The organism is Micromonospora sp. DT81.3 (assembly GCF_049847225.1).
Taxonomy (GTDB): Bacteria; Actinomycetota; Actinomycetes; order Actinomycetales; family Microbacteriaceae; genus Microbacterium.
Genome location: NZ_JBNCNY010000015.1, coordinates 1 through 54,951 on the forward strand (window position 1 = coordinate 1; position 54,951 = coordinate 54,951).

Genomic DNA, 54,951 nt, shown 5'->3' on the forward strand with positions numbered 1-54,951 from the left:
CGGCGGGCACCGCCCGTCACATGCGGGGCGGGGCGGTGCCGTTCTCAATCGCCTCGAGCGCCGCCTGAGCGATCTCGTACGCCCGGTCGAGCGTCATCCCGCCTACCGGCTGGATTCGCTTGCCGGTGTAGCGGTGATCGCGCTCCTTCTGCTCTTTGGCGATCGCACGGATGGTCGCCCGGCTCTTGGTGGTGATCGCCCGATATTCGGCGGGCGTGATCGGGTCGATGGGTGCGCCCAACCATTCGCGGCGCCAGACGACCAGGGCGGCCCTGATGCGCGGCGCGCTCATCTTCTCGCGCCAAGACTGTCGGCCCGCTTCTTCGTTGGCGTAGAGGTTCTGCCCGTCGACGCGAGCATAGAACCGACGCGCGGCGCGCTCGTTCGCCTGTACTCGGCTCGGGCGGCGCTGGGCTTGGATGCGCGACGCGGGGAGCATCGCGCGTGAGGCGTCGTCAAGGAGAGGTGACGCCGTGGCGCGTGCGAATGACGCCCGCCGGCTCTCCTGCGACTTGATCCGTCGCACGACTAGGAGCGCATTGTACTTGTATGCGGTCGCCTCTCGCGTCGCCTCGAGGAGTTCGGGGGAGTAGCGCTCGTTCTTGAGGGCGTTGATTTCCGTCCTGGTGCGTCGCCGCCTGAAAAACTCGGTGGCCTGTTGGTCGGCTGTGGTGCTGTTCATTGGTTCTCCCTCTCCGTTTTCTTGCCGTGAAGGCACGTAGTGCCTGTCAGGGAGAGCCGGGTGGAGTGCAAGAGGACCGTGGAATACCGGACCGAGCGCAGCGAGGGAGGATATGCCGCGAAAGCCTCTTGTGCGGAGGCCGGCCGACCGGAGACTGCCTCAGGCTTCACGGCAAGAAAGCGCCGCAGGCGCGGCTACCGTCGGCCGCTTGGCGGCCGTCCGCTACCACCGGCGGGTGGGCGGCTCGTCACCCGCCTGGGGGGCGCAGGGCGGGTCTTCTCCGTTTGGCCACGAATCTCCGCTTGGATTCCGGCTCTGACTACGGAGCTTTTGGGGCACCTACCATGGGTTACCCGCCCACATGCGGTAGCGTGCTCGAACCTGTTGAAAGGGCGGTTCGCCGAGCTGAATGAGAGCTGTGAATGGTTACGCCGTCTAAAGGGCTCACCGGGATGTCTTGCCCGCGGTGCGGCAAGAAGACCAGGATCACCCGCTCCTCAGAGCCGACACTGGGTACCTTCGAGAGGGAGCGCAAGTGCCCCGATGGACATACGTTTAGGACCTTCGAGGAGGTGCGGACCGCGACGCTAAAGGAGGTGGGTGTACGCGCAGGAGGCGATGGCGCAGCACTACCGACGGTTCACCCTCTCAGCCCCGCCCGACTGCAGGAGGAACTAGCGCGGGCGGCGTTCTTCAGTGGCGTCGGCGACCAGTTGGAGATCCGAGAGATCACGACGGAGGCTGTCGCTCGAATCCTGAGGGGCGAAGGGATACGTCTGCAGATAGCGGACCGCGAGGAAATCCTAGCGGTGCGTCGTAGTTTGAGGCAGGTTCATCCGAGTGTGCGCTTCACTGTGCGAGACACCGACATCATCGATCTGATCGACTCGGTGATGGAGGACCACGAGAGACTTCGTATGCCTCGAGTGCTATATGCGCTTGTCTTCGCCGGGCGAAACGACCGCGAAGGTCGCAAGGGCTGGGATCGCGCGGAGCAATTTCTTGTCTGGCTCCATAAGTCTTTTCAGACCCTTGACCAGGACATCCCGTTACGGGTCGCTACGCCGCGCGCACTATTCTGGCGGATCGGCACCATCGCACCCGACTCATACCCCTCACGCGTCATCAAGCGCCGATTCTCCTCCAAACGGGGGCCTGCTCCCAGCCGCAATGACAGTCGGATCGCTGACTTCAACTTTCCTCAGTATGAGCGATCGGTACAAAGGTTCCTCTTCGCTCGGCAGGACGCAGCCCGCAAGGCAGAGGGCGTCATCGACTTCGTGCTTACGTCGCTTGCCGGGCAAGACGTGGTTACTACTTCACAACTTGCCTTTGGCACCCTTGCGGCGCTCCGGCGAGTCGATGAGATTGCCTATCTTCGAGCGGCGTCCACAACAAAACGATTCCTCGATGTCTCGTCTGTGCGGGACGAAGCCGTTGGCCTCCTTAGGCACCCTTCCCCACGCCTGGAATTTCGCACGAAGGAGGAATGGCAGGCTGGGGCCGCCTCCGCCGGAAACGATCGGAAGGGCGCGAGGGCGTCAACACCCGTCATGTCGTATCTGCGGTTGTGAGTCATGCCGCCTTGGTTGATCAAGCATCGAAAGTTACTTTCCGATAACGTTTCTTATGTCAGTCTGAGGGCGTCGAGTCCTTCCTCTCACACCCCCGTGACCACCCGGATCATACCCCCGGGCTAGCCAGGCTCGGGCGTGGGATGAGTGGGCGACGGTGGCCGTTGCCGAGACTGCCGGCCACCTCCTCCCATAGCGCCCTGCGCTCCGGATCCCGCCGCTTGCCCCGCACTGCTCCGAAAACCCGCATGCCTTGAGATCCATGCTGGAGGCCTCTCAGGCTTCGCTTCGTCGCCTTGTCGGCCCCGGTTTGGGAATACCCCCAGGGGGTATTTGATTGAAGTATGTGCCCGCCCCGCTTCTGCCGCGGCAGCGGGCATGTCCCTGCTGGTTCCGGGCGGCAGCGCGCCGCGCGAAGAAGGAATACCCCATGACCTCGACGAAGACTCCGCCCCGCGGAGGGCTCATATCCTTGCTCGTGATCGCGACGGCGCAGCTGATGCTTGTGCTCGACGACTCGATCGTGAACATCGCTCTGCCGAGCATTCAGCAGGAACTTGACGTCGCGCCGGTGCACCTGCCCTGGGTGGTCAACGGCTACATCCTCGCGTTCGGCGCCCTCCTGCTCCTGGGCGGCCGGATCGGCGACCTGTGGGGCCGGAAGCGAACGCTTCAAGTCGGCATCGCGGTATTCGTCGTGGCCTCGCTCGTGGGCGGGTTCGGCATCAGCAGCGAGATGCTGATCACGGCCCGTGCCGTGCAGGGCATCGGTGCCGCGATGGCGGCTCCCAATGCTCTGGCGCTGATCGCGACGACGTTCTCCGAGCGGTCGATGCGCGACAAGGCGCTGTCGCTGTACGGCGCGATGTCCGGCCTCGGCATCGTGGTCGGCCTCCTGCTCGGCGGCGTGCTCACCGACCTGCTCGGCTGGCGCTGGGTCTTCTTCATCAACGTGCCGATCGGCCTTCTCGTACTCTGGGGCAGCCGCACGCTCGTCACCTCCGAGCGACACACCGGACGACTGGGCATGATCGGCGCTGCTCTGGGCACGGCGGGCATGGTCTCGCTCGTCTACGCGATCACTCGGTTCGGCGAGAACGGCTTCGCCGACCCAATCGCCCACGCGCTCATCGGGGCAGCAGCCGTGCTTCTGGTCGCCTTCGTCCTCACGCAGCGCTCCAGCCGCAGCCCGCTGGTGCCGCTGGAGCTGTTCACTGACCGCAGGCGGGCGGGCGCATATCTGACCATGCTCGGACTTGCCATCGGCCCCATGGGCACGTTCTACGTGATCACCCTCTACCTCCAGGACGTTCGTGGGTTCGGCCCGCTCATCACCGGCCTGTCCTGGCTGCCCTTCGCCGTCGGCATCGTTCTGGGCGCCGGCATCGCGCCGAAGGTGCTGCTTAGGATCGCGCCACGCTGGGTCACCGCGCTCGGCGCGCTCCTCAGCGCCGGCGGGGCACTGTGGTTCTCCTTCATCGACACGCAGAGTGACTACTGGCTGCACCTCGCTCCGGCGATGCTGATCGTGGCGCTCGGCTTCGCGCTTGGCGTCATCGCACTCACAAAGGCGGCCGTCTACAGCGTGGACGCCGACAAGGCGGGCATCGCATCGGCGCTACTCAACTCCGCCCAGCAGATCGGCGTCGCCCTCGGCCTCGCCGTACTCGCGGGCGTCGCTGCCACCGTCACCGCCGGCGCCGCGAGCACCGGGCAGCAGGCCCTCGTGGACGGCTACAGCACCGCGCTGCTCGTCGGCGCGGGTGTCCTGCTCGCCGCGGCGGTGCTTGCGGTTCTGACGCTGAGCAGCAAGGTGAGCGACCAAGCGCGCTCGGACGAGCCCGCAACGGAGAGTGCTCACAGGCCGCGCGTCCCCGTCAGGGCGTCGCGCGACGCGTAGCGATCCTGGCGGTGAAGTGATGCGGCTCAACCGACTTGTCGTCGACGACCGTGCGCGGTCAGACCCTTGGGCTTGTAGACCGATAGAACGATAACGATGACTAGAGCCACCGCGGCCGCACTGGCTTGTACAACGAATTGCTCTCGGACGCCCTCCAGGCGCGACAGGGCGCGTTCGTCTCGCGAGGCGAGGCCCGCGGCGGCGGTGATGGGCTGCATATGCAGCACGAGGAGCGCCATGGCGGCCACGGTGATCGCCGTCTTGGCGATGACCCAGTAGTGACGCCACAGCCCCCACGGGGTCAGCAGGCCCTGTAGCAGTCCGGTGAAGGTGGCTGCTGCGGCGAGGGGGACGATGACGTACCACCCGACCCACGCCAGCGCGACGATTGCCGCGCGGATGGTGAAAGCATCACTGGAGCTCAGTCCTATGATCGCGACCGCGAGGAATGCGAGGACCGCACCGAACCACCCCACTGAGGAGGTGACGTGCGAGGTCAGCAGGACCTTGCGCCAGGACGATGCCAGGATCACAAGCCGTGGCCGCCCATGCCGCCGCCGGCTAAGTGCACGATCAGGACAGCCACAACCACGGCGCCGGCGAGAACGACCGCCCAGTACACCCATTTGGGTCGTTTGTGCTTCGTTGGCTCGGGTTCCACGTCGCCTCCTGTTCAACCCAGACGCTAACACTTTTCGATACAGTGTGTCCGCGGTGGTAGACGGCTTGTAGATTGGGGTCGTGCCGAGGATATGGGATGCCACCGTCAGCGGACACCGCGACGCGGTCCGAAACGCCATCCTGGACGGAACCGCGAAGGAGATCCACCGAGTCGGTGTGGCGTCGCTGAGCATGTCCGATGTAGCGCAAGCCGCTGGAATCAGCCGCGCCACCCTTTACAAGTACTTCCCTGACCTGGACGCCGTGCTCGAGGCCTGGCACCACCGCATGGTGCATTCGCATCTCGCGGCTCTGGAAACGGTGTCTCGTGAGCACGACGATGCTGCCGAGCGTCTCCACGCCGTGCTACGCGAGTACGCCATTCTTCGAGCGAACCGGCCCGACGGGCAGATCGCGATCAGCTTGCACGACGCCCCGCACATGGGGGGCGCGTCGGTGGAGCTCCGCGCCGTGTTCACCTCAGTTCTTAACGACGCCGCCGACGCGGGCGGCGTGACGAGGCAGATACCCATCGCGGAGGCCGCCATCTATTGCGAATATGCGCTCTCGGCGGCTGTGGAACTCCCTTCGCGAGACGCCATTGATCGACTGGTCGAACTCGTCATTGCGTCCCTGGCTCCTCCTGGCTCTGCGCCATCCGAACCGAAGCGGTAGTAGAGAACGCCTTGCCCTTCGTGCGACGTGTGTAGCGCGCGTCCCTGCCGTTGCTCCGCCGCACGGCGTTGACGCGCGCCGTCTCTATCCCGTCCAGCGTCCTCATCATGCTCATTTGCCCCCAGCGTTTGCCTTTTCGCTCCAGCTGGACGCAGCCCGTGTCGGCCGGCGCGGTCGAGATCGGCGTCGACTGGATCGCGTTCTCATCCGTTTCCTGGGTGGTGGGCATGAAGAACCGGCCCGATTCCTCCGGGTGCGAAACAGACGGTACATTCAGGTCAGAGATGCGCGCTGCTTGTTCTTGGGGAAGAAGGACCGGTCGGCGCTCTCCATCTGGGGGTGGGCGGCCGTAGCCTGGGGACCTTCTGGGGCGAGAGCGACGACAATCGACTCTCCCAAAGGAATTCCCAAAGTGGCACTAATCGCCGAAGCGCCGCCCTACATCACCTGGCGGGTCAGCCCGATCGTTGCCGTCATGCGGCGGACGAGTCCCACCCAAGCCGTCGCGGCTGCTGCCGGCGTTCTCGTTGCGGGGATCCTAGTGTCCATCGTCACGACTCCCGATCCGCACTGGTGGCAGCTGCACTTCAGCAGGCTCGGCACCTTCCGTAGCTTCTCTGGTTACTCCTTCAACGCCACGATCGTCGCGGCCAGCGTGATGCTCGTGCTGTTCGCGGTGCGTCTTCGCATCGAGATGCGGCGTCACGCCGGCACCAGTGTGCTGACCAGCCGGCGCGCCGCCCATGTCGTGCCCGCCCTGGTGGCGCTGATCGGATTGCACCTGTCACTGGTCGGTTTCGCGCCCCTCAATGTGAATCTTTTTATCCATGAGCGCGGCTCGAGCGGTGCAGTCCTGTCCTTCGCATCCCTGCTCGCGTCCAGCCGGTGGATGCTGCGCGGCATGCACCGGCTGGTTACTCTCGCCACGCGTGGTGTCGGCGTCGCGCTGGTGTTCTGGGGGGTCTTCTTCGGCGTCGGCGTCATCAATCTGGCGGCGTTCGAATTCATCGTCTTCAGCCTGATGTTCGCGTGGCTGGTCGTCGTGACCCGCCAGCTAGGTGTGACCTCCGAGGAGAGAAGTCGGTCCGCTAAATCGACGGCGGACGATGAGGCGCCGTGTCCCACCGTGATCGGTCCGAGATCGACCGATGCGCATGTCGTGTGTCCTGCATTGACGCTAGGGCTGGAGGCCCGGCATTCTCGGCTTCACTCGCCGTGGCGGCCGGCTGCCCTTCCTGATCGCCGACGGCGCGCCTACCAGCACGCCGCCGCCGCGCGGCCTCCGCGAGAAGTCAGTGTTCACGAGCGCCACAAGGGTCGCCACGGTCGGCCGGATCAGTCCGTGGATCACCACGGTCGCGAGCGACTAGGACATAAGCCGCGGTGCTCGGTGGAGCTGATCGCACGCGCGTGAACGCAAGGATCCACAGCAGCACCGCCAACCGGAGCCTCAAGCGACAATGGTGGGGACGGGTCCCAATTTCCTCTGCCGGAATGGCTTCCTGACCGACGGCGGAAAGTTCATGCCGCCCAACGCCTTCTTGCCCAGTAGCCGCAGACGAGCGCGGCCAGGAACGTCACGAAGAGGCCGCCGATGACCAACGCGAAATCTGATCGCAGTAGCACGTTGACGGTGAGGAAGATGCTGAACGTGCAGAGGCCGGCAACGAACAACAGTCGCTCAGCCCACAGCTCGCCTCGGCGGTAGCCGTATGCTCCCAGCCCGGTGATCATCAACCCCAGCCCGATCCCGAACGCTCCCCACGATCGGAACACCATCCCGATCCAAGAAAAAAGTTCCGGGTCAAGAACTTCCAATTGCTCCGGCGTCAAGCCGGTGTAACGCTGATCTTCCGGCAAGAGCACAACGCCTGGGCGAAGTAGCGCGAATGCGAGTCCCATCCCGATGGTCAGCATTCCGATGACCACGATTGGAATCCACGCGAGCTTCGGTGTCTCTCGTCCGACTCGCGCCGCCTGGTCTCCGCTCGATCGCCTCTTCTTCATCGGCGCGGCCACGGTTCGATCCTGTCCCGAGACTAGGCCGGTTCGTGCTTACGTGCTCGAGCACTCGACCACGACGCAGCCGACGGCCCGGCAAGCCCTGGGCGAGCCTCGGCGAAGTGCGCGCTGACGTCGTGGACGACCTGTCGGACGCACCAGTTCGCGTAGAAACGTCCGAACAGGCGTCCGAGCCAGCGATTCTTCGCCGGCAGGTCGTAGTCGAGCATCACTCGCATCGAGGTGGCCTCTCCGTGAGGCTCAAGCTCGACGGCCATTGCGTATGGACCAATGACGATGAGCTTTGGCGTGCCCTGAGTAGCCCACTGTTTCGCCAGCGGGGGTTCGCGCAAGGTGATGGCCTGATCCAAACCCACCGGGATCCCGATAACACGACCGGTCATCCGAATATGGGACCCGACGGCGTGCCCGCCCAACTCATCGACCTGGGTGGTCATCGTGCTTCCCGCCATCATCCATGTCCGCCGACTCATGTGAGTGCTGATCTGCATCGGATCGTCGACCACCGCGAATACGGTTTCGAGCGAGCCAGCAATTCTCACTGTGTCCTCGGCGTGCCGTTCGTACGTCTTCATTCCAGACATCTCTGCCTCCCGGGAGAAGTCTTCTCCGCGGCCTGTCAGTGGAACAGAGCCTTAGGTCCTGCCGGGTCGGTGGTGTCCCCCTGGGCCGAATCCTCCTATCACTGTTGGGCGAGGGCTCCGGGATGCTCGAGCCGGGCACGGCCGAGCGTTGCACGCTGCTCGAGTGCAGGGGCGCACTGCTCACGTCCCGGATCGACGACAAGCGTCTGCCGCGACGTCGCTGGCAGCCGCGAGGAAAACAACGAGCCGTCGTTGGGCGTGGTAGCTCCGGCAGCGCGTTAAGCCGCCTGTGCAGGAAACAAGCGCACCCGTACCCTAGGGGGGTATAGTATGTAGCTATGAACGGTTACACAGGCCATAAGGACGACCTGCTGAAGCGGCTCGGCCGCGCGGAGGGTCAGGTGCGCGGCATCGCGCGAATGGTCGAGAACGACCAGTACTGCATCGACATCCTCACGCAGGTCTCCGCGGCGACGAAGGCTCTAGAGTCGGTGGCGCTGTCGCTGCTTGCCGATCACCTGAGCCATTGCGTCGCTGAGGCCACCGCCGAGGGCGGCACTGTGGCCGCCGAGAAGATCCTCGAAGCGAACCAGGCGATCGCCCGCCTGGTCCGCTCCTGACAACTACGTCACTCACCGAAAGGACATCCTCATGACCATCAATGAGCGCACCGACCTAGGCCTCACCGATTCCGCCGCAGGTTGCAGCTGCTGCACCACTACCGCCGCTAAGACCCCTGAAACGGTCGCTTCGTCCGTGTCCGAGGACGTTCTCGTGGACGGGATGACCTGCTCGCACTGTGTGATGAGCGTCACCGAGGAGATCGCAGCCATCGACGGGGTCGAGAACGTTTCGGTCGACCTGAACGCGGGTGGCACATCACGGGTCACGATCCACAGTGCCGCGCCGATCGATGCCGCGCGGGTGCGCGCCGCAGTGGAGGAGGCGGGGTACGCCCTCGCCGGCAGCAACGCATGAGCACGGTCGATGTGGAGCTCGAGATCTCCGGGATGACCTGCGCGTCCTGCGCGACCAGGATCGAACGCAAGCTGAACAAGCTCCCCGGGGTCGAAGCGACCGTCAACTACGCGACCGAGAAGGCGCGTGTCCGGGCGGACGGCGTCGACGCTGCGGAGCTGATCGCGGCGGTCGAGTCCGCCGGGTACTCCGCCGTGCTCCCCGCACCGATCGTTGACGAGCCCACATCCACCGAAACACCCGCCGTCGACGGGGAGCTCCTGGCGCTCCGGCGGCGACTGCTGATCAGCACAGCCCTGGCGGTTCCGGTCGCGCTGATGTCGATGATCCCGCTGCTGCAGTTCACGTACTGGCAGTGGTTGGCATTGACGCTGACCGCCCCGGTGGCGGTGTGGGGCGCGTGGCCGTTCCACCGTGCCGCGTTCGTGAACGCCCGCCACGGTGCCGCCACCATGGACACGCTGATCAGCGTCGGAGTGATCGCCGCGTTCGGGTGGTCGCTGTATGCGCTGTTCTTCGGAATGGCGGGGATACCGGGCATGCACATGACCTTCACGCTGTTCGGCAGCCCAGAAGCCGGGACCGGGGAGATCTACCTCGAAGTCGCCGCCTTAGTGACGGTGTTCATCCTCGCCGGCCGGTACGCGGAAGTCCGTGCGAAGAAGTCCTCGACCGAAGCACTCCGCGCACTCCTGCATCTCGGTGCGAAAGACGCCACCCGCCTGGTCGGCGGGGTGGAGCAGCTGGTCCCGGTCGCGCAGCTCGCTGTCGGCGACCAGGTAGTGGTACGCCCCGGCGAGAAGGTTCCTTCTGACGGGCTGGTCGTGGACGGTGCGTCCGCTATCGACGCGAGCATGCTCACCGGCGAATCGGTCCCCGTCGAGGTCACCACCGGCTCCCAGGTGGTGGGCGCGACCGTGAATGTCGGCGGGCGGCTGATCGTGGAGATCACCCGGGTCGGTGCCGACACCGAGCTCGCTCGGATGCAGCGGCTGATGGATGACGCCCAGACCGGCAAGGCCAAGGTGCAGAGGCTTGCCGACCGGGTATCCGGGGTGTTCGTTCCGATCGTCATCGTCCTGGCGATCGTCGCCTTCGTCGGGTGGCTGCTCGTCGGCGGGTCCGTCGAGGTGGCGTTCACCGCGGCGGTGGCGACACTGATCATCGCCTGCCCGTGCGCCCTGGGCTTGGCGACACCGACCGCGTTGCTGGTCGGCACCGGCCGGGGGTCGCAGCTGGGGATTCTGATCCGCGGACCGCAGGTGCTGGAGCAGACCCGCCAGGTCGACACCATCGTGCTCGACAAGACGGGCACCATCACCTACGGGGCGATGACGGTCACCACCGTCTCCCCCGCACCAGGCGTCACCGCCGAGGATTTGCTGCGCACCGCCGCTGCGGCCGAGTGGGGATCCGAACACCCTGTCGCACGAGCCATCGTGACCGCCGCCGCCGGCACCCCACCGCAGGCAGAAGCATTCGCCTCTCACGCCGGGTTCGGTGTGCAGGCCATCGTCGACGGGTCCCTCGTCGTGGCCGGACGCCCACTTTGGGTCGAAGACCAGTGGAGTGTGCACCCGCCGATCACCCATCGCAGCGAAACCGACACTCTCCAAGCGGCCGGCGCGACAGTAGTCGCGGTCGCCCGCGACGGTAAGTTCCTCGGCACCATCGCCGTGTCGGACACGATGAAGCCGACCAGCGCCGAAGCGATCGCACGGTTCCGCGCCCTCGGGCTTCGACCGGTGCTACTCACCGGCGACAACGCGGGCGCCGCGCAGCACATCGCCGACCTCGTCGGCATCGAAGAGGTCCGCGCCGGGGTCACCCCGGCCGGGAAGCTCGATGCGATCCGTCAGTTGCAAGCCGCCGGTCGGGTGGTGGCGATGGTCGGTGACGGTGTCAACGACGCCGCTGCCCTCGCCGCTGCGGACCTCGGGATAGCGATGGGTGGGGGCACCGACGCGGCGATCGCCGCGAGCGACGTCACGATCGCCTCAGGCGACCTTCTCATCGTCGCCGACGCGATCAGGCTCTCCCGCCGTACCCTCGGCACTATCAAGGGCAACCTGTTCTGGGCATTCGCGTACAACATCGCCGCTATCCCGCTCGCGATGCTCGGACTGCTCAACCCGCTCGTCGCCGCTGCAGCGATGGCCCTCTCATCCGTGTTCGTGGTCACCAACAGCCTCCGCCTGCGCAGCTTCCGCCCCAACCCGGCAACCACCATCGCCGCCCCGGCACCCGCTCCCAGAACACCGCAACCAGCCTGACAACGCTTGACCCGCTCGCCCGGGCCGCCACGCAGCAAGATTCCGATGCCGTCCTGCCGATAACGGGGCGCCTAACCTGGAGGAGGAGGTGACATGTCGATGATCGCTCTGGCACAGCGTCTGCGCCCCGGCCCGCGCAGGCTCGGCCACTCGCTGCTGCTGCTCATCGCCGTCACCGCCACGATCATCATCGGGCTGCTCGCGATGCACTCCCTGAACAGTCACACCGCCTCCCCTGCGCCCGGGAACGGTGCTGTCGTGGCGGTGCACGACCTGGCCCCTCACGACCACGGCACGGCGCAGCCGGCTAACGACGTTCACTGCGCAGACTGCGGCGGTCACGCCGGCATGTTGGCGATGGCCTGCGTCCTCGTGCTTCTGGCGGTCTCGCTGCTGCTCCTGCTGCCGCGACTGGGTCTCCCTTGGGGTGCAGCGCTGCGCGCCGGCCCTATCGCGACGGTCCGGGCCGCTCTCCCCTCTAGACCACCGTCTCTTCTCGTTCTCTGCGTCAGTCGTACCTGATGAGGGCTGCGCCGACCCCCGCGGGTTGGCACAGCACTCCTGCGCGCACGGTCACTATGACCCCGCGCACCACAACCGACTGAGGAGAACACCCATGAAGAACCGTGCCGCGGCAACCGCCGCGATCACCCTGACCGCCCTGCTCGCCCTCGCCGGATGCGCCAGCACCCCCACCAGTGGCGGGATGGACAACAACATGCCCGGAATGGGCTCATCCGCTTCCGCATCACCATCGGCTGCCGAAGCGAGCGACGCCGACATGCAGTTCACGATGATGATGATCCCGCACCACGAACAAGCCGTCGAGATGGCCGACATGGTCCTCGCCAAGGACGACATCGATGAGCGTGTCATCGCCCTCGCCGAGCAGATCAAAGCCGCCCAAGGCCCCGAGATTGAGCTGATGCAGTCCTGGCTCGATGACTGGGGCACCGGGATGGGCGAGATGGACGGCATGGACCACGGGGGGATGATGTCCGACACCGACATGCAAGCCCTGGAAGACGCCACCGGCGTCGAGGCATCCCGCCTGTTCCTCGAGCAGATGATGATGCACCACGAGGGCGCGATCGAGATGGCGCAGGACGAAGTCGATAACGGGCAAAACCCCGAGGTGATCACCCTCGCGGAGAACATCATCGCTTCACAGACCACCGAGATTGCCACCATGGAGGAAATTCTCGCGACTCTCTGACAGGCAGGGGCTGGCCGCATCAGCCGGCCGGCCCCGCCCGGAGCCCGCCACTATGAACGCTCACACCCGCAGCGTCGCCGCCGCCACTCTCGCCGCGACACTCCCGCTCGCCGCCACCGCATGCACCGCTGCCGCTGACAGCGAGTCCCCCGCACCGCTCATCTCTCATGTCCACGATGTCGTATTCGACCCGGGTGGCGCCCTGCTGGTCGGCGCGCACACCGGCGCGTACCGGGTGGACCTCACGACGGGTGAGGTGTCCTTGGTCGGTGAAATCCCGTTCGACGCGATGGGGCTCACCGTCCAGGCGGACACGATTCTCGCGTCTGGCCACCCCGGCCCGGACAGCGGGGACACCTTCGCAGCACCGAACGTGGGCCTGGTTCGATACACGGACGCGGGCTGGGAAGAGGTCTCGCTGGCAGGGGTCACCGACTTCCATATGCTTGCGACCACGCCCGCCGCACCCGAGTTGGTCCTGGGTCTCCCGTCGGACCGGGCCTTCCTGGCGGCGAGTACCGATGCGGGCGAGACCTGGGTTGACGCTGCCCCGTTGATCGCCCGAGACATCAGCATCGACACGATCGAGCCTGACATCGTCACCGCCACCACACCGGATGGTCTGATGGTCAGCCGCGACGCGGGCACCACCTTCTCGCCCCTCGCGAATGCGCCGGGCCTGGTCGTCATCGCCGCCGACCCCGCGCTCGAGGAGGGCATTATCGGGGTTGATGCGAGTGGCACGATTTGGACCGGGACCACAAAGCCCAGCGCAGTATGGCGGACCGCCGGCCACGCCACCGGATTAGCGTCCGCGATCGCGGCCAACCCGGAGGGAACTGTCGCGATCGTCGACGAGGGCGGGGTCCGCGTCACGAATGACGCCGGCGCGACCTGGCAGGTCGTCATCCGAACGGAGCCCTAAATCATGCCCTCATTCGAGCGACCCCTAGGCAGAAGGAGAACAGCCATGAACGATACGCGCACTGTCGTCCTGGAGGTCGAGGGTGTCTCCTGGGCGTCCTCGAAGTCCATCGTCGAATCGACCCTCCTCCGACAGCCCGGAGTCACCCACGTCGAAGCCAACCCGGTCTCGCAAACCGCGAACGTCTCATACGATCCCCGCCTGACCTCACAAACGCAGCTGCGGCAGTGGATCATCGAGTGCGGCTACCACTGCGCCGGCCAGTCCGTCCCCGACCACATCTGCGATCCCGCGCACGACCCCGACGAAGCACTCCACGGCAAGCACCACGATGTACCCGAGCCCCAGGCGGAGGCGGCAACGGACGGGAACCGGCTTTCACCTCCGTCGATGCACGAGCATCACGGTCACGGCTCCCACACAGATCAGTGGGCTCCGGTCCGCGCCGTCAGTGCGGCGGAGCCATCCCGCCCTGCGGATCACTCCGCTCACGGGGACCATGGAACTGTTGATCGCACGAGCCAGGACGCGATGGGGCATGGCGGCAGCCACGCTGGCATGTCGATGGCGTCGATGATCCGCGACATGCGGAACAGGTTCATCGTCGCTGCGGTGCTATCGGTGCCGATCATCCTGTGGTCACCGATCGGCCGCGAGGTGCTCGGCTTCACCGTTCCGGCACCGTTCGGACTCCGGGATGACTGGTTCTCGCTGATCCTCTCCCTGCCGGTGATCTTCTACTCCGCCTGGATCTTCTTCGACGGCGCATGGCGCGCCCTACGGGCTAGGACGCTGGACATGATGGTGCTGGTCGCCGTCGGCGTCGGTACCGGCTGGTTGTACAGCGTCGTGGTCACCCTCACCGGCGGCGGTGAGGTGTTCTACGAGGCCGCCACGGTGCTTGCCAGCTTCGTGTTGCTCGGGCATTGGGTGGAGATGCGCGCCCGCGGCGGTGCGAACGATGCGATCCGCACCCTGCTGGAACTCGCCCCGCCGCGAGCGGTCGTGCTCCGAGATGGGGTGGAGGTCGAGGTGCCCACCTCCGAGGTCGTCCCCGGGGACCTGATGCTGGTCCGCCCCGGCGCGAAGATCCCCACCGACGGGACCGTGGAGGAGGGCGCCTCGGAGATCGATGAGTCGATGGTCACCGGCGAGAGCCTCCCGGTCGTCAAGAACCCGGGATCCCAGGCGATCGGCGCCACCGTGAACACCATCGGGACCCTCCGGGTGCGCGCAACCAAGGTCGGCGCCGACACCGCTCTCGCTCAGATCGTCGCGCTCGTCCAGGAAGCGCAGAACTCCAAAGCTCCGGGGCAGCGTCTCGCCGACCGCGCTGCGTTCTGGCTGGTGCTGGTCGCCCTGATCGGCGGAACGGTCACCTTCCTCGTCTGGTGGCTGCTCGGCGCCTCGGTGCCCACCGCGATCCTGTTCGCCATCACCGTGGTGGTGATCACCTGCCCTGACGCGTTGGGTCTGGCCACACCGACCGCGATCATGGTCGGCACCGGCCTGGGCGCCAAACGCGGTGTGCTGTTCAAGAGCGCCGGCGCACTCGAGTCCGCCGCGCACATCGATACCGTCGTGCTGGACAAGACCGGCACCCTGACCAAGGGTGAACCGGAAGTGACCGACTACCTGCCCATCGGTATGGACGATATCGAACTGCTCTCACTCATCGCCGCCGCCGAGCGGGAGTCCGAGCACCCCCTCGCCAGGGCCGTCGTCGCCTACGCGGACGCCCGCAACACCCCGCGGCGCACCGCGACCTCGTTCCGCAACGTCACCGGCCTCGGCGCGGTCGCGACCGTCGACGGCCGCCGCGTCGTGATGGGGAACGCCCGGCTGATGGCCGAAGAGGGAATCGACATCAGCTCCATCGCGGCGGCGCAGAACGACCTGGCTGCCACCGGCCGCACGGCGATCGCTTTCGCTGTCGACGGCGAGGCAGCCGGGGTGATCGCTCTAGCGGACGCGCCACGAGAAACAGCGGCCGCCTCGATCGCAGCACTGCACGAGTCCGGCATCGAGGTCGTGATGCTCACCGGCGACAACGAACCCACCGCCAAACGGATCGCCTCACTGCTGGGCATTGACACGGTGATCGCCGAAGTCCTCCCGGAGGACAAGTCGGCCAAGATCGCCGAACTGCAACGCTCAGGTAAGAAGGTCGCCATGGTCGGCGACGGCGTTAACGACGCCCCCGCCCTGGCACAGGCCGACCTCGGCATCGCGATCGGTGCCGGCACGGATGTCGCGATCGAAACCGCCGACGTGGTGCTGATGCGCTCCGACCCGCTCGATGTCGCGGTCGCGCTGCGGATCGGCAAAGGTACCGTCCGCAAGATGCGGCAGAATCTGGGATGGGCCATCGGCTACAACGCCGTCGCGCTTCCCATCGCCGCCGGTGTGTTCTACCCGTCGCTGGGCATCATGCTCACCCCCGAGATCGCCGCCATCACCATGTCCGGCTCCAGCGTCATCGTCGCCGTCAACGCCCTCCTGCTGAAGCGACTCCGCCTACCCGCCCCAGCCACACCCGCAGCGACCACCCGTCCCTCGCCGACTCCCGTGCCCAGCGGCGGCCCGATCGTGACGCCCACCCCGTAGCACGCCAGCCGGTGACCATTCCGGCCGCGGCCTCGAGCGTCAACCCGGCGGTCGAGATCGAAACCCCCGTAAGAACACGAGGCGAAGGCCCATGTCAGACCAAGCCGAGAACCCTACCGGTAGCGTGGCACTTGTCACCGACCCGGTCTGCGGCATGCAGATCGATCCGGAGACGGCCGTCACCACCCGCGAGCACGACGGAGCGACGTTCTACTTCTGCTCGCAGGGGTGTGCCGCCGCGTTCGACGCGGATCCCCACCACGGCCACCCGCACCCGGCAACTGAAGACTTCGAGGTTCACACCAACGGGGCGGGGTCGACCCGTGAGCGTGGCTGAAAGTTATCGCCGGCTGACCTCGACTCCCGTCCGCGTTCCGCCGCAGACGCGCTGGCTCGCAGACGCGGAAGCCCTTGCCTGGGCAGATATGCGCTTGCGAGCGCCCCACTGCCCGCGACCCGCATCCCACTCCAGGGTGTTGTCCGTAGACGCTCAAGGACAGCGGACCCCTGCGCGAGTCGGGAGCCCGATGAAGGATGATGACAGCGTGAACATCGAGGTCCTCCATATCGACGACTGCCTAAGCTGGGTCGAGGCTGGCAACCGCCTCCGCGAGGCGCTGGACACGGCCGGGTTTGAGGGCACGGAGATCGTTTACCGAGTCCTTCGGACCGCCGAGGATTCCGCGCGCGTCGAGTTTGCCGGGTCACCCACGATCCTTCTCGACGGCCAGGATCTCTTTCCCGGCGCCGAGCAAACGTCGGACTTGGCGTGCCGGGTCTATCCGACCCCGGTCGGGCTTGCGGGGACGCCCACGACGAAACAGCTCATCGATGCGCTGGCCTCCCGTGGAAGGTGAGGCGGCCGTCGAGTGCGGGCAGGTGGACGATCAGTTCGCAGTCACTCCCCCGGGCCAACGAGCACGGGACTTCGCCCGCGCCGGTCGCTGAGCCGGTACCCCACCCCGCAGATAGACTGCCGTCTATGAATCGGGTGGATGTTCGTCATCTGACCGCGTTGGGGGATCCCACCCGGGCGCGAATCCTGCGCCTGATTCGTGAGTCCGAGGACGGGCGTGCGCTCGTCGGCCGACTCGCTGACGCAACCGGACTACGCCAGCCCACGGTCAGCCATCACATGAAGGCACTGCACGAGGATGGCGTGGTCGTGCGCGAGCGGGATGGCCGCCGTGTCTGGTACACGATCGCGGCCGATCACGCCGATCGCGTCGATGCGTTGCTGGGCGATGCTCCTCGCTCCGCCCCGGACCCGGATCTGGATCGGATCGCCGACGACCTCTCCGTTCGCTTCCGGGGAGTGTTCAGCCGGGAGACCGTACACGCGAACGTCGTGGAGAGCTACGAATTGCTCGCTCGTGACCAGCAGGCCCCGATGCTGGGCAGCCGGACGGCGACGTTCGCCGCGGCCCGGCTCACCGCACTGAGCCGCGCCGACTCCGCCCTATCCGGCATTCCCACCGTCCTGTTCGTGTGCGTGCAGAACGCCGGGCGATCGCAACTTGCGGCCGGGATTCTCCGCCAGCTCGCCGGCGACAAGGTCGCCGTCTCCACGGCCGGCTCCGCCCCCGCCGGCGACGTCCGGCACACCGTCATCGCCGCGCTCGACGAGATCGGGGTACCCCTCGGCGGGGAGTTCCCCAAGCCGCTCACCGACGAAGCGGTCCGCGCCGCCGATGTCGTGGTCACCATGGGATGCGGCGACGCCTGCCCGATCTACCCCGGGCGCCGCTACCTGGACTGGGACATCGAGGATCCCGTCGGCAAGCCGATCGAGCGTGTGCGGGAAATCAGAGACGACATCGAATCACGGGTGCGCGAGCTGCTGCGCGAACTCCTCCCTTAACGTTCAGACGCCGTTTTCCCTGGTTACATAGATGCTGGTCTATGCTTTCTGTGACTAGAAAGCGAGATCGTCATGACCGATGAGCCCACCGTCCTGTTCGTATGCGTCCACAACGCCGGACGCTCCCAGATGGCCGCGGGATATCTCCGCGCGCTCGGCGGCGACCGCGTCGAAGTGCTTTCCGCCGGCTCCGCACCCAAGGGCTCCATCAACCCGGTTGCCGTCGAGGCGATGGCCGAAGAGGGCATCGACATCAGCGCGAACACCCCCAAGATCCTCACCGTCGACGCCGTCCGCGAATCCGACGTAGTCATCACGATGGGCTGCGGCGACGCCTGCCCGATCTTCCCCGGTAAGCGCTACGAGGACTGGGAGCTGGATGACCCGGCCGGACAAGGCATCGACGCCGTCCGACCCATCCGAGACGACATCCGCACCCGGATCGAAGCACTGATCGCCGATCTGCTTCCCGAGCGAGGCGCGGCGTGAGCGGCGTCAAAGGGCAGGACGCACTCCTCTCCCCCGACTCCGTCCTGCAGCGCGCGGCCGAGCGGTTGGCTCACCAGTTCACCGGCATGGTGAACGAGGAAACCGTCGAGCGCGTCGTCTTCGAGTCCTACACCGCGCTGGGCCGCACCGCAGCCGTGCAGACCCACCTGCCGAGCCTCACGGAGAAGTTCGCCCGGGACCGCCTCACCGCCCTGGCCCAGTCCAAGGGCCTCATCATCAAGCACGTACCCGAGATCCTCTACGTATGTGTGCAGAACTCGGGTCGATCTCACATGGCCGCGGCACTCACCCGACAGATCGCTGGCGACAGGGTGCACGTTCGATCTGCGGGATCTCAACCGGGCGAACGCATCCTTCCCGAAGTGGCTTTCGTCCTCAGCGAGATCGGGCTAGATGTCTCGGAGGAATTCCCGAAGCCACTCACCGACGACGTCGTGCGGGCCGCCGACGCAGTCGTCACAATGGGCTGCGGCGACGCCTGCCCGCTCTACCCCGGCAAGCGCTACCTTGATTGGCAGCTCGAAGATCCGTCGGACCTCGACCTCGACGAAGTTCGACGAGTACGCGATGACATCCGCGACCGCGTCCAGATCCTGCTCGCTGAACTGCTTCCCAGCTGACTCGTCCGTCAGCTGCAAGAGCGCGCACGGGCACCGCAAGCGGCGACAAGGTGACAGGCGCGGTCGCCGAGAAGGGTCCCCGGCGCGGTGAGGCAGATCGAGCGCTTTCCCCACCCCCCAGGTTGGAGGACCATACAGGTATGAGCACGAATCAGGCCGACGCCCGGGACGACGAGGTTAGAGACGACAGCACTGCAACAGCGGCTGTCGCCGGGGCTCTCAACTGTTCCTGCTGCGGCCGTGCCTATCCACGGCACAAACTTCACGCGTTAAGCGGTGCTGGGGCGTTCGTATGCCGTCGTTGCGGTCTGTGGATAGCACTTCGGCCCCGCAACGACACCGGCGCGTGATTGCCGCCCGAAACGGGATGTCTCCTGGGCCTAGCGAGGGGTGGTCGCTGACCTTTCTCGGGAGTAGTGTGCGCGCTAGCAGACCGCGCGGGACTCGCGCATGAAGGAGGATCCTGATGCCGCGTATCGAACGACTCCAACCGGAGTCTGAGGACAGCGAGTACTCGTTGCCGCCCACCTTCCACCTGAAGTTCAGCCAGGAAGAGTTCCCGGCGTTCCTGGCCCAACCCACGGTCGTCATGAAGGGCCTTGGGCATGAAGTCGCCAATCTCACAGTCTCTGTGAAGGACCATGTTTGGGATTCCCGTAAGCGGGAATGGCTAACGGCTGACACGGACCAGCTTTTCGCGGCCGATGACGGTGGGGTCAGCCTGCCGACGGCTTCACACTGGGAATGGTGGTGCTACTACTCTGACGAGATGTGCGTGTGCGACAGGGTGATCGTCCTGTAACGATCTCGAACCGCGCGGGGACGCATTCCCGGACCCAACGCCGGTGAACGAATCCGACTCCGCTGCTCACGGCATGCAGATTGCGTCGCGGCGAGAATCCGCAACAGCGGGAGCAGCGGACAGCTGGCGGCACCGCACGTCGAGGACACGAGGCGATGAGCGGCGCCGTGGTGCGCATCCCCGCAGACCCGACCGTGGTCGCATAGGTTCTGCACGGAGAACGCGACGTGCGTCGACGCGCGAAGGACATCATCCTCCCGCAGCGTTCGCAGTGACCTGAGGGCGGGGTCGACGTGGGTGCCGGATACACTGTGTAGCGATGCCTCGTGTAGCAGATCTCTCGTTTCAGAGGCGGAGTTCACACGTTCTGCTGACAATGAAAATCATTACCACCGTCCTGTTGCTCCTGACGCTCGGCGTCGGAGCGCTGAGCGCTCACCGGGATGTTGACGTGGTGGTCGCCCCGGCCGGTACGTCTGTGGTCGGCGAAGTTACTGTGGACGCTGTCTTTGCTGGCGTGTCGACGTCGGATGCATCGGCGCTGGCGACGGTGTGCGTCTTCATCATCGTGTGTTGTGTGTTGCTTGTTGTCGCGCGCTTTATCTGGCGGCGGGGCAGCTCGGGCGCGGTGTTGAGGATCGCACCGCGTGGCTCTCCGCCACAGGCGATGCCGGTGCTTCTGCTCCTGTTGTCACCTTCTCTGTCTCAGTTGTCGATCAGCCGCACCTGATTGGCGGGCCCCTCGGGGGTTTCCGTGACGCCCCTCCGCGGGGCGTGTCAGCGTGTGTTTGCTTGTCGTTATCTGAGGAGTGTTGTGAAGACGTATTTGAAGCCGTTGCTGTGGTCAGCGGCCGTTGTCCTGTTGCTTATTGTGATTGCCGCGGTGATGGTGTTCATCAATCGCCCCGCTCCTGCGGACGAGTCGGCGGGGCCGGCGCAGACAGTGCGACCGGATTCGCAAGTTCTGGATGACGGGGGTGAGGGTGCGGTGACGGTGGTGGAGTTCCTCGATTTTGAGTGCGAGGCGTGCGGCGCCGCGTATCCGTACGTGGAGGAGCTGCGTGAGCAGTACGCCGGGGAGATCACGTACGTGGTCCGGTACTTCCCGTTGCCCGGTCATTTCAACTCCACGAACGCCGCGGTTGCCGCGGAAGCGGCGGCCCGGCAGGGGAAGTTCGAGGAGATGTATCACGCCCTGTTCCAGTCCCAGTCCGAGTGGGGTGAAGCGGGTGAGTCCCGCGCAGAGCTGTTCCGCTCCTTCGCGGAGGAGATCGGGTTGGACATGACCACGTTCGACCGTGACGTCGCCGACCCGGAGACGACCGCTCGGGTCCAAGCCGACTTCGCGGAGGGACAGGCGCTCGGGGTGTCCAGCACGCCCACCTTCTTCGTCAACGATGAACAGCTCGTGGACCTCCAGAGCTGGGCAGATGTGACGGGCGCCATCGATGCGGAGCTGGCGCAGTGACGATGTTTCTCGGGAGGATATCGCGTCAGCGGCCGATCATCATGCGAGCCGGCCTGTCAGGGACCTCCCCTGCTGTGAACACCGCGTCGCATCATCGGAAGGACATCTGTCATGGGTGAAGGACACAGCCACGCCGGGGCGAAGACGCCACGCTCGCGGTTGCTGATCGCGTTCTGCATCACCCTGTCCGTCTTCGTCATAGAGGTCATCGGGGCGATCATCACCGGCAGCCTGGCGCTGCTGGTGGATGCGGTGCACATGCTCACAGATGTGATCGGGCTTGCCTTCGCGTTGACAGCCGCACATCTGATGGATCGCCCCCCTTCTGACCGGCACACCTGGGGGCTCCGCCGCGCGGAAGTGCTGGGCGCGCTGGCGCAGGCGACGCTGCTGCTGGCCGTGGGGATCTTCGCCCTCGTAGAGGGCGTCCGCCGACTGTTCGAGCCACCCGAGATCTCCTCCGGCAGCCTGCTGCTCTTCGGCATCATCGGTCTGGTCGCGAACATCATCTCGCTGATCGTGCTGAGCAGCGGGCGGTCCGAGAACCTGAACATGCGCGCCGCTTTCCTCGAAGTGCTCAACGACGCGCTCGGCTCGATCGCGGTGATCATCAGCGCCATCCTAATCGCGACGCTCGGCTGGTACCGCGCGGACGCCGTGGCCGGCATCCTGATCGCGCTGCTGATCATCCCCCGCACCCTCATCCTGCTTCGCGCGAGCGGAAGTGTGCTGCTGGAGACCACGCCGAAGGGCCTGGACCTCGCCGACGTACGCCGGCACATTCTCGAACTCCCCCACGTAGTGGCGGTGCACGATCTGCATGCCTCACACATCTCCACCGACCTGCCGGTCCTCACCGCGCATGTCGTGGCCGAGGACGCATGGCTCGCGGCCGGCAACGGCGGCGACCTGCTCCGCCAACTGCAGGGATGCGTCGCTGAGCACTTCCCGATCAGTGTCGAGCACTCCACCTTCCAGATCGAACCCGCAAGCTACCAAGAGGAGCACCTTCCACATGGCTAGCCCCATCCGCGGCCCACTCCGCAGCGCTCTCGCGGTTGGCTTCGCGGTCGCCCTGATCACCGCCGTCGCATCCCCGGCAGCCGCGCACGACGACCTAGTGTCCTCCACCCCCACGGGCGGCGCGACGGTCACCGAACCGCCGAAGTCCGTGTCACTCACGTTCAGCGGCGACATCCTGGACGGCGCGGGCGGCGTCGTGATCGAGGTCACCGACGCTGCCGGCGCTGTCATCAGCGAGGGAGACGCCGAGATCGACGGTGTCACCGTCACCCAGGCGGTCGCGCCCGGGCTGCCCGCCGGGGACTACACCGTCACCTGGCGGGTGGTATCCAGCGACGGGCACCCGATCTCGTCCGACCTCCACTTCTCCGTAACAGAGGCTGCTGCCGGCTCCGCGCCCGGACCGACGCCCTCTGCCACGGCGACGACCACCCCGACCAGTACGCCGTCGCCGTCGAGCACGGGCGACACTGCCGGCGGATACGGCGGCGAAGCCACCGGCGGCGGCGCAATGCTCCCGGTGGCGTTGCTCACCGGCATCGTGATCGTTCTCGCGGTAGCCGTCGTGGCCGTCCTGGGGCTGCGCCAGAAGCGGCTCGCGCAAGACGCCCGCGACGCGGCGCGTGCTGAGCCGGACGGTGACGATGTCTAGGCCCGCGATCGGGCTGACCCTCGTCGTCGCCGGCGTCGGGCTCATCCTGGACCAGGCGACCAAGGCGATCGCACGGGGCTCGCTGCAGCCTGGCGATCAGTTCCCAGTTTTCGGCGACCTGCTCAGCCTGACCCTAATCTACAACCCGGGAGCAGCGTTCTCCCTCGCCTCGGGCAGCACCTGGATCCTGACCGTGCTCGCCGTCCTCGCCACCGGCGCGACGATCTGGTTCGCCACGCGCCTCCGGGGCGTGTGGTGGGCCATCGCTCTGGGGTTGATCCTCGGCGGCACCGTCGGCAACCTGATCGACCGGCTCACCAACCCGCCGTCCTTCGGCCAGGGGTACGTGACCGATTTCATCGCCTATGGCGATCTGTTCGTCGGGAACGTCGCCGACATCCTCCTGGTCGCCGGTTTCGCGATGACGGGACTGATCATCCTCAGAACCTCCCGGCACCCCGTGTCGGACACGGCAGGAGAGGATCTCAACAACCTCGCGGACGCTGACCGCTCCCGGGAGGTCCCCCAATGACCAGCACCACCTCCTGGTCCCGAGGCGGCACCAGGTTCCGCCGCGCCATTGCCCTGTTCACGGTCGCGTTGCTGCTTCTCGCGGCGACCGGGTGCTCCGCGAGGGACAGCCTCGCGGAGCAGTATCGAGACGGCACGAACAAGGGCTACATCTCCGGGGATGGCCGGATCGTGGAGATCGCCGCCGAAGAACGCGGCGATCCCGTGGAGTTCGAGGGCGTCACCGAGAACGGCGACACCGTCACCAGTGACCAGTACCGCGACCAGGTTCTGGTGGTGAACTTCTGGTACGCCGCCTGCGGTCCCTGCCGCATCGAAGCACCGCACCTGCAGGCCGTCTACGAACAGTTTCAGGGCGCCGGCGCCGACTTCCTGGGGATCAACACGTACGACCAGCCCGCGACCGCGCTGTCGTTTGCCGAGACCTACGGGATCACCTACCCCAGCGTCATCGACGTCGAAAGCGGTGCCGCGAAACTCGCCTTCGCCCAGGTCGCCCCCGTGCAGGCCACACCCACCACCCTCGTGCTCGACCACCAGGGCCGCGTCGCCGCCCGCATCTCCGGCCCGATCGATTCCCCGTCCACGCTGCGGACCATCGTCAAGGACCTGATCGAGGAGGGCCGCTAGATGGAGCCCGGCGCGATCGTCTACGACGGAGCCCTGCTCGCGGCGATCCCAATCGCCCTGCTCGCGGGTCTCCTGTCGTTCCTGTCCCCGTGCGTGCTCCCCCTCGTCCCGGGATACCTCGGCTTCGTCTCCGGCATGGCCACCACCAGCACGGCCCCCGGCGGCTCGCAGCAGCACACCGGAACCATGGTGGCCACGCGCTCACGGCTGATCACCGGGGTGCTGCTGTTCATCGGCGGGTTCACTGTCGTGTTCCTGGTCGCGTTCGTCATCACCGGCGCGGCAGGCATCTACCTGATGCAATACCGCGACATCCTCATCCGGATCTCCGGGGTTTTCGTGATCGTGATGGGCCTGGTCTTCATCGGCGTGTTCGGACGCTTGCAGCGCACCCTCCGCCCCACCATCCGCAACAACATGGGCCTGGCCGGTGCCCCGCTGCTCGGCGCAGCGATGGGCATCGGGTGGGCGCCCTGCATCGGGCCCACCCTCGCCACGATCCTCGTCATCGCCGCGAACACCGGAGACATCCCCCGCGCGGCGACCCTGGGACTGGCGTACTCCCTCGGACTTGGCATCCCGTTCCTGCTGATCGCACTCGGCCTCGGTTGGGCCAGCAACACGATGGGATTCCTGCGCCGACACATCCGCGTCATCAACCTGATCGGCGGAACCCTGCTGATCCTCCTCGGGGTGCTGATGATCACCGGAGTGTGGACCGCCGTGATGTCCTTCCTCGGTTCCCTGGCTGGAAGCATCCAGCTCCCGCTCTGAAAAGCACCCCAGCCCGTTCCCCCAGCGAGTCCCAAGACCACGACACCTGCAACGACAGCAACCCGAGGAGACGCACGTGCCCACAGCGCCGACACGTCCACGACCCCCGTACCAACGGAACGCGTTCGCCCCGGGCATCATCGCCGCGACCGCCTCCCTGGTCGGCATCTCCCTCATCGGACATGAGTACTACCTCGCGGTCCGATTCGTAATCGCCATCCTGGCGCTCATCATCGGATGGTTCGCGGTGCAAGCCCGGCACTGGTGGTGGGTGCCGGTCATGCTCGCCATCGCGGTCGTGTGGAACCCGCTCTACCCCTTCCTGTTCGCAGGGCCGTACTGGGAGGGTGCACACATCGTCGCTGCGGCAGCGTTCCTCACCGCTGGCGCCACCATCAAGACACTGCGAGAGCCCGTAGCGAAGCAATGACCACGAAGGAAGAGCTCGACGAGCGGTACGGGCGCGGGCCGCGGCGTGGCCGGCGCCGCGCGTTCTGGATCACTGTCGCCGTCCTCGCCGCAGCATCCGTCGGCACCCTCTCCTGGGTGACCGTCTCGAACACGCTCAACGAGGTCGGGTTCGATGGCACGGGCCACGAGATCGTCGATGACCGCACCGTGACCGTGTCGTTCCAGGTCACTCCCCCGGCCGGCGCCGCATTCGCCTGCGCCCTGCAAGCCCTCGACGAGGACTTCGGCATCGTCGGGTGGCGGGTCATCGAATATCCGCCGCTCGAGCAGAACGCGCGGGCCTTCGTGGAGACGATTCCGACGGTCGCTCGGGCGACGACCGGCATCGTGGACTCGTGCTGGGTTACATAGTGGAACGCAGGGTAATCCGTCGACATCGGTGGTCCCGGGGTGCCCGTACAATCACCCACATGGCGGAGCTCGACCCTAAGACGGAGCTGCTTCGCACCGCATTCGCCACCGAACAGGCGGTGTATGGCGTCATCCTCGTCTCAGGAATGATCGTCGTGTCCGGAACCGCCGACTCGACGTCGTGGACAGTCTTCTGGACGGTCCTGGTCACCGTGGTGGTGTTCTGGCTCGCCCATGTGTACGCGGGAACCGTCGCCCACCACGGACTCGATCACGGTCGCGTTCTCGGCATCCGGGAGTCGTTCCGTCAAGCCCTCGCCCATTCCTGGGGCCTGCTCGCCTCCGCCCTGATCCCCTCCGCGATCCTCCTCCTCGGCGCGACCAAGGCAGTGCCCGACCCGGTGGCGATATGGGCGGCGCTGTGGACCGGGGTGCTGGTGCTCGGCGTCCTCGGCTACATCGCATTTCTCCGACGCGGCGCAGCCTGGCCGATCCGCGTCATCGGTGCCGTCAGCACGGCCGCTTTCGGGATGGCGATGATTGCGCTCAAGAGCGTCATCCACTGATCCGCCATCCGTATGGTTCTAACCCATGCTCCATACAGTAAAGACTGTATAGTCAGTGGGTGCTGACTATAACGACTCGTCTTGACGTGATGAACCGTCTCGGCCGGGCGATGGCCGACCCGACTCGGTCGCGCATCCTGATGATGCTGCTCGACGGCCCTTCTTACCCGGCGGTGCTGGCTCGGGACCTCGAATTGACTCGCTCGAATGTCTCGAATCACCTCACCTGCTTGCGCGACTGCGGAATTGTCGTGGCCGAACCAGAGGGGCGGCAGACACGCTACGAGATCTCCGACCCACACCTGACGGCCGCACTCACCGCGCTGGTCGATGTCGCCCTCGCCGTCGACACGGACGCCCCGTGCATCGATGCGTCTTGCACCGTTCCCGGCTGCTGCGAGGTCGCATCATGACAACGCTGGCGCCGGACCGTCGGGAGCGTCTGCATCGGCGCGTGCGATTCATAGTCGCGTTCACGATCACGTACAACGTGCTCGAGGCGATCATCGCCATCACCGCCGGCGTGCTGGCATCCTCTGCCGCACTGATCGGATTCGGGCTGGACTCTGTGGTGGAGGTCCTCTCCGCCGTGGCCATCGCGTGGCAGTTCACCCGGAAGGATCCCGAGCGGTGGGAGAAGGTGACGGTCCGAGCGATCGGGCTGGCGTTCTTCGCTCTCGCCGCCTACGTCACCATCGACGCGATCGTCAGTCTCGTCTCCCAGGAGGGGCCGGAACACAGCCCGCTGGGGATTGGGATCACCGCGCTTAGCTTGCTTGTCATGCCGCTGCTGGCATGGTTCGAGATCCGCACCGGTCGTGAGCTTGGATCCAAAAGCGTCCTCGCCGACGCGCGACAGCTGCTGCTCTGCGTTTATCTCTCCGGCGCCGTCTTCATCGGTCTGATCCTCAACAGCCTGTTCGGCTGGTGGTGGGCCGACTCCGTCGCCGCGCTCATCGTCGCCGCCCTCGCCGTCCGGGAAGGCATCGAGGCCTGGACTGGCGACGTCGAATCACCATTCGAAGTCCTCAGCGAAATGAAGGAAGACTAGCGGCGAATCCCTCCACGAAACGAGTGGTCAGTCGCCCCCCCCCCGCCCCCCCCCCGTCATTGGAGCACGAGACCGACGCGAACCACCACGCACACTAGCCGGCCCCCCTCCGCGTGACCACGCTCCGTGTCGCTCACAATGAGCAACAGCCTGCCTACGCTCGTAGTACCTCGTTGGGGATTGGATGTGCAGTGTGCTGGCTCGCTATCAAGACGCGCAGGAAACGCAACCGGCGGTGCTTGGGAGTGGAATCTTCCTGATCCCGGCGGGGTACTACGTCTTGCACATCCTTGAGGAGCTGCCCACCTTCACCGTTTGGGCGAGCCGACATTTCGCGGAAAGATCCGAACTCTCATTCGCGGTGTTCGAGATCCTGACCTTGGCGTTCGTGCTCCTGGTGAGCTATCGCGCCTTGCGCGCAGGCGCACACGGGACTTGGGTCATCCTTGCCGTAGCCGCCCAAGTGCAGTTCGGGCTGAACGCAGTATTCCATCTCCTGACCGCAGCGCTATTCGAGGAGTACTCGCCCGGAATGGTAACCGCCGGCGCTCTCGGCCTGCCCATCACCGCCTTCTTCCTCGTCCGGGTAGTCCGAGAGGAACGGATCACCGGCCGAGAACTGCTGATCGCCATCGCGATCGGGATTGCGATCGCAAGCGCTGCCATAGCGGCACTCTTCATCTGAAAAGTCGGGCGGAGGATCGAGGTACCCACCGTCAAATGCGAAACACATCGGAGGGCGTGCCGTGTTCGCCAGGCGGGTTGTGGGCGTGTTGTTGGGGTACACACCAACCCGACGTCAGACCATACGCCGAAAAACGCCCAACTAGACTCCCATCCGAATTTGTTGACACCGTTCCTCACCGCCTCTTAGAGTTCAACCTGACAGATGAGGTGAGGATGTGACTGGTCAACGAATCGGCTACGTGCGCGTGAGCACCCTCGATCAGAGCACCGCTCGTCAGCTGGACGGCATCGACGTCGATCGTGCCTTCGAGGACAAAGCGTCCGGTAAGGACGCGAACCGACCCGAACTGGAACGGATGATCGACTTCGCCCGAGACGGCGACACGGTGCTCGTGCACTCCATGGACCGCCTCGCCCGGAACCTCGAGGACCTTCGAGCCATCGTGCGCCGGCTCACCGCAAAGAAGGTCCGGGTCCAGTTCGTGAAAGAACAGCTCACCTTCACCGGCGACGACACCGCGATGGCGACCCTGCTCCTGAACGTGATGGGAGCCTTCGCAGAGTTCGAGCGATCGCTGATCCGCGAACGTCAACGCGAGGGCATCACCCTGGCAAAGCAACGCGGCGCCTACCGCGGCCGCACCCCCTCACTCGACGCCAACAGCGCGATCGAGCTGCGCGAGAAGGCCGCCGCCGGCGTCCCCAAAGCAGCACTCGCCCGCCAATACGGCATCAGCCGCGAAACCGTCTACGCATACCTACGCGCCGACGTCTAACCGCGACGTAGGGAGCCCTCTGCTAATCCGCGGCCAAAGTGCGCAATCGGGCAGGCCCCCGACTTGACGTATGAATCACATCAAAAAATCTCATTGAGGGCCTCAACGATGACTTCGGCGACAGATTTGCGATATCCCTGAGAGACGGTTGCCCTGTCCCCTTGCAGGATTTCTACAAGGCGGCGATCGAATAATTACACGTTTGTAGTTCAGCAGGACACACTCGGCGCAGGAATGGCTCCAAACCACCCTCCAGGGCGTGCGTGGGACGCTCAAACGCAATTGGGCTCCCTGTGTGTACCTTCCGCGTCCTCAGGTCGTCAGAGAGGCATATGTCGGCCGGAGCGAGTACGATGGGATCGTACAAAATAGGGCCCCGATCGGCGGTAGTCGAGCGAAGCTCTCATACGGCAGATCGGGGCCCAGATGTCTCTGGAAGGACGTCTCGACTCTAGAGGCTCGATGGCCTCTGCGCGAGTTTGACAACCGTCTTCTCGGGTGATTCTGCCTCTTCCTTCAAGTGGAGAGGAGCGCACGATGGCGAAGTTGTCACGGTCGTCCAAGCCTTCGAAGGCCGCGCTGAGCAAGGCGGGTAAGACGCTTGCGTCCAACTCGTCGAGCAAGCCGGCTAAGTCGAAGGCTGGCTCGACGCTCGGCAAGGGCTGAGCACACGGGAGGGTCGACGACTTGTCCTCGCCGGCCCTCCTTACAACGACAACTTCTCCACCAAACGCGCAACCCTTCACGCCCGAACGCCAGCCCAGGCGAGAGAGCAGCTGCAGCAATCATGAGTCTCAGTCTCAATTTCAATGAGGGCGAGTTCAAACGCCAGATGGCGGCCGCGGCGCAGTCCGGCCTACAGCAGCTGGCGCGGGAGCAGACCAGCGACTTCGACCGGTTGCGCCAGCAATACACCGGTCGTCCCGTCGAGGAAATCAGACCGGCGCTGCAACGCTTGTTCGCCCGCTACGACGGGAAGATCACCGAACCGGAGCTGACCGAGTGGGCTCAGATGATTAGCGACGGCACGCCCATCGAGTTCAAGCCCGAGAAGATCCGGTGGTGACCCCGTGGTGAAGCGGATCAACACTTCGCAGCTGCGCAGCCAGCTGCGGCAGGCCCAGAGCAAGCAGCGCCAGGCGATCAACAAGTACAACCAGGCCGTGCGCAACGTCAACCAGGCCATCAATAACTACAACACTGCCGCTCGGGCACACAACGCGAAGGTTCGCACCAACCGGCAGCGCCTCGCCGGAGAGCTCGCGCGCCTGCAGTCCCGGCCCACCACGACGCGGTACGTGAGGTACTCCACATCTGTGCAGTCCGTTCGAACCTCGTTCCACCGGGTCGAGGCGACGGCAGCGGCCGGCACCTGGGCAGATGAGCGCAATCTGCTCAATATGGCAGAAGGCGAGGCGGCAAACAGCGTCGAAGCCTTGAACAGGCTGCTCGAGGAAAGCCCAGAAGCGGTCAAGGACGAGGATTCCCGCCTCGAGGACACGGGACTGACGAACGAGCTAACTGACATCGACCCTGAACTTCAAAGCCGATGGGCGGGCGCGCTCTTCTCGCTCAGCCCGCGTAACCCCGACGCCGCCCGTCACTTCTGCACGAGCGCACGCGAGATCTTGACCAGCATCCTCAACGGACAAGCTCCCGATCGCGTCGTCCAACAGTCGCTACCCAACTTCCCACCCACGCCGAACGGCGGAGTGTCCCGTCGGGCGAAGATCCACTACCTGCTCGCCCGAACGGGCAACGACGTCGACGGGATGGCCGAGTTCGTTGACGCCGACATCGACAGCGTCATTACCCTCTTCGACGACTTCAACCACGGCACGCATGGTCCTGCCGGCCGCTTCGACTTCAGCCAACTGACGGTCATCAAGCGCCGCGTCGAGGGTTCCATCCGGTTCCTCCATCGCATCGTGAACTAGAGGACGTCTCGGCACAAGGATCGGCGCAGCATAATGCCCCAGCTCCGTTGTCAGGCCGTCGCTCGGTGTCGGAGGACAAGCAGAGAATGTCTAGTGGCGTGGGGACGAGGATGCGGCGGAAGCGCTGCGATTGAGGATTCGTATGGACGCATATCAAGTAGCCCATCAACTTGGCCTGCCTGTAGAACGAGTGATGCTCGAACTCCGAATCATGGGTGCGCTGGTCCGCGGGCCACATCAGCGGATATCGGAGTATCAAGCGGAGCAAGTGCGGTCGCGCCTCGACCGAGCCTCCGAGCTTGCGCCGAGGCCAGCGCATCGCCCAGCCCCACCCGGACGGCCCGCGTCTCACTTCCCCCCGCATGTGTACTCACCCGAAGAACAGCGCATCATGGTTCTCTTGGATCGACCGATTCCGTCCGAGGACGAAGCCTCCGTCTCGAATATCGACCTCGGGAAGCTTCGCGAGGGTCTAGGAATGAGTCTCGATCTGGCCGCTGCCGTAATCGGCACTTCTGTCGAGTCGTTGCGTGAGATTGAGGAACCGAACGCTGACTTCGAACTCGTCCGACAAGCGCTCGCGCACTATGCCGTCCACATGGCGGCATGGTGGGGATCCGGTCTACTACGACTAGGCGCTTCGAACTTCGAGCCCTAGCGACGTCCTCCCTTGGGCGTGATGTTTTCGCGCACGAATCGCTCATCCACTAAGCGCCAGTACTCCGCGCAAAACGCCTTTGAGCACGAGGACCCCGTTTTATCCCTGGTCCGCCTTGACGATCTTGATCATGATGCCCTTCTCGGCGACGCGCTGGATCGCGCTCATGCGATCGATCACCGCCCGCTCTTCAAGCTCAAGGAACTCTTCGAGAAGCACCTTCTGCTCCGCGTACCACCCTTCCGTGTCGACCACCTCGATCCCGAAGCCGCCTCAACCTTCGACTTGCCGACGCTCGGCGTAAGCTTGCGGGTTTCCGCGATGTTCTTTGCGGGCTCCGTGATCGCTACGAAGAACTTCGCAACGCGGCCGCGGTCGCCGCTGCTGGTCTCTGACGGCGCCCTTGCGTGCCGTGGCGTGCCGGATCGCACGCCTCGCATGGTCGCGGGTCCAGCCCGTGGCCGTCACCAGCGCGTCCCAGCATCCGGCCCTTCTCGACCCTGCCCGCCCTGACATACTCGCGAGCGAACTTCTTGGTGATCTCACGGCGCGACGCCATCGACAGCTCCCTGGGCACACGGCCAGGGAACCACCATCCGCTACACGGACATTCTTAGATGAGGCACGCGCAGCCCCTCCCGGACCTTCTACGTGAGTCTCGTCGGGCGGTTGCGGGCCAGCCCTATCTAACGTAAAATCGGTGTCAACAGGGCTAGCCGTCGTTCTCCGCCTACGGAGACGCGGCTAGTTTTCTTTGAGGGGCGTTCCACGGTCACGACCCCTGGAACCGAGGTGACATCACCCCATGGGACAGCCCTACACCAAACCGTTCCTCACAGTCTCAGAGCAGGTCGACCGACTCACCGAGCGCGGACTGGACATCGGGACCGCGGAGTACGCGACATCGTTGCTCCAACGCGTCGGCTACTACCGGCTCTCGGGCTACTGGCATCTGTTCCGGGAACTTGAGCCCTCCCCTCCGGGAACGCCAACGGTGGAGGACGAGACGGCGCGTCCGGAGCGGCGGAAATCGACCTTCGTAGCTGGTTCCACGCTTAGCACCGTGCACAAGATCTATGACTTCGATCGTGCCCTGCGCATCCGTATCTTCGCTGCGCTGGAGATGGTTGAAGTCTCCCTCCGGTTCCGGATCGGTCACATGCTCGGACGCAGCCACGCTTATGCGCACCGTGATCCCGCGCATTTGCTACCGGAGTTCACCGGACATACCGGCAGCACTCCTGAGCTCGTGTACTCGAGGTGGCTGGACAGCAACCATGCTGAGTGGTTGCGCGAGGTCGACCGCGAGGAGAACCGCTCCAACGAGACGTTCGTTGCGCACTTCACCACGAAGTACGGCGGACCGTTGCCCGTATGGGTGGTTACCGAAATCCTGTCCTTCGGAACACTGTCCCGCCTGTACTCCGGGATGGAGCGAGCACACCAAGACCGAATCGCGGCCGCCTTCGGCATCCTCAACAGCGTCCCAAACGGAGACGGTTCCCTCACCGGGAACTGGCTCAACCATCTCCGCTACATCCGCAACACCTGCGCCCATCACGCCCGACTCTGGAACAAAAACATCACCGTTCAACTTGCCGAGCCCACCGGCATCCCAGAGCTCGCCCACCTCACCCTGACCAAGACACGCAGCCGCATTTACGGCACTCTCGCGGTTCTCGCTTTCCTCACCGAACGCATCCACCCCGGCAACGGATGGCGCACCGACACCCTTCAGTTTGTCTGCGAGAACATCGACAGGCTCGGCCTAAACCTCACTTTGCTTGGGTTCCCCGCCCAGTGGGACACCCTCGATATATGGCAGACGCACTACACGCCCAGCCACCACGACTGGGACCAAAAACAAGAACTCCTCGATCAGCTACAGACCATCCCCGCTGGCGAAGCCGGACGAGTCCTTCGCCCAGAAGAAGACCAGGCGAAACGCTTGAAATGGGTTCGCTACCTCCGGGACAAGGGGTTCCTCCTCGGGCTGAGGCTCGCGACCGCTTACGAGTACCCGGACTTCCAGCTTGACCCCGCAACGGGTAACGTCCACCCGATCATTTCCACCGCGAACTCGAGGCTGCTCGGCAATCCCAAGACCGCGACGCCCGAAAACGCTGACGCGGCACGATGGGCGGCAGCCCGCTGGTGGACAACTACACCTCCGGCCAGCGACCACAGCCCCGTCGAGCAATTCGTCGCCGGCGAGCTCACCCTCGAACGGCTCGACCAAATGCTCCCGCCCACGCAGTAGAGACGGAGTCGCGCGAGTCTCTGGCGTTCGTAGCGGATGAACCCCCGACCGGTTCGCCAAACTCGGTTCATGACGCATGGCCGACATGGTGCCCGTCAGCCTTGAGATCCGCCAGGATCCGCACGCTTCGGCGCTGACCGCAGTCGATGTCTGAGGTGACGACCACACTGGGCTCATGATCAAAGAGTGGATGAGCGAGGAGGTCGCCCTGGCCAAGATGCGTGTGGATTTCCTACGGATGCGTATGTCCACGTTCGCTCGTGACCAGTTCCGGAAGGGGTTTCGCGCCGGATATAAGGCTGGCCGGCGCGATGAACGTGCCGGCGCGCGGGATGTCACGGAGCCGTACCGCAGCGAACCTCATCCGCAGGTGGAGGTCGACGGCATTGAGGTCGACGAGGGGATGCGGGTCCTGCTGGTAGCGCTCTGGAATCTCGGTCTAGACACGCAGTACTCGTGCCAGGGACATCCCGACAAGTTCGGCCCACACCAGGGATACAGCCGGACCTACGCTTCCCAGATCGTCTTTGGCAACGTCGAGCACGCTTTTAAGTTCCTGAAGAAGTCAGCCGAGCTACTCGGGTCCACCCATCACGGTGAAGACGGCTTCGTCCTCCACACCATGAGCCCGCTCGAGGATGGGACGCCCCGGGCCGAGGTGACGTTCTCACCGGTGCTTCTTCCCGAACTCACCCACCTGTGGACCGAGTTTGAACCCACAGTGCCCCGCGCGGCCGCGACTACGGATACCCAAGAAGCGAACGTGTAGAACTGCGAAGGGCTCCGCACCACGACGGCCGCGTGTGACCGGCGCAGCTTGACCCGTCACTCGTCCTTGGTTGGGTTGCTGAGTCCGGCCAGCGGTAGCTGCTGCATCCACCAGGTGGTGTCTGTGTCGGGGCAACTCGGGAGGCACGTGGCAAAAGACCCGTATTCGTCACCGTAGATGTTCCCCATGGCGTGTTGCGCGCAAGCGGGTCGGCCAACGCCGCCCCTCAGGCGTGGAAGATAGCTCCATGACGACGGATGCTCCCGTCTTGCTGACAGAGCAGGACTACTTGGCGTCAGCTTTGCGGCTGTTGATCGACGCCGCGTATGTCCGAGACGGGACCCGGATCGGATACGCGGAAGTCAGTCGTCACCTGCACGACGTCAAGCTCTCCCGATCGCGCTGGAACTACATCATGAACGGGCAACGCCTCGTTACCGACCCATCGGTCCGTCAGGCCCTCGCCGACTACTTCGGTGTGCAACCGCATGACCTGACCCGTGGAGGTCGACCTGAGCTCCTCGCTCTCCTCGACTCAGATCTCGCGACGATCCTTCGGTGCAGGCTCGAGAAGGTTCGGGCGTTCGCTGAACGGCAAGCGGCCGGTGTGGACTCTCCCGCCATCGACAACGCGATCACGTACCTCGACTCGCTCCTGGAAGACAGCAGCAGAATCGAAGATCTGCTCAGTGTCGGTACCAGTGCAACTGGAAGCGGCTGAACGCTTCCCGCAATTCTGGGAGTTCGGGCGTCAGTCGAGTGGGCGCGCTGGTCGGCTCGATGCGTGGGCTTCGTGGCGGATCGCCAGCTCGTTCGAACACCGCCCACACGCGGATGTCGTCGCCATGCCGGGAGCGGAACTCGACACCGTCGACCACCGCCTCCCCTGCATCGTTGTGCAGGTCGTAGAGCCATCTGGCGATCCCTCGGGTGAGGGCTCGATCCGTGGCGTCCTTCAGGAGCGCGACGTCTACGTCGCGGGCGGCCAGCCCGTGCCGCTCGAGCGGATAGTGCGCGAGCAGCGCGGCGACGCTGCGTGAGTGAGTGATGAAGCAGTAGCGCCCGCTCTGCCTGGCCTCGCCGTACTCCCGCTCATCCAGCCAGGAGTATCCGACAGCCCCGGGTGGTGCTTCGGGAAAGCTCTCTACGCTTCCGTCGTCGTCTTCGACCTCACCCAACCCTGCCTGCACCGGTGCGCTAGGGCGGAAGCGGGCGAGCAGTTCGAGCATGCAACCCAGAAGAGTATCGGCGGTATAAAGGGTGCGGATCTGTCCGAGCGGGTCGTCCCATCGACCATCGAACAGGCCGGCGTCGTTGGCGTACCTCCATGGCACCCACGCCCAGGCGTCGGGGGCGAAACCGACATGCCAGACCGTTCCCGGATCGCCGGTGATCTCAAGATCGGGAACCCTCATCCGATGTGCGCGAAAGACTTCGCCGCAGCGATGACATCGCGAGCACCATCGAACGGGTCGCTTTCGCGCAACACCTGTGCCGGCGCCTGATCGTTCAGCGAGGGATTCATGCCCTTAAACCAGGACTGCACCGTCACGACGTCATACCGCTCACGCAGCAGAGCAGCCGCGTGGAACGCGTGCCGAAGCCGTTCCCGATCGCGCTCACCGGGCTCCCCCGAGCCATCGGCCCACGTCGACACGGACCGGGCAGACTTCACTCCCCCGATGTACGCGACCAGACGCACCCCAAGGATCTCGCGCAAGCTCGAGACGAGTTCCGAGAGCGGTAGACGGATCGAATCCTCATACGCGAGCAGACCTGGTCGTTGATCCGAGGTCACCACCGGAACTATCATACCGAAACCGTACCGCTAAGCGCAGTACGAAACAACTAGCGAAGTGCACGCAAAACTGCAGGCAGGACCGCAGAGGAGTGGACACGCGGCACGGTTGATGTGTCCGGCAGAGACCACGCGCAATCTCAGCGAGACAATCCTCCACGAGAGCGTTCGTGCGTCACCGTTCGTGAGCGACCGCGTGGTTTCGCGGCGCGTCCGGGCGCCGCAGCGACTGCTTCTCGAGGGTGCTTTGCGTTCTCGCCGTCCGCCAGCACGCGCGCATGAATCTCCTTCTCCCCTGCTTTGCCTTCCAAGCTCGCCGCGAACGCCTGCCGACGATCGGCACTGTCGTACACGGTCCCGCTCTCTACCTGTTCCACTCGAGCGTCCTGACCCGCATTCGCGTTCTCGCGCTCAGCCTCTTCGCCAGTGGCCGCCGCGTCCGCGTCCCAGGCTCGCTGGGTCGCGTCATCGGCTTCGCGATCGCGTCGGTCAGCGCCGGCAAGCAGGATCTCGCTGGCAGTGAGCTCCTCCCGCGCACGGCGACGTTCCTCGTTCGCGCGGTCGCGGTCTCGTTCCGCTTCGCGCAGCGCCTCGGCCACAGCAGCGGGGTCCGCTCCGGGGCGCTCGATGTCGATCCCGTACCGCTCCCGTACCTCGCGGCGGATGCTCTCGCTGGCCTCCCTCGCGACCTCGTCGTAATTCCGCCAGGCGGTTGCGGTCCCGTGCGTCTCTGCGATGTCCTCCACGCGTGCCCGGTCCCACCACTCGGCGTGCTTGACCGGCTCCAGCGATGCCCGGACGGCGCCGCGCTCAGCCTCGAAGCGCGCTTCGAGTTCCCGGTACTCCTCGCGGGCGCCGGCCTCCCTCTGGCGCGCGAATTGCTCACGGAGGCGGCTGGTCCGTTCGCCGAACTGCGAAGCGACCGTGAGGGCGATGCGCAGCGACTCGTCGAACGTTTCGCCAACGCCATCTGTCTCGACCATGATGCGTCCTTCCTCTATTCCCGACCGTGCCCGTCGGGTTCGCGTGACGTGTCGGACGTGGACCGCTTGCGCGGGGTGATCGTGTTCGGCACCGGTGACCCGGCGCCGGGTGCCGCCAACCCCTCCGTGGCGCGTCGCACACTCGCCTCCTCGCGGGTCAGGGTGCGTGTGCGCTCCGGCGGCTCCTGACGACCCGGCACCGGCGGCAGCTGGCGTTCGACCGCGGCGAACTTCTCACGCATCATCCCTGCCAGCTGCTCCGCGCGGCGGGCATCGCCGGCGGCCGCGTGCGCATCCATCAGAGCCACAGACAACCTGCCGAGCTGTCGGAGCACGATCGCTTGGGCGACGCTCCCCCGGCCCCCAACAGCGGCCTGCATGAAGAGCATCGCAACACCGGATGCCGACCCCATCCGCACCGGCTTGGGCTTGGATTCGTAGGCCCGGATGTGCGCGCTGCGGGCGAGCTCGCGTGCCGTGTCAGCGAGGGGCCCCGGCGTTGCCTCGACCCTCTGCGACCAGGCAGCGAAAGCGCCGGCGGTTTCGCGTGCGACGTGCGCCCAGGTGGCACGGTCCGCCACGGGCACGTCCCGCAGTTGCTTCCGCAGCTCCCCCAGCTCCCGGCTGTACTTTTCCCACAGCTCCGGGTCCGGCGTGTGCTCTTCCCGGCCCGGTGCCACAGGACGGTACTGCCACGGGTTCCTACTCGTCGCCCGCCACTCGTCAACGCCGGCCTGCGCGGTCTGAGGGCTGTCCGGCCACCCTTCCCGCAGCCTCGGCAGTGTGAGATCTCGGGCAAGGCGCCCGCCGCCAAACCACACCGGCCGGCCGCCCTCGGCGGGGCGCAACGCAACCGAGTAGCCAGCCACGACGTCATCACGGCCGGCGGCGAAGCGCGGGCGGATGAGGACACCGGCGCGGCGTAGCCTGCGCACAAACTCACCCTCGTCGACGGACGCGATCGCCGCGGCGCGCACCGAGCGCTCGAGCCGGTGTGCGTCGACCTCGACACGGCCTTCCCGCACGGCTCGCGACAGCTCGGCCGGCTTCACGCCCCGCTCCCCCATCCCGCGCTCGCGCGACTCCAGCGGCGTCAACCCGTGCTCGCGCTCGAGCTGCCGGCACACGTCCTGTGCACGCCTGAAGTCGTTATGCGTCGCGGCTTTGGTGCCGTCCTCGCGAACGAGGGACACCGCAACATGAATGTGGTCGTTGCCGTTCGTGGAGAAACCGTGACGCACCGCGACCCACCGGCAGGCGGCCTTGCCGGACGCCTCAGTGAAGCCCATCCGGTCGACGAGCTGCTGCGCGATCTCTCCCCACTTCTCATCGCTCAGCGACCCCTCGTCAGCGTGCAGCGACAGCGAGCAATGCCACACGTCGGCCGCGACCCGCTCAGTGTGCAGCTCCCCCGTGTCGGGATCCTCGATGCGGACCGCGCGAGTGACCTCCACCTCGTACGCGACGCGAGGAGTGTCCAGACTCCGCGCGATCTCGCGCGCTGCCACATGATCCAACACGGCGTAGCCGTGCATCGCCATGATCGCCGAATCGCCCGCCACCAGGTGCTGCTCGGTGTGCTCGTTCGCGCGCCCCTCCCCCGCCAGATAGGTCATCAGGCCGACCATCCGGGAACCGCGAGTGATGTTCGGAATCATGCGCCGGCCAACCGGCGAATCGTCTCGTCAATCCGTCCCACGAGCTGCCGGTACTCGGCCACCACAGCCTCCGCCTCGGCAGGGAACGCGCCCTCAGTATTCGCGAACCGGGCCAACTGGTTCACATTGTTCGCAACCGTGCCAAGCGTGCGGGACACGGAGAACAACTCCGCGATCGCCTGCTTGCGCTCGGTGCTGGTCTCGATGTGCGCGTTCATCGCTGACTCCACCAGGAAACGAGGCACAGTCACCCCCGCAACCACCGCCCGCGCCTGCAGGTTCGCATCCTCATCGGTGTTCACCGCGACCGTGTAGCGCCGGTCCCGCTTCTGCTCAGAATTGGCTCGACGGCGCCGACCGAACACGTTCCGTGCGACGTGCTCCGACATTCCGTCACCCCCTTGGCCCAGCGCAGCGAACCCGCCTCCTGGCGGGGAACATACGACCAGTATGCAGTCGGCCTCCGCCGACGTCCAGACTTATGGCACATAAGTCTATAGCTTGCTCCGTGAACAGGCTTTGCCACCCACGGAATGTCCCTGCTCCTGAACAGTTATCCACAGTTGACCCAGTCTGGGGCGAGCGTGTCCTTTCCGGCGGTTAATCTCCTTGCCATGACCGATGTGCAACTGAACTCAGATGAGGTGGCGGCTCGGGCCCGCGCACTGATCGAAGCCGACGTCAACACGCGCGTCGAAGCGGTCCGCGTCCTCGCGGATGCCGCCAATGAGGCAGACGCTGCAGAGCAGCGATTCAAGGAGGCCACGAGCGCTCACGAACGCGCGTGGACGGCTGCCCTGAATGCGGGCTGGGCCGAACGCGAACTCCGCGCCACGGGGGTTCGAGCACCGGGTCAGTCGCCCCGCCGCGGCCGCGGGCGCCGCGCGTTCCAGCCCTCCGACTCACCGACTTCTGAGACGTAGCCTTCGGCTCCATAGATGTCGAACGAGCCCCATCGCGCTCCGCACCGACGGGTCTCGTTCAGGCGGCAACTTCGTTGCCTTTCGGCTGTGGGATGGTACGCAGCATTCCTCTCTGAGCAAGGGCTTTCGCGGCATATCCTCCCTCGCTTCGCTCAGTCCGGTATTCCACGGTCCCTTGCTCATTCACCCCTGCCGCTGTGATTCGGCGTGTGCCGAAAGGCAATGAGGTTGAGAGAGGACTACCACTGATGAACGAACCGCTGACGATCTACAGCAAGCCCGGATGCGTCCAATGCACGGCGACCATGCGCGCGCTCGATTCCGCAGGCATCGCGTACCGCGTGATCGACCTGACCACCGATGCCGCAGCGCTGGACCGGCTCAAGTCCGACGGGTATCTGCAGGCACCCGTGATCGAGAGTGCCGGCGACATCTGGACGGGCTTCCGCCCCGACAAGATCGAGGGCGTTATCCGGATGCTCGACGAGACAGGAGGTCAGGCATGACGCGCTTCGACGCCCCGCCGCCGATTCTGCTCACCCCGGCGGAGGCGTCCGTGATCCTCGGACGTACCGTGGAGGAGCTGCGGCGCTGGCGTGCCACCAACGAGGGGCCAGCCTTCTACGACCTCGGAGACGGGCTCATCCGCTACCGTCGCGCTTCCGTCCTAGCGCACATTCTCGACGTGGGTCCGGGGGTCACTCCGCCGGCTCGATAAGGCGGGCGGCCCTCAGCTCCGCCGAACGGGAGTTCCTTACACGGCGGCCAGCCAGATGGGTGCGCATCGTCGACGCTATCGCCGCAGAGGAGTGCTCGAGGGGCCCAGCAACTGGAACCGGATCCCCTTCGACCGGCCGTATCGTTCTTCTCGGTCTACCGAGCCCGGGCTCAGGGTCGAGTTCACGGACAGCTCGAACTCGCCCCGGAATGCAATCGACCAGATAGAGTCACGCTCGTGATGCGGACCGAAGTGATCATCTTCGGCGGCGTTTGAGTTGAGGAGTTCGAGTGCCATTCAGCTTCGGTGAGCTCGGTTCCAGCGGCGCAATATCAGGCATAGTCGAGCCCGGCCCGCTGTTCGACGCATTGCCCAACAAAGCTAAGGGCTACGGATATCTCCGTGCGGTCCAGAGCGAGGTGCTGGAGGCCTGGTCGCCGCGTCGTGACGAGCGGGACATCGTGATCAAGACCAACACAGGCGGCGGAAAGACCATCGTCGGCCTGCTCATGCTGCAATGTTCACTCCATGAGGGCCGCGGTCCCGCACTCTATCTCGCACCCGACCCCCATCTTGCTTCGCGAGCCACCGACGAGGCAAAGAATCTTGGTCTTGAGGTGACAGACAACCCTGAAGCTTCGCGTTTCCATGCAGGTGACGCGATTTGCGTTACCACGATGAAGACCCTGCTCAACGGCCGCTCCCGATTCGGACTTCTCGGGTCGGCCACTCGGCAACCAATCCCCGTTGGGACAATCGTCATCGATGACGCTCACGCTGCCCTGGCACAGGCGGAGGAAGACGCGCGCCTGACTATTCCCTCAACTCACCCAACGTACGGCCAGTTGCTGACACTGTTCGACGAAGACCTCCGAACGCAAGGGCTCAACACATATCTAGACATCCGCGATGGTGAGCACAGCGCAGTTCTTCGGATCCCCTTCTGGTCGTGGCAGGATCGAGCCGATGAGGTCCTCGCGATTCTCCGCCCGAGCCGCCATGAAGCCGACTTTGAGTGGTCCTGGCCATTAATCGGTGACATCGTCGACATCTGCGAGGCGGTGGTGACGTCCTCTGAAATCGAGATCAAGCCGCCTTTACCGCCGATCGAGAAGTTTCCGAGCTTCAATGAAGCGCCGCGGCGCATCTATCTGAGCGCCACCCTCGCCGACGACAGCGTCTTAGTGACCCACTTTGATGCCGACGAGACCAGCGTCTCTAACTCGATCGTGCCGGGGAGCGCGGCAGATCTGGGCGACCGTCTCGTGCTCGCCCCCCAGGAGCTAAACGCCGACATCACCCACTCGGACATCGTGAATCTGGCGAGTGATGTAGCGGCGACACACAACGTTGTGGTGTTGGTACCCAGCAAACGAGCTGCAACCGCCTGGGACTCGGTGTCCGAGCGCACCGTGAGTACCGCCGCAGCCATCACGCAGGCCGTGAAAGATCTCGGCTCTGGGCAGGTCGGTTTGGTCGTTGTCATCAACCGCTACGACGGCATCGACCTGCCGGACGATGCGTGTCGGCTTCTGATCATCGACAATCTGCCGTTTGCTTTTTCCGGTAGCGATCGTAGGGAGGCGGTAGCCCTACGCAACAGTCAGGCAATGGTTGCTCGGCAACTGCAGCGCCTGGAGCAAGGGATGGGCAGAGGCGTGCGCAGTCGCGACGACCGCTGCGCGATCTTGCTACTCGGCCCGCGCCTGACCCAGCTTGTAGCTCGGGCGGATGTCGCTGATCGACTCTCCCCAGCTACTCGGGCCCAGTTGGCTCTCTCACGCCGTGTAGCGGGACGTCTCCAAGGTGCAAATCTCGCGGGCATCAAGGAAGTCGTGAGCCAGGTTGTCGCCGGCGATGCCGAATTCCGCAGGCTCTCGCGCGAAGCTCTAATCGGCGTGACATATGGACCGGCGATCCTGTCCCCTACTGCTCGTCCACTTCGAGACGCCTACAACGCGGCCGTGGCGGGACGCGACGAGGCGGCAGCGCAACATTCAGGGGAGGCGGTCGCATCCGTAGCGGATGTTGACCCCCGCTTAGCGGGATGGTTGGGAGAAACCCATGCGAGCTACCTCCATCGGGTTGATCAAGCCGAGGCACAGACAGTTCTGGCAGCTTCAGCCCAACTCAACACTGCGGTGCTGCGACCACGTGCGGGCGTGCCTTACACGCAGATCACGGCTGCTAGTGCTCAAGCGGAGCAAACACTTTCGACGCTCCGAGCCCGGTATTCAAGCCCAACAGAATTGGTCGTTGGTGTAGACGCCCTTCTTGCCGACCTCGTCTGGGACAACACCCGGACCGACGACGCCGAGGCAGCCCTTGCTGACCTGGGCCGTCACCTCGGCTTCGTAGCTCAAGAGCCCGAGAGGGAGTTCGACATCGGGAGTGACGTGCTTTGGGCGCAGGGCGATCACAAATACGCCGTTATTGAGGCGAAGACTGGTGCGACTGCCTCGCTCATCTGGAAGAAAGACATCAATCAGCTCGCGGGCTCAGTGAATTGGTGCAAGTCCGAATATGGTGCTGATGCCAGCGTCGCGGCCATCATGGTGCACCCGAGCAGCATCGTCGAACGTACAGGTACGCCGCCGGCCGGGGCACGCGTTGTCACCAAGGCGTCTCTGAAGAGCCTCAAATCCCATGTCCGCGCGTTTGCTATCGCCGTTGCGCGGGACACCAACTTCGGGGATGGTGCGTCAATTCAGCAGAACCTCGCCCAGCATGATCTAACCCGTGACCGCCTTTTCGAGGCGTACTCGGTGCCAGCTCGCCGCCAGCCAAAGAAATCGTGAGGTGTCGGTGGAATGCAACGGCTTTCGCCGCATCGGGGTAGCTGGTTGCGCCTGCATCTGTGGCTCGTCAGGGGGCAATCGAGGCGATCGGCACACCGGGTCTCACCAGCGGCATGGCCTTCCCTCCAGAGATCACCGTCTCCACGTCACTCTCGGACAGGTTCGCCAGATCGGCGAGCCGTTCGATCGCCACACCGTGGTCAGCCGCGATGGCGAACGCGTTGGCTAGCAGGGTCGGATCGTCCGGCCGCGTGAGCGGAAAGGGCTCACGGCGGCGCCCGTAGGTGGCATTCATCTCCACGACGGCGCGACGATACGCGGCTTCGGTGATGATATCGAGCGTGCGCGATCGGTACAGGAGCGCCGCGATAGAGACGCCCCACTCACCTTTGAGACGCGCGTAGGTATTGAGGTTGAACCGTCGCGGCAGAACCTTACGCATCTCCGCTTCGGGCATCAGGAGTTCTGCGGCGAAGCTCTGTGCCTGCCGTTCGTGCCCCCCGCTCGCGTCGGCTTCCGGGTGACAAACGAGATGGCCCAGCTCATGGGCGGCATCGAATCTGCTACGTGCCGCGTCATCCTTATTGGTAACAAGGATGACTACCGGCCTATCACCGCTGTTCTGGCTATAGGCATCGATCCCGTCATCGGCGATAGGGAGTCGGCAGACGACGACTCCGTGAGCTTCCATGTGGCGGACGAGGTGACCCACAGGGCCATTCGGCAACGACCACTCCGCCCGCACGTGCTCCGCCGCCGCGCGGACATCGTCCCGACTTGAGTGCTCGTCGAGCGTGTAAGCCGGTACCTGCGGCGCCGGAAGTTGAACGAATCGTTCGAGAGCGTCAGCGACGTCCAGAACGATCTCGGACCACGTCCACGCCTGCCCCCTGCTTTGCTTTGTAGTGGAGCGCAGGCTGCGAAAATGTGTCCCGTCGAGGCCAGCCAGAGTAACTGGCCTGGTCGAATGCGTCAGGAATTGTCGCGGCACACCACACGCGAACGCCAGCTGCGCCATGACTGCGGAGCCAGGGCGGGATCGTCCGGACTCGTACTGCGAAATCGCGGCGTGTGACACACCCACCCGATCCGCCAGTTCGCGGAGATTTATGCCTGCCCGCAAACGCGCCAGGCGCAGTCGTTCACGCGAGAAGTTCGCCGGGGCAGAATCCGCCTCACTGATCATTGGAAGCACCCGCGGCCGCCGGCACCGCCGCCAGACCCAGTACCGGTTCCGGCTGATCCATGTACGTGACGCTTGCTGCCACCTCAGGGGTAGACACACTCGTGCCGTGGTCAGCCATGTCGTCGATCTGCTGAACCTCACCCCACTGCACTCGTCGAGCACCAACAGAGACAAGCTTTCCGAGAAATACCGCGGTCAGTCCGTTCTCGCTGTCGCCGCTCAGGATGACGTGAATGATTTCCTTACCCGGCAAGGTCTCCAGATCCATCCCGGGCAAGTAAGCAGCCATGTTCGCTGCACCGGCTTCCAATCGCGCATCGGTGGTGAAATCGAACGACGCTCGGTTGTGAATGTCCGGCGACTTGGCGGTCGCGAACCACAGCTCGTACGTGTCGGTTCCGGCGCGATGGCCGGCGCCCTCCATCCAGTCTCCGAGACCAAGGTCCTGTAGTCCGGCCTTCATGACTTCGCAAGAGCGGTGGTACCGCTCTGCTCCGAAGAGATACGCGTTCGAGCCGGGCTCACTGATGTTCCCCACCGCGATGCGGTGCCCGGCCGCCCCTCCCTCGACGATGACGTAAGAAGTTCCGGACTAAGGCGGAGGCGCTCGGTGATGGTCACGACTCCAACGATAGCGGAACATCTCATTTCATGTGCGTGCGTTAAGCATTTCGTCTCAATTCTTAAGCCAATAGCCCGCGCGGCCGAGGGCTTGGGCGGCGCCGAGACGCTGCTGCAGGGCGTTCACGCGTACGCGCGGTGCAGGTGCCAGGAGTCCTCGGCTCGGAAGACATCGAACACGAACGACTCCTCCTGCTCGTCGGTGGCCTGGCAGCGCCACCCGTGCATTCCTCGACCCTCCCGTGGCCTGACTGTCCATACCAACTCTCGCAACCTGGTTGGCATGTCGGTGACGGTCCAGCGCCGGCCCGCGTAGAACATGCGCGCCGGAATGTCGTTGACGATCCATAGCGTCACATCATGCTCGATTGTTGCGTCGTCCATAGTCAAGGAGAATAGAACATTATTTCGACGTGCGATAGCCTCCACTCGGTCGGAGAAGGGACACGGCGTGGGTTCGAACAGACGCTATGCGGCCAGCGTCGATCGGCAGATGGATCGGCGAATCCTTGAGCGCGTATCGCGCTCGGGATCCCTTCAGACCCTCTCGAACGCGGAGCTCGGGCTTGAGCGGGAGCCCTTCACCCGCGACCCGCAACCGAAGCCGGTGCGGGCGTGGGTGCGATTCGGAGATACACCGATTCTCGTCGACGCCGAAGCATGCGTGTGGACCTCGAGCGCCGTGGGGATTCGGTTCACCGTTGCCGGCACGGAACTCAAGACATGGGTGTGGGCATCCGCCGTGCAGACGGCCCCGCGTAACGCTGCAGTCCCCACCACGGAACCCCCTCGTGACTAACGGTGTTCTCGTGCAGCAGACGGGCCTCGTTCTCCGAAGAGCGAAGCCCCCGGCCGGGATCGAGACGGCCGGGGGCTGGTCGGTGGGTGAGCTACTACGGCTGGTCTTGCCGTGAGCTGCGGCTGACAACGGCCGTCGCGCGGCTGAGATCGGCGCCGATGGTGTCCGCCTCGAGGACACGGCCGTATTGCCTGCCGGCGTCGCCTTCCCAGCTGTTGGTGTGTTCTCGGCCGACGATGATCACCGGGTCGCCCTTGTGCAGACTTGCCGCAGCGTTTTCGCCGAGCTCGAACCGCGCCTCGACGAAGTGGGTGGTCGGGTCGGGGTGTGCCTGCCACTTGCCCTGCCGGTACTCCCCCGTGTTCTCGATGACGCGGAGCTTGGTGATCTGGATGCTGCCGGCCTGCACGACCTCGGGGTCGGCGGCCAGATTGCCGGTGATGGTGCGGATGGACATGATGATTCCTTTCGTTGGTTATCGGTTTGCGCTGATGCGGTCGATGTGGTCGGGGCGGAAGCCGCTCCAGTGGTCCTCGTCCGTGATGACGACGACGGGGGCTTCGGTGTACCCGAGCTCGTCGACGACGTATGCCCGCGCTGCGGGGTTCTCACGTATGTCGACCTCCACGAACTTCACGCCCTTGCGGGTCATGACGTTCTTAGTGAGCGTGCATCGGGCGCATGCCTCGCCTGTTGTGTAGACGATGATTTGCTCAGCCATTGCTCGCCTCCTCCCTGATCGCCCGTTTTTCTTTGCCTTCCGGCAATCGAGGGTTAAACGGCGTGCGAAGCGGCGGGATCAATCGACCGTGGAATACCGGACCGAGCGCAGCGAGGGAGGATATGCCGCGAAAGCGGTTGGCCGGGCGGTGGAGCCGACGTATCCTCGTCAGCCGGAAAGGTCAAAGAATCGGTAGAGGCACTGTGCCGCGTAGCGGCTCCGCTAGGCCGTGAACGGCCGCCCTGCGGGCAGTTGTGCGTTCCCGCCAGTGAATGGCTCTCCGCTGTTGTGGGCCGCTTCTCTGCGCTCCACCTCGGCGGCGATCGCCTTGGCGAGCATGTCCGAGTAGCTGGTGTCGGCCTCGGCGGTGCGCGTGGCCAGGAAGGTTGCTCTAGACCTGTCGCGCAGGGAGCGGGGCATCCGGAACGTGATCGCGTCTTTGGGTTCTTCGGCGACAGGGGTCAGCGTAGGCCGGCGTGCAGGCGTCGCTGGCCGCTTCTTCGTCGTCGCGCCACCCGCCTCGGTGGTGGCAATCGGAGCGGGCGCGTCTTCGGCCGCGGGAGGCTCGGCCTGTGCGTCGCGTTGCGATCGCATGAGCCGTGCCAGCGGCGCGCCCTCCGCGCGGGGCGCGAGCCCGCCAATCTTGCGGTTGGGCGCGTCGGTCATGCGGACTCCTTCACGTCGGCGCCCTCGGCGAGGGTTATCCGGGCGACGACTTCCTCCGTGACCGACTGGAGGTCGTCGGCGACGCTGGTCGCGGTGCGGGGTGCGAGTGTCGCAGCTGTCGCCTCTCCCCTGCGCACTTCGTACCATTTCGGTCCCTTGCGCACGAACTCGTCCAGCTCCGCCACGAGCAAGCCGCGTTCCCGAGTCGCTTGGGCTGTTGCCTCCGAGTGCCGGACGGTGGATGTGAGGACGATATCGGCGTAGCCGAACAACTCGGCCACGTGCGTGCGGGCTTCGCGTTCGACGTTGTGGGCGCTCTTGCCCACGTCCACGAGGACCACTCCCAACAGGTCTAGGTCGGGGTTCACATCGATCACCGCGTCCAGGCGCTTGGCGACGGCGGTCAGTCCCTTGCGGCTGGCTTTGTCGCTTTTGACCGGTACCAGGGCCCATCGGGCAGCGCCCACGGCGTTGGTCTGGAGCATTTCGTCGCCGGGTGGGCAGTCGATCAGGACCATGTCGTATTGCGGTGCGAGCTTCTCGAGGATCCGCGCGAGAGCGAGCTTCGCGCCGGTCGGATCCTTGCTCTGCTTGGCGGCGAGGCCGGCGGATGCGCTGTCGAGGGCTTCCCCGCCCATCAGTACGTCGAGATTGCCTCGGACGGACCGGTACAGCGCCGGCTCTTGGCCGAACATGAGGGCAGCGGCGAGGGCGCGGCCCTCGTCGTTCTGGTCTTCGTCGGTGTAGCCGAAGTCCTCGGCGATGTTGCCCTGCGGGTCAAGGTCGACGACCAGGACCTTGAAGTCGCTGGCGGCGAGCATGCCGGCGATGTTGGCGACCAGGGTGGTCTTGAGCACTCCCCCTTTGCCGTTGATGACGGCTACGACCCGCTCGAGTTTGCTTCGGTCGACGGTGGCCATGAGTGATGCCTCTCCTCAGCGCGAATGCTGGTATTTATTTCAATGCCCGCCTTGTCAGGATAAGGCGCGTTGCCACAAATACCAGCATTGCTTGCAGCGTGTCGAAATGCACGCAATACCAGCATTGCAAGCCTGGATTGCAATGCTGGTATTTATTGCGGGGGGAGTGTGAGGGGGTCGCCCCTCACAGCGGGCAGCCGCGAACCACCCGTTACCGCGGTGGGGGAGGGGCGGCGGGATGGACGCCGCCCCTTTGGTCACAGTCCCATGCGTGCCTGTGCTTCGCGCCGGGCGCGGACAGTTGCCGGCTCGACGTCGGGCCGGATTTCCCATGGTCCATTGGATGCGTTCGGCAGGCGTTCTTCGATGCGCCGGCGTAGCCGGTCGCAGAACTGCTTGGCCTCGCTGCTGGCCCAGTCCTCGACCTCGCACGCCTGGTATTCGAAGCAGTTGATCGCGTTCAGGATCTCGACGGGCTGCCACTGGGTGTGCGTGGGGGTTCGGTACTCGTAGATGTAGGCGTGATCTTCGTCGTAGCGGCGGTTGACGCTTGCAGCGTTGGCGTCGACCAGGAATTGTCCGTAGGCGGTCTCGGTCAGATGCTTGCGCAGCCGCCGGACGTTCCATTCGCCTGACCATCCGGACTCTTCGACGGCGTTGTACGGGGTGGGTTCGTCTCGTGTGTAGGTGTGCAGTTCCGGCTCGGTCGGCTTGCTGTGCACGGCGGCCCAGACCAGGACGTGAATGTGTTCCGGGTCGACCATGAATGCGCTCATCGCATCCTCCTTTGGCTCTGGCTGATCGTTTTTCTGTGCGTCTCCGCGGGTTAGATCGGTGTGAGCGGGAGCGGGGTAGTGCCGGGTCGTGGAATACCGGACTGAGCGCAGCGAGGGAGGATATGCCGCGAAAGCCCGGAACGGAGCCGCGGGAGCGAACTAAGGTCGTCCCCCGGAGATGCACAGGTGTGGGGGAGTGCGCCGGGACGGCGCGGCCTCGGCGTCGCTCCGTCGACGCCCGCGCTCTGCGCGCGCTCTGGCCGGATGTGCAGCTGCTCCACGCAGCGATGACGTCGTGGCCAGCTCGAGCTCGTGTCGGCGGGGGAGCGCGAGGGGGCGCCCCTCGCCAGAAACCGGCCCTTCCTCCGGTCGGAGGAAGGGCCGGGCGGTCGTCACTGCTGCTGGTCGTCGTCGGTCGCGGCAGTGGCCTCCCCACGGGCGAGAACGATCTGCTCTACGTCGCTCAGCCCGTATCCCCATGCGGCGAGTTGATGGAAGTAGGCCGCGTCGTGAGCGGTGGGGTTGCGCCAGGTGCTTCGGCTGGTGCTGGCCTCGATTCCTCCGAGCACGACAGCCAGTGCAACATGTGCTGCTTTGGCGGGCGTGTGCTCAATGACGGTGTGCAGGCGGTCTGCGGGGTAGTAGCCGTCCCCACGCTGGATGCCGAGCAGCTCGTGGGCGAGGGCGTTGCCGTCGCTGATTCCTCGGCTGACGGGAATCCTGTGGATGGTGAGGCCTTTCGCGACGAATGCGGTTCCGTCCTTGGGCAGGGTCTTTCGTCCCAGGAGCGTGGTCAGCCACTGACGCCGGACGGTTTCTGCGGAGTCCCACGCCTTGTTGTTGGCGATCAACTCGCGCCGCTCGGCTTTCTGCTCGTCGGTCATCGGGCCTGGTGCGGCGGTCGATCCGGACCCGTTGTCGGTGGTGAGCCCTGCGGCCTTGGGGTCGCGGATGAAGTAGCGGACATAGGGCTCCCCGGAGTGGTACGCCTGCACGTAGACAGCGCGTCCTTCGATCTGCTCGATGTGCTCGGAGGTGACCCGGTTGCCCTCGGCGTCGCGGAGTCCGTAGTGCTCGACGCATCCGTTGTCGTAGCCGCTGTCGAGGATCTCGTACCCGCGTTCGGCATAGGCCGCTTCTACGGCTGCTTTGGCCTCGGTGCGGGCCTTGTCGTCTCGGGCGCGTTGGACGGCGTGGTCAAACGCGCCGGGGTCTCCAGTGGCGGTCTGCACGAGGTCGGCGATCAGGTCGGCGTCGCCCTCGAATTCGATCAGCACGGCGGCCTGCTGCAGGGTGAGTGCGTGTTCCTGGGCGGCGGTCGCCGCGACGGCGTTGTCTGCGACGGCCACGGCGGTCTGAACCTCCTTCTGCTTTGTGCCGGTGCGCTTGGCGATCGCGGCCACGCTCAGCCCTTCCAGGGTGAGTTGCTTGAATGCGGCGACTCGTTCGCCGGTGGTGAGCGCCTCCCGCTGGTCGTTTTCGATCATCTGCTGGATGATCCGCTCACTCGTCGCGTCGTCGGCGTCGACGATGTAGACGGGGATGGATGGGAGGGTGGCTTCCCGCGCGGCGAGAATGCGGCGCTGTCCGGCTCGGACGAGCACGTTGCCGTTGGTGTCGCGGCGGGCGAGGACGGGGGTCAGCACGCCGTTCTCTCGAATGCTCTGTACGAACTCTCTGGTCAGCGGCGCGCTTGGTCGCACGTTCGCCTCGATGATGAGGTTCTGGGGGTGGATGTGCTCAATGGTGCCCGTGGGGGCGGTGGTGTGGTCCACGGTTCTCTCTCCCGATCAACTGTTTTGTTCGCCTGTCTGGCAAGTCGATCGAGAGCGAGCGGAGCGGCGGAGTGCCGGGTCGTGGAATACCGGACTGAGCGAAGCGAGGGAGGATATGCCGCGAAAGCCCGGAACGAAGCCGCCGGAGCGAGCTACGATCGGGCGGCCAGGCAGACGGACAACAAAGAGAGGCGGCCGCGTAGCGGCTCCATCCACAGATGCACTCGAGCTGAGGTGGAGGGGAGTGACGGAACTTAGGCTGTCGCAATGAGGGTTGACGAGAGCTTCGAAAGTTTCAGCCCGACGTGCGCCGGCTGCCTTCTGCAGCTCGAGCCGATGGAGACCGGTCGACGGTGGGTGTGGAAATGCCCGTCGTGCGCTCTGGTGAAGATCGCGTAGTCAGGCGGCGGTCGCCAGCCGGTCGGGGGAGAGGGCTCCGGCCTCGACGAGCCGTCGGGCCTCGCGGTGGTTACCTCGGCGGTCGGGTCCTCGCGGGTACTGGGCGTAGTCGGGACGGTCGTTCTGTGCGAAGAGGGCGACGCCGGTGGCGGCCCGCCGTCGACGGCGCTTTTTGTTGGCCTTCCTCATCCACTGGTATTCGGCTTGCCACCATCCCCAGACAGCGCGCTCGATGTTGTACCGGTCTTTCCGCGCGTCCAGGTATCCGGCGACGTCGATTGATTCGGCGGCGCGGTCGAGGGCCTCGGCATCGGCACGGCTCCATCCGTGCGGAACGCGTCGGCAGAGTTGGTGCTCGTGCAACCGTTTCAGGGCGGCACGCACCCGGCCGGCGTCGAGGCCGGTTTGCCGGCAGAGCTCGTCCACTGTGGCTGTCCCTTCGGACGGCAGTTTCTTGTAGATGAGCCCTGCGGTGCGGCCCAAGCTCCGGGGAGCAGCGAAGGTGTCGTGGGAGAGCGGGGAGAGATCCGTGGATAGTCGGGTGATCCAACGAGCCCGGTTCGCTGTGGGAGAGGCCGCGCGGGGGCGTGCACGCACTTGTGTCCGGTTTGTATCCTCTGGGTCTGTGGAGAACCGATCGGAGAGGCGGTAACGCTGCCCGTGAGGGGCGTCCGCGTCGCCGACACGGACGATCCATGCGGATTCGGGTTCACCGTCACTGGTGGGCTGGGAGAGCGCCTGCAGGGCGTCGTGAACGGTGCTGCGGCCGTATCCGGTGTCGGCGGACAGGCGGCGGACGTCGGCCTCGACGATCGAGTTGGCGGCTTGAGCCATGTACAGGCAGAGCGCGTCGAGAACGGCACGGCGGCTGTGCGTCCCTCGGCCGCCGCGCGAGGCGGAGGAGGCTCGGTCAGCTCCCCAGAGGCCGGGCATGGTGTCGGCGCGCTCCTGGGCCCGCTCAACGGCCGTCAGGGCGGTTTCCGCCCGGAACAGGAAGCCGTCGTCGTCTCCGGAGTCGGAGAGCGGACGGGAGGCGGCGTATGCGACGGCGTGCCGCCAGGCGGAGGAGAGGGCGCGGATCCGACCCTGCGCTGAGCGCGGCACTCGCTGGCTGGCTGCAGCACGCATCGTGCGGACGTGTTCGAGTGCCGGCGCGGTGTCGACGAGAGCGAGCACATCACGGTGCCGCCAGCGTGCGTGTGCGCAGCCGGCGAGCACGGTGGCCAGGGTGTACGAGGCGTCCTCTGCCGGAGGAGCGTCGAGCATGGCGGCCAGTCGTGCGCTCAACGGACGTTTGGCGCCGGCGATGTAGGGGTGACCGTCGTCGTCCACGGCCATGCCACGGACGGTGCTGGTGGTGGGGGCGATCACCTCAGCGCCGGCGTCCAGGAGGAACGCGCGGAGGTCGGTGATCGCATCGGCGCTGACGCGCTTGTTGGTGAGCGCCGAGAGCGGCCCTTGTGCCTGAGATACACCGCCGCGGCGGTGTGGGGCTCCCGGCGGCCGTACGCAGCCCGTGGCGGGGTTGATCAGGGGAGTCGGGTCAAGGGAGGGCAGCAGTTGGGCGGCGAGCTGCGCGAGATCCTTGACGTGCGCCGCCTCGAGGTCGTCCGCCATCCCGATCCACACATGCCGCCCACCGGTGGGGCCGGATTCGGCCGTCAGATGTTCGATGTTCAGCTCGTCGAGCCAGAGGGAGAGGCGGCCGGCGTCGTAGTCGGCGTTCCCACGGGAGCTGTCAAGGTCGAAGCAGAGGTACTCGTACCGCTGCTCGTCATTGGCCAGGTACATCGCCCACGGAGTGTGCGGGGGGAGCTCGTTGACGGACCGCTCCCGGTCGTACTCGTTCAGCACCTCGCCATCGACGAGTTGCGCCGCCACGCGCACGCGGTCACGGGGGCTGAGGGAACGCGTGAGCACCCACGCCTCCGACACGGAAAGCGCGTGATCAGACGAAAGGTGCCATATCTGGCGAGTAGCGGATACTATGGGAGCACTCCTTCGGGGGTACGTCGAAGGCCCGGCTGGTAACCGGGATTTCTGCGAGAAGCTCGAGCCGGATCAGTTTGGCGACAGAGGCGGTCGAGCTACGAATCTTGAATGGGCCCGTCGGAAACGACGGGCTCTTTCGTTTATGCGGCGGGGATAGGCAGCTCCTCGTTCCTCTGGAAACGGGCGCGGTCAACGAACGCGGGAACGCCGTCGCGGTCTAGGGGAGCGTTGAGAAGTATTACTTCCAGCGCTGCGGCAAGCGAGATGCCGAGGGCATCCGCAGTGTCGATAACGATCTGCTTGGCCCGCTCCGGTACGGGAGCGAAAATTACCGGGTTGCCAACCGCGCTTCCGCGGCGTCGACGTGCTCGCTCAGTCATGCCATTAACGCTAGGACTAGGCGTAGTTTCGTCCGGGAGTGCGGCGGCGTGTCGGTTCATTCCGCTGGCGAAGTGGTCTGGTTGCTGGACTCCTCGAGTCGCCGCCGCAGCTGCGCCTTGAAGATGATCCAGCGGCCGCCGACGTTGGATGCGGGGATGACGCCCTGCTGCAGCCAGATGTAGACCGTCTGCTTGGTCTTGCCGAGCAGTTGCATGAGGTCCCGGTAGCTGAGTTCGTCGCCGTAGCCGGTGAGGACGTCAACCGGGTCAGTGGCCGCGTGCGGCGGCTGATTGCTGGTCGAATCGAGCCATGCGCGGATCTCGCTTTTGAAGATGATCCATGAGTCGGAAAGACGATGTCCCGGGATCATCCCGTCCCGAAGGCGTCTCCGAACGGCGGGTACGCCAGTTCGGAGGATCCTCGCGACATCCGCGGGGCTCAGAGTGTCCGGGAGCGTCGCCCAGTAGTCCTCTTCGCTCACGGGTTTTCGTGTCTCATGTGGGCTCCGGTCGGGTTCGGAGTTGTCTTTGTCTGGGTTGACGCGGTTCCCGGGTAGCGGCGTACCTCGGGAGATCTCTGCATTATTCCAGTGGGCGGATTCGGTGTCGGAAGTGCTGAGTCCGGTCATGCCAGCTTCTCCGTCGCCGTCGTGGTCAGGCTAACGGTGACCCGCACGTCGCCCAACTCGGCGATGTCGCCGTGGAGGAGCTCGAAGGGCTGCCAGGGCACGAGTTCGTGCGTGCGCTCTCCTGAGCGCTCGACGCGGGTGCCGTTTGATGAGGCCAGGTCGGTGGCCCACAGGCGGTTGTCGTGCCAGTCAACACGAAGGTGGGTGCGCGAAATGCTGCGTGCGTCGTCGTCAATGAGCACGAGCATGGCTGCTTCCTCTCGGGCGCCGGCTACCGGCCTCCGCCCGATCAGGGCGGAGGTCGTGACGCACGCCTGCGTGCCCGGGCCGAATGTGAGGATCGCTGAGGAGGCTCCCCACGCTGGCCGCTGGGCGAACTCCGTCGCGTCCGGGTCGTGCTCTAGGGGCACTTTGGGCGCCGTCCGAGGCCGCGGGTCGGGAATGCGCGCCCAGGGCTGGAAGACCCTCCGCGGTGACGTGGGTGACTCTGAGGAGTCGGACTGAGGTGGTGGTGGCGTGGCGACAGCGGGAAGTCGAGGCGCGGCAGGCTGCTTGCGGGGGCGTCGCGGCCCTTCCTCGGCGGGGGGAAGTTCGGTCACCGAGCCGTTCGGGTGGACGGCGACGAGCCACTCCCCTTCAGGATCCATCGTCCGCATACGGACGGGTCGGCGCAGCGCGTCGGCGAGCTCGGTCCCGTATGCGGTCACGGCCCGCCG

General features: G+C 65.4%; 64 protein-coding genes (1 of these 64 only partly in view). 41 read left to right on the plus strand and 23 right to left on the minus strand.

The annotated features are described in order from the left end of the window. Positions 1–16: 16 nt before the first annotated feature. On the minus strand, positions 17–682 hold the full coding sequence (locus tag ACPW96_RS21090) for a hypothetical protein (RefSeq protein ID WP_425885511.1): 666 nt from the start codon (positions 680–682) through the stop codon (positions 17–19). A gap of 422 nt (positions 683–1,104) precedes the next feature. Here ACPW96_RS21090 and ACPW96_RS21095 point away from each other — a divergent pair, with 422 nt between their 5' ends. Both ACPW96_RS21095 and ACPW96_RS21100 read left to right on the plus strand, forming a co-directional pair. Beyond that, positions 1,105–2,256, plus strand: a complete 1,152-nt coding sequence (locus tag ACPW96_RS21095) for a hypothetical protein (protein ID WP_425885512.1) — start codon at positions 1,105–1,107, stop codon at positions 2,254–2,256. Between the two features lie 430 nt (positions 2,257–2,686). Further along, positions 2,687–4,156 carry an MFS transporter gene (locus ACPW96_RS21100; RefSeq protein ID WP_425885514.1) on the plus strand — a complete coding sequence of 490 codons (1,470 nt, stop codon included), beginning with the start codon at positions 2,687–2,689 and terminating at the stop codon, positions 4,154–4,156. A gap of 26 nt (positions 4,157–4,182) precedes the next feature. Here the strand turns inward: ACPW96_RS21100 and ACPW96_RS21105 are convergent, their stop codons facing one another. Next, a complete protein-coding gene (locus tag ACPW96_RS21105; protein WP_425885516.1) occupies positions 4,183–4,689 on the minus strand; it encodes a DUF2269 domain-containing protein in 507 nt (168 codons plus the stop codon). Positions 4,690–4,897: 208 nt separating this feature from the next. Between ACPW96_RS21105 and ACPW96_RS21110 the strand changes: the two genes are divergently transcribed. Together ACPW96_RS21110 and ACPW96_RS21115 are read left to right on the plus strand one after the other, a co-directional pair. Continuing rightward, the gene (locus ACPW96_RS21110) at positions 4,898–5,491 is read left to right on the plus strand and encodes a TetR/AcrR family transcriptional regulator (RefSeq protein WP_425885517.1); all 594 of its coding nucleotides are present in this window, start codon (positions 4,898–4,900) and stop codon (positions 5,489–5,491) included. A gap of 301 nt (positions 5,492–5,792) precedes the next feature. Next, a complete protein-coding gene (locus tag ACPW96_RS21115; protein ID WP_425885519.1) occupies positions 5,793–6,905 on the plus strand; it encodes a DUF998 domain-containing protein in 1,113 nt (370 codons plus the stop codon). Between the two features lie 107 nt (positions 6,906–7,012). Here ACPW96_RS21115 and ACPW96_RS21120 read toward each other — a convergent pair whose 3' ends face one another. Both ACPW96_RS21120 and ACPW96_RS21125 read right to left on the minus strand, forming a co-directional pair. Then, positions 7,013–7,510 carry a hypothetical protein gene (locus tag ACPW96_RS21120; protein WP_425885520.1) on the minus strand — a complete coding sequence of 166 codons (498 nt, stop codon included), beginning with the start codon at positions 7,508–7,510 and terminating at the stop codon, positions 7,013–7,015. 20 nt (positions 7,511–7,530) lie between these two features. Next, positions 7,531–8,088 (minus strand): hypothetical protein, encoded by a 558-nt coding sequence (locus ACPW96_RS21125; RefSeq protein WP_425885522.1) that lies wholly within the window; start codon positions 8,086–8,088, stop codon positions 7,531–7,533. 347 nt (positions 8,089–8,435) lie between these two features. On the opposite strand from ACPW96_RS21125, the gene ACPW96_RS21130 reads away from it, so the two are divergent. The 30 genes from ACPW96_RS21130 to ACPW96_RS21275 all read left to right on the plus strand — a co-directional run bounded on the left by ACPW96_RS21130 (position 8,436) and on the right by ACPW96_RS21275 (position 30,806). Then, positions 8,436–8,717, plus strand: coding sequence for a metal-sensitive transcriptional regulator (locus ACPW96_RS21130; protein ID WP_425885524.1), 282 nt, complete (start codon positions 8,436–8,438; stop codon positions 8,715–8,717). A gap of 31 nt (positions 8,718–8,748) precedes the next feature. Next, the gene (locus ACPW96_RS21135) at positions 8,749–9,075 is read left to right on the plus strand and encodes a heavy-metal-associated domain-containing protein (RefSeq protein ID WP_425885526.1); all 327 of its coding nucleotides are present in this window, start codon (positions 8,749–8,751) and stop codon (positions 9,073–9,075) included. Further along, complete coding sequence (locus ACPW96_RS21140) at positions 9,072–11,348, plus strand: heavy metal translocating P-type ATPase (protein WP_425885528.1); 2,277 nt, start codon at positions 9,072–9,074, stop codon at positions 11,346–11,348. The genes ACPW96_RS21135 and ACPW96_RS21140 overlap by 4 nt, the downstream gene beginning before the upstream one ends. A gap of 93 nt (positions 11,349–11,441) precedes the next feature. After that, entirely contained in the window at positions 11,442–11,870 is a 429-nt protein-coding gene (locus tag ACPW96_RS21145; protein WP_425885530.1) for a DUF6153 family protein, read from the plus strand. Positions 11,871–12,054: 184 nt separating this feature from the next. Then, entirely contained in the window at positions 12,055–12,564 is a 510-nt protein-coding gene (locus tag ACPW96_RS21150; protein WP_425885532.1) for a DUF305 domain-containing protein, read from the plus strand. 52 nt (positions 12,565–12,616) lie between these two features. Next, positions 12,617–13,489: a WD40/YVTN/BNR-like repeat-containing protein gene (locus ACPW96_RS21155; RefSeq protein WP_425885533.1), complete on the plus strand. Its 873-nt coding sequence runs from the start codon at positions 12,617–12,619 to the stop codon at positions 13,487–13,489. A gap of 45 nt (positions 13,490–13,534) precedes the next feature. Next, positions 13,535–16,096 (plus strand): heavy metal translocating P-type ATPase, encoded by a 2,562-nt coding sequence (locus tag ACPW96_RS21160; RefSeq protein WP_425885535.1) that lies wholly within the window; start codon positions 13,535–13,537, stop codon positions 16,094–16,096. A gap of 91 nt (positions 16,097–16,187) precedes the next feature. Further along, positions 16,188–16,433 carry a YHS domain-containing protein gene (locus ACPW96_RS21165; RefSeq protein WP_425885536.1) on the plus strand — a complete coding sequence of 82 codons (246 nt, stop codon included), beginning with the start codon at positions 16,188–16,190 and terminating at the stop codon, positions 16,431–16,433. A 190-nt stretch (positions 16,434–16,623) separates the two neighbouring features. Next, entirely contained in the window at positions 16,624–16,953 is a 330-nt protein-coding gene (locus ACPW96_RS21170; RefSeq protein WP_425885538.1) for a hypothetical protein, read from the plus strand. A 125-nt stretch (positions 16,954–17,078) separates the two neighbouring features. Further along, entirely contained in the window at positions 17,079–17,957 is an 879-nt protein-coding gene (locus ACPW96_RS21175) for a metalloregulator ArsR/SmtB family transcription factor (RefSeq protein ID WP_425885540.1), read from the plus strand. Positions 17,958–18,029: 72 nt separating this feature from the next. Next, the gene (locus ACPW96_RS21180; RefSeq protein ID WP_425885541.1) at positions 18,030–18,446 is read left to right on the plus strand and encodes an arsenate reductase ArsC; all 417 of its coding nucleotides are present in this window, start codon (positions 18,030–18,032) and stop codon (positions 18,444–18,446) included. Next, positions 18,443–19,087: a three-helix bundle dimerization domain-containing protein gene (locus tag ACPW96_RS21185; RefSeq protein ID WP_425885542.1), complete on the plus strand. Its 645-nt coding sequence runs from the start codon at positions 18,443–18,445 to the stop codon at positions 19,085–19,087. Before ACPW96_RS21180 ends, ACPW96_RS21185 begins: the two co-directional genes overlap by 4 nt. 466 nt (positions 19,088–19,553) lie before the next feature. After that, entirely contained in the window at positions 19,554–19,889 is a 336-nt protein-coding gene (locus ACPW96_RS21190) for a hypothetical protein (protein ID WP_425885544.1), read from the plus strand. Between the two features lie 376 nt (positions 19,890–20,265). After that, entirely contained in the window at positions 20,266–20,619 is a 354-nt protein-coding gene (locus ACPW96_RS21195; protein WP_425885545.1) for a hypothetical protein, read from the plus strand. Between the two features lie 156 nt (positions 20,620–20,775). Beyond that, positions 20,776–21,357, plus strand: coding sequence for a DsbA family protein (locus tag ACPW96_RS21200; protein WP_425885547.1), 582 nt, complete (start codon positions 20,776–20,778; stop codon positions 21,355–21,357). Positions 21,358–21,468: 111 nt separating this feature from the next. Continuing rightward, positions 21,469–22,380 carry a cation diffusion facilitator family transporter gene (locus ACPW96_RS21205; RefSeq protein WP_425885549.1) on the plus strand — a complete coding sequence of 304 codons (912 nt, stop codon included), beginning with the start codon at positions 21,469–21,471 and terminating at the stop codon, positions 22,378–22,380. Continuing rightward, positions 22,373–23,032, plus strand: a complete 660-nt coding sequence (locus ACPW96_RS21210; protein ID WP_425885551.1) for a copper resistance CopC family protein — start codon at positions 22,373–22,375, stop codon at positions 23,030–23,032. The genes ACPW96_RS21205 and ACPW96_RS21210 overlap by 8 nt, the downstream gene beginning before the upstream one ends. Further along, the gene (locus tag ACPW96_RS21215; RefSeq protein ID WP_425885553.1) at positions 23,025–23,564 is read left to right on the plus strand and encodes a signal peptidase II; all 540 of its coding nucleotides are present in this window, start codon (positions 23,025–23,027) and stop codon (positions 23,562–23,564) included. Before ACPW96_RS21210 ends, ACPW96_RS21215 begins: the two co-directional genes overlap by 8 nt. Further along, positions 23,561–24,193, plus strand: coding sequence for a TlpA family protein disulfide reductase (locus ACPW96_RS21220; RefSeq protein ID WP_425885554.1), 633 nt, complete (start codon positions 23,561–23,563; stop codon positions 24,191–24,193). The genes ACPW96_RS21215 and ACPW96_RS21220 overlap by 4 nt, the downstream gene beginning before the upstream one ends. Beyond that, the gene (locus ACPW96_RS21225) at positions 24,194–24,967 is read left to right on the plus strand and encodes a cytochrome c biogenesis CcdA family protein (RefSeq protein ID WP_425885556.1); all 774 of its coding nucleotides are present in this window, start codon (positions 24,194–24,196) and stop codon (positions 24,965–24,967) included. It begins immediately after the preceding gene. Between the two features lie 76 nt (positions 24,968–25,043). Beyond that, positions 25,044–25,397: a DUF6804 family protein gene (locus tag ACPW96_RS21230; RefSeq protein ID WP_425885557.1), complete on the plus strand. Its 354-nt coding sequence runs from the start codon at positions 25,044–25,046 to the stop codon at positions 25,395–25,397. Continuing rightward, on the plus strand, positions 25,394–25,789 hold the full coding sequence (locus ACPW96_RS21235) for a DUF4307 domain-containing protein (RefSeq protein ID WP_425885559.1): 396 nt from the start codon (positions 25,394–25,396) through the stop codon (positions 25,787–25,789). The genes ACPW96_RS21230 and ACPW96_RS21235 overlap by 4 nt, the downstream gene beginning before the upstream one ends. A 59-nt stretch (positions 25,790–25,848) precedes the next feature. Continuing rightward, positions 25,849–26,355 carry a hypothetical protein gene (locus ACPW96_RS21240; RefSeq protein WP_425885561.1) on the plus strand — a complete coding sequence of 169 codons (507 nt, stop codon included), beginning with the start codon at positions 25,849–25,851 and terminating at the stop codon, positions 26,353–26,355. Positions 26,356–26,414: 59 nt separating this feature from the next. Continuing rightward, on the plus strand, positions 26,415–26,768 hold the full coding sequence (gene cmtR, locus ACPW96_RS21245) for a Cd(II)/Pb(II)-sensing metalloregulatory transcriptional regulator CmtR (protein ID WP_425885562.1): 354 nt from the start codon (positions 26,415–26,417) through the stop codon (positions 26,766–26,768). A gap of 41 nt (positions 26,769–26,809) precedes the next feature. After that, a complete protein-coding gene (locus ACPW96_RS21250) occupies positions 26,810–27,406 on the plus strand; it encodes a cation diffusion facilitator family transporter (protein ID WP_425885563.1) in 597 nt (198 codons plus the stop codon). A gap of 193 nt (positions 27,407–27,599) precedes the next feature. Then, positions 27,600–28,091, plus strand: a complete 492-nt coding sequence (locus ACPW96_RS21255; protein WP_425885565.1) for an HXXEE domain-containing protein — start codon at positions 27,600–27,602, stop codon at positions 28,089–28,091. Between the two features lie 217 nt (positions 28,092–28,308). Next, complete coding sequence (locus tag ACPW96_RS21260) at positions 28,309–28,869, plus strand: recombinase family protein (RefSeq protein ID WP_425885567.1); 561 nt, start codon at positions 28,309–28,311, stop codon at positions 28,867–28,869. Between the two features lie 537 nt (positions 28,870–29,406). Next, the gene (locus tag ACPW96_RS21265; RefSeq protein ID WP_425885569.1) at positions 29,407–29,535 is read left to right on the plus strand and encodes a hypothetical protein; all 129 of its coding nucleotides are present in this window, start codon (positions 29,407–29,409) and stop codon (positions 29,533–29,535) included. Positions 29,536–29,656: 121 nt separating this feature from the next. Next, positions 29,657–29,935, plus strand: coding sequence for a hypothetical protein (locus ACPW96_RS21270; RefSeq protein WP_425885571.1), 279 nt, complete (start codon positions 29,657–29,659; stop codon positions 29,933–29,935). A 4-nt stretch (positions 29,936–29,939) separates the two neighbouring features. Beyond that, a complete protein-coding gene (locus ACPW96_RS21275) occupies positions 29,940–30,806 on the plus strand; it encodes a hypothetical protein (protein WP_425885573.1) in 867 nt (288 codons plus the stop codon). A gap of 757 nt (positions 30,807–31,563) precedes the next feature. Here ACPW96_RS21275 and ACPW96_RS21280 read toward each other — a convergent pair. Continuing rightward, positions 31,564–31,719: a hypothetical protein gene (locus tag ACPW96_RS21280; protein WP_425885574.1), complete on the minus strand. Its 156-nt coding sequence runs from the start codon at positions 31,717–31,719 to the stop codon at positions 31,564–31,566. 550 nt (positions 31,720–32,269) lie between these two features. Here ACPW96_RS21280 and ACPW96_RS21285 point away from each other — a divergent pair. The 3 genes from ACPW96_RS21285 (at position 32,270) to ACPW96_RS21295 (ending at position 35,214) form a co-directional block, all read left to right on the plus strand. After that, positions 32,270–33,724, plus strand: a complete 1,455-nt coding sequence (locus tag ACPW96_RS21285) for an Abi family protein (protein WP_425885576.1) — start codon at positions 32,270–32,272, stop codon at positions 33,722–33,724. 175 nt (positions 33,725–33,899) lie between these two features. Next, the gene (locus ACPW96_RS21290) at positions 33,900–34,493 is read left to right on the plus strand and encodes a hypothetical protein (protein WP_425885578.1); all 594 of its coding nucleotides are present in this window, start codon (positions 33,900–33,902) and stop codon (positions 34,491–34,493) included. Positions 34,494–34,740: 247 nt separating this feature from the next. Continuing rightward, a complete protein-coding gene (locus ACPW96_RS21295; RefSeq protein ID WP_425885580.1) occupies positions 34,741–35,214 on the plus strand; it encodes a hypothetical protein in 474 nt (157 codons plus the stop codon). On the opposite strand, the gene ACPW96_RS21300 is transcribed toward ACPW96_RS21295, so the two are convergent. From ACPW96_RS21300 to ACPW96_RS21320, 5 genes are all read right to left on the minus strand, one after another. After that, positions 35,180–35,908 (minus strand): RES domain-containing protein, encoded by a 729-nt coding sequence (locus ACPW96_RS21300; RefSeq protein ID WP_425885582.1) that lies wholly within the window; start codon positions 35,906–35,908, stop codon positions 35,180–35,182. The genes ACPW96_RS21295 and ACPW96_RS21300 overlap by 35 nt on opposite strands. Beyond that, positions 35,905–36,294 (minus strand): hypothetical protein, encoded by a 390-nt coding sequence (locus tag ACPW96_RS21305; RefSeq protein WP_425885583.1) that lies wholly within the window; start codon positions 36,292–36,294, stop codon positions 35,905–35,907. Before ACPW96_RS21305 ends, ACPW96_RS21300 begins: the two co-directional genes overlap by 4 nt. A 137-nt stretch (positions 36,295–36,431) precedes the next feature. Next, positions 36,432–37,274 carry a hypothetical protein gene (locus ACPW96_RS21310; protein ID WP_425885585.1) on the minus strand — a complete coding sequence of 281 codons (843 nt, stop codon included), beginning with the start codon at positions 37,272–37,274 and terminating at the stop codon, positions 36,432–36,434. A gap of 14 nt (positions 37,275–37,288) precedes the next feature. Beyond that, the gene (locus tag ACPW96_RS21315; protein ID WP_425885587.1) at positions 37,289–38,890 is read right to left on the minus strand and encodes a relaxase/mobilization nuclease domain-containing protein; all 1,602 of its coding nucleotides are present in this window, start codon (positions 38,888–38,890) and stop codon (positions 37,289–37,291) included. 38 nt (positions 38,891–38,928) lie between these two features. Further along, positions 38,929–39,321 carry a plasmid mobilization protein gene (locus ACPW96_RS21320; protein ID WP_425885589.1) on the minus strand — a complete coding sequence of 131 codons (393 nt, stop codon included), beginning with the start codon at positions 39,319–39,321 and terminating at the stop codon, positions 38,929–38,931. Positions 39,322–39,546: 225 nt separating this feature from the next. Here ACPW96_RS21320 and ACPW96_RS21325 point away from each other — a divergent pair, with 225 nt between their 5' ends. From ACPW96_RS21325 to ACPW96_RS21340, 4 genes are all read left to right on the plus strand, one after another. After that, positions 39,547–39,855, plus strand: a complete 309-nt coding sequence (locus tag ACPW96_RS21325) for a hypothetical protein (protein WP_425885591.1) — start codon at positions 39,547–39,549, stop codon at positions 39,853–39,855. 248 nt (positions 39,856–40,103) lie between these two features. Then, positions 40,104–40,361: a glutaredoxin-like protein NrdH gene (nrdH, locus tag ACPW96_RS21330; protein ID WP_425885593.1), complete on the plus strand. Its 258-nt coding sequence runs from the start codon at positions 40,104–40,106 to the stop codon at positions 40,359–40,361. After that, on the plus strand, positions 40,358–40,573 hold the full coding sequence (locus ACPW96_RS21335) for a helix-turn-helix transcriptional regulator (RefSeq protein WP_425885595.1): 216 nt from the start codon (positions 40,358–40,360) through the stop codon (positions 40,571–40,573). The genes nrdH and ACPW96_RS21335 overlap by 4 nt, the downstream gene beginning before the upstream one ends. A gap of 290 nt (positions 40,574–40,863) precedes the next feature. Continuing rightward, positions 40,864–43,371 carry a helicase C-terminal domain-containing protein gene (locus ACPW96_RS21340; RefSeq protein WP_425885597.1) on the plus strand — a complete coding sequence of 836 codons (2,508 nt, stop codon included), beginning with the start codon at positions 40,864–40,866 and terminating at the stop codon, positions 43,369–43,371. A gap of 67 nt (positions 43,372–43,438) precedes the next feature. On the opposite strand, the gene ACPW96_RS21345 is transcribed toward ACPW96_RS21340, so the two are convergent. From ACPW96_RS21345 to ACPW96_RS21405, 13 genes are all read right to left on the minus strand, one after another. Further along, on the minus strand, positions 43,439–44,557 hold the full coding sequence (locus ACPW96_RS21345; RefSeq protein WP_425885599.1) for a helix-turn-helix domain-containing protein: 1,119 nt from the start codon (positions 44,555–44,557) through the stop codon (positions 43,439–43,441). Then, positions 44,547–44,981 carry a hypothetical protein gene (locus ACPW96_RS21350; RefSeq protein ID WP_425885600.1) on the minus strand — a complete coding sequence of 145 codons (435 nt, stop codon included), beginning with the start codon at positions 44,979–44,981 and terminating at the stop codon, positions 44,547–44,549. Before ACPW96_RS21350 ends, ACPW96_RS21345 begins: the two co-directional genes overlap by 11 nt. A 320-nt stretch (positions 44,982–45,301) precedes the next feature. Then, positions 45,302–45,562: a hypothetical protein gene (locus ACPW96_RS21355; RefSeq protein WP_425885601.1), complete on the minus strand. Its 261-nt coding sequence runs from the start codon at positions 45,560–45,562 to the stop codon at positions 45,302–45,304. A gap of 509 nt (positions 45,563–46,071) precedes the next feature. Continuing rightward, a complete protein-coding gene (locus tag ACPW96_RS21360) occupies positions 46,072–46,434 on the minus strand; it encodes a single-stranded DNA-binding protein (protein WP_425885603.1) in 363 nt (120 codons plus the stop codon). Positions 46,435–46,452: 18 nt separating this feature from the next. Beyond that, a complete protein-coding gene (locus tag ACPW96_RS21365) occupies positions 46,453–46,698 on the minus strand; it encodes a glutaredoxin family protein (protein WP_425885604.1) in 246 nt (81 codons plus the stop codon). A gap of 222 nt (positions 46,699–46,920) precedes the next feature. Next, complete coding sequence (locus ACPW96_RS21370; protein ID WP_425885605.1) at positions 46,921–47,364, minus strand: ParB family protein; 444 nt, start codon at positions 47,362–47,364, stop codon at positions 46,921–46,923. Beyond that, entirely contained in the window at positions 47,361–48,284 is a 924-nt protein-coding gene (locus ACPW96_RS21375) for a ParA family protein (protein ID WP_425885607.1), read from the minus strand. The genes ACPW96_RS21370 and ACPW96_RS21375 overlap by 4 nt, the downstream gene beginning before the upstream one ends. A 257-nt stretch (positions 48,285–48,541) precedes the next feature. After that, the gene (locus ACPW96_RS21380; protein WP_425885609.1) at positions 48,542–49,060 is read right to left on the minus strand and encodes a hypothetical protein; all 519 of its coding nucleotides are present in this window, start codon (positions 49,058–49,060) and stop codon (positions 48,542–48,544) included. A 392-nt stretch (positions 49,061–49,452) separates the two neighbouring features. Continuing rightward, entirely contained in the window at positions 49,453–50,835 is a 1,383-nt protein-coding gene (locus ACPW96_RS21385; protein ID WP_425885611.1) for a ParB/RepB/Spo0J family partition protein, read from the minus strand. 399 nt (positions 50,836–51,234) lie between these two features. After that, a complete protein-coding gene (locus ACPW96_RS21390) occupies positions 51,235–53,154 on the minus strand; it encodes a hypothetical protein (RefSeq protein WP_425885613.1) in 1,920 nt (639 codons plus the stop codon). Between the two features lie 212 nt (positions 53,155–53,366). Next, positions 53,367–53,606 carry a hypothetical protein gene (locus tag ACPW96_RS21395; protein WP_425885614.1) on the minus strand — a complete coding sequence of 80 codons (240 nt, stop codon included), beginning with the start codon at positions 53,604–53,606 and terminating at the stop codon, positions 53,367–53,369. A gap of 56 nt (positions 53,607–53,662) precedes the next feature. Next, on the minus strand, positions 53,663–54,088 hold the full coding sequence (locus ACPW96_RS21400) for a helix-turn-helix domain-containing protein (protein ID WP_425885616.1): 426 nt from the start codon (positions 54,086–54,088) through the stop codon (positions 53,663–53,665). Positions 54,089–54,231: 143 nt separating this feature from the next. After that, positions 54,232–54,951, minus strand: the 3' portion of a protein-coding gene (locus ACPW96_RS21405; RefSeq protein WP_425885617.1) for an FHA domain-containing protein. 123 nt of this gene lie beyond the right edge of the window; only the last 720 of its 843 coding nucleotides appear in the window; its start codon lies beyond the right edge, outside the window; it ends in the stop codon at positions 54,232–54,234.

What these genes read in the sequence shown, in the direction of transcription:
- ACPW96_RS21165 (WP_425885536.1), top strand. Translation starts at nt 16,188, where the DNA reads ATGTCAGACCAAGCCGAGAACCCTACCGGTAGCGTGGCACTTGTCACC.
- ACPW96_RS21355 (WP_425885601.1), bottom strand. Translation starts at nt 45,562, where the DNA reads ATGGACGACGCAACAATCGAGCATGATGTGACGCTATGGATCGTCAAC.
- ACPW96_RS21125 (WP_425885522.1), bottom strand. Translation starts at nt 8,088, where the DNA reads ATGAAGACGTACGAACGGCACGCCGAGGACACAGTGAGAATTGCTGGC.
- ACPW96_RS21360 (WP_425885603.1), bottom strand. Translation starts at nt 46,434, where the DNA reads ATGTCCATCCGCACCATCACCGGCAATCTGGCCGCCGACCCCGAGGTC.
- ACPW96_RS21130 (WP_425885524.1), top strand. Translation starts at nt 8,436, where the DNA reads ATGAACGGTTACACAGGCCATAAGGACGACCTGCTGAAGCGGCTCGGC.
- ACPW96_RS21170 (WP_425885538.1), top strand. Translation starts at nt 16,624, where the DNA reads ATGAAGGATGATGACAGCGTGAACATCGAGGTCCTCCATATCGACGAC.
- ACPW96_RS21135 (WP_425885526.1), top strand. Translation starts at nt 8,749, where the DNA reads ATGACCATCAATGAGCGCACCGACCTAGGCCTCACCGATTCCGCCGCA.
- ACPW96_RS21220 (WP_425885554.1), top strand. Translation starts at nt 23,561, where the DNA reads ATGACCAGCACCACCTCCTGGTCCCGAGGCGGCACCAGGTTCCGCCGC.
- ACPW96_RS21380 (WP_425885609.1), bottom strand. Translation starts at nt 49,060, where the DNA reads ATGAGCGCATTCATGGTCGACCCGGAACACATTCACGTCCTGGTCTGG.
- ACPW96_RS21370 (WP_425885605.1), bottom strand. Translation starts at nt 47,364, where the DNA reads ATGACCGACGCGCCCAACCGCAAGATTGGCGGGCTCGCGCCCCGCGCG.
- ACPW96_RS21345 (WP_425885599.1), bottom strand. Translation starts at nt 44,557, where the DNA reads ATGATCAGTGAGGCGGATTCTGCCCCGGCGAACTTCTCGCGTGAACGA.
- ACPW96_RS21180 (WP_425885541.1), top strand. Translation starts at nt 18,030, where the DNA reads ATGACCGATGAGCCCACCGTCCTGTTCGTATGCGTCCACAACGCCGGA.
- ACPW96_RS21350 (WP_425885600.1), bottom strand. Translation starts at nt 44,981, where the DNA reads ATGGAGGGCGCCGGCCATCGCGCCGGAACCGACACGTACGAGCTGTGG.
- ACPW96_RS21335 (WP_425885595.1), top strand. Translation starts at nt 40,358, where the DNA reads ATGACGCGCTTCGACGCCCCGCCGCCGATTCTGCTCACCCCGGCGGAG.
- ACPW96_RS21375 (WP_425885607.1), bottom strand. Translation starts at nt 48,284, where the DNA reads ATGGCCACCGTCGACCGAAGCAAACTCGAGCGGGTCGTAGCCGTCATC.
- ACPW96_RS21290 (WP_425885578.1), top strand. Translation starts at nt 33,900, where the DNA reads ATGATCAAAGAGTGGATGAGCGAGGAGGTCGCCCTGGCCAAGATGCGT.
- ACPW96_RS21150 (WP_425885532.1), top strand. Translation starts at nt 12,055, where the DNA reads ATGGACAACAACATGCCCGGAATGGGCTCATCCGCTTCCGCATCACCA.
- ACPW96_RS21095 (WP_425885512.1), top strand. Translation starts at nt 1,105, where the DNA reads ATGGTTACGCCGTCTAAAGGGCTCACCGGGATGTCTTGCCCGCGGTGC.
- ACPW96_RS21215 (WP_425885553.1), top strand. Translation starts at nt 23,025, where the DNA reads ATGTCTAGGCCCGCGATCGGGCTGACCCTCGTCGTCGCCGGCGTCGGG.
- ACPW96_RS21365 (WP_425885604.1), bottom strand. Translation starts at nt 46,698, where the DNA reads ATGGCTGAGCAAATCATCGTCTACACAACAGGCGAGGCATGCGCCCGA.
- ACPW96_RS21310 (WP_425885585.1), bottom strand. Translation starts at nt 37,274, where the DNA reads ATGGTCGAGACAGATGGCGTTGGCGAAACGTTCGACGAGTCGCTGCGC.
- ACPW96_RS21190 (WP_425885544.1), top strand. Translation starts at nt 19,554, where the DNA reads ATGCCGCGTATCGAACGACTCCAACCGGAGTCTGAGGACAGCGAGTAC.
- ACPW96_RS21160 (WP_425885535.1), top strand. Translation starts at nt 13,535, where the DNA reads ATGAACGATACGCGCACTGTCGTCCTGGAGGTCGAGGGTGTCTCCTGG.
- ACPW96_RS21395 (WP_425885614.1), bottom strand. Translation starts at nt 53,606, where the DNA reads ATGACTGAGCGAGCACGTCGACGCCGCGGAAGCGCGGTTGGCAACCCG.
- ACPW96_RS21265 (WP_425885569.1), top strand. Translation starts at nt 29,407, where the DNA reads ATGGCGAAGTTGTCACGGTCGTCCAAGCCTTCGAAGGCCGCGCTGAGC.
- ACPW96_RS21200 (WP_425885547.1), top strand. Translation starts at nt 20,776, where the DNA reads ATGGTGTTCATCAATCGCCCCGCTCCTGCGGACGAGTCGGCGGGGCCG.
- ACPW96_RS21100 (WP_425885514.1), top strand. Translation starts at nt 2,687, where the DNA reads ATGACCTCGACGAAGACTCCGCCCCGCGGAGGGCTCATATCCTTGCTC.
- ACPW96_RS21240 (WP_425885561.1), top strand. Translation starts at nt 25,849, where the DNA reads ATGGCGGAGCTCGACCCTAAGACGGAGCTGCTTCGCACCGCATTCGCC.
- ACPW96_RS21300 (WP_425885582.1), bottom strand. Translation starts at nt 35,908, where the DNA reads ATGAGGGTTCCCGATCTTGAGATCACCGGCGATCCGGGAACGGTCTGG.
- ACPW96_RS21235 (WP_425885559.1), top strand. Translation starts at nt 25,394, where the DNA reads ATGACCACGAAGGAAGAGCTCGACGAGCGGTACGGGCGCGGGCCGCGG.
- ACPW96_RS21295 (WP_425885580.1), top strand. Translation starts at nt 34,741, where the DNA reads ATGACGACGGATGCTCCCGTCTTGCTGACAGAGCAGGACTACTTGGCG.
- ACPW96_RS21270 (WP_425885571.1), top strand. Translation starts at nt 29,657, where the DNA reads ATGAGTCTCAGTCTCAATTTCAATGAGGGCGAGTTCAAACGCCAGATG.
- ACPW96_RS21285 (WP_425885576.1), top strand. Translation starts at nt 32,270, where the DNA reads ATGGGACAGCCCTACACCAAACCGTTCCTCACAGTCTCAGAGCAGGTC.
- ACPW96_RS21205 (WP_425885549.1), top strand. Translation starts at nt 21,469, where the DNA reads ATGGGTGAAGGACACAGCCACGCCGGGGCGAAGACGCCACGCTCGCGG.
- ACPW96_RS21210 (WP_425885551.1), top strand. Translation starts at nt 22,373, where the DNA reads ATGGCTAGCCCCATCCGCGGCCCACTCCGCAGCGCTCTCGCGGTTGGC.
- ACPW96_RS21145 (WP_425885530.1), top strand. Translation starts at nt 11,442, where the DNA reads ATGTCGATGATCGCTCTGGCACAGCGTCTGCGCCCCGGCCCGCGCAGG.
- nrdH (WP_425885593.1), top strand. Translation starts at nt 40,104, where the DNA reads ATGAACGAACCGCTGACGATCTACAGCAAGCCCGGATGCGTCCAATGC.
- ACPW96_RS21090 (WP_425885511.1), bottom strand. Translation starts at nt 682, where the DNA reads ATGAACAGCACCACAGCCGACCAACAGGCCACCGAGTTTTTCAGGCGG.
- ACPW96_RS21315 (WP_425885587.1), bottom strand. Translation starts at nt 38,890, where the DNA reads ATGACCTATCTGGCGGGGGAGGGGCGCGCGAACGAGCACACCGAGCAG.
- ACPW96_RS21175 (WP_425885540.1), top strand. Translation starts at nt 17,079, where the DNA reads ATGAATCGGGTGGATGTTCGTCATCTGACCGCGTTGGGGGATCCCACC.
- ACPW96_RS21155 (WP_425885533.1), top strand. Translation starts at nt 12,617, where the DNA reads ATGAACGCTCACACCCGCAGCGTCGCCGCCGCCACTCTCGCCGCGACA.
- ACPW96_RS21140 (WP_425885528.1), top strand. Translation starts at nt 9,072, where the DNA reads ATGAGCACGGTCGATGTGGAGCTCGAGATCTCCGGGATGACCTGCGCG.
- ACPW96_RS21320 (WP_425885589.1), bottom strand. Translation starts at nt 39,321, where the DNA reads ATGTCGGAGCACGTCGCACGGAACGTGTTCGGTCGGCGCCGTCGAGCC.
- ACPW96_RS21225 (WP_425885556.1), top strand. Translation starts at nt 24,194, where the DNA reads ATGGAGCCCGGCGCGATCGTCTACGACGGAGCCCTGCTCGCGGCGATC.
- ACPW96_RS21195 (WP_425885545.1), top strand. Translation starts at nt 20,266, where the DNA reads ATGAAAATCATTACCACCGTCCTGTTGCTCCTGACGCTCGGCGTCGGA.
- ACPW96_RS21325 (WP_425885591.1), top strand. Translation starts at nt 39,547, where the DNA reads ATGACCGATGTGCAACTGAACTCAGATGAGGTGGCGGCTCGGGCCCGC.